The 57,144-nt window shown below is 74.4% G+C and carries 44 protein-coding genes and 2 pseudogenes (2 of these 46 cut by a window edge); 15 read left to right on the forward strand and 31 right to left on the reverse strand.

Annotation, left to right across the window (positions count from 1 at the left end):
- Positions 1 to 125, forward strand: the 3' end of a protein-coding gene (locus LE181_RS08200) for a cobalt-precorrin-5B (C(1))-methyltransferase (RefSeq protein ID WP_225660528.1). 1,039 nt of this gene lie to the left of the window's left edge; only the last 125 of its 1,164 coding nucleotides appear in the window; its start codon lies beyond the left edge, outside the window; its stop codon occupies positions 123 to 125.
- 16 nt (positions 126 to 141) lie between these two features.
- Here LE181_RS08200 and LE181_RS08205 read toward each other — a convergent pair whose 3' ends face one another.
- The 4 genes from LE181_RS08205 to cbiE all read right to left on the reverse strand — a co-directional run bounded on the left by LE181_RS08205 (position 142) and on the right by cbiE (position 4,592).
- Entirely contained in the window at positions 142 to 1,380 is a 1,239-nt protein-coding gene (locus LE181_RS08205) for a serine hydrolase domain-containing protein (protein ID WP_225660529.1), read from the reverse strand.
- A gap of 110 nt (positions 1,381 to 1,490) precedes the next feature.
- The gene (locus LE181_RS08210; RefSeq protein WP_225660530.1) at positions 1,491 to 2,339 is read right to left on the reverse strand and encodes a MerR family transcriptional regulator; all 849 of its coding nucleotides are present in this window, start codon (positions 2,337 to 2,339) and stop codon (positions 1,491 to 1,493) included.
- A gap of 44 nt (positions 2,340 to 2,383) precedes the next feature.
- Complete coding sequence (cobM, locus tag LE181_RS08215) at positions 2,384 to 3,169, reverse strand: precorrin-4 C(11)-methyltransferase (protein WP_225660531.1); 786 nt, start codon at positions 3,167 to 3,169, stop codon at positions 2,384 to 2,386.
- Between the two features lie 190 nt (positions 3,170 to 3,359).
- The gene (cbiE, locus tag LE181_RS08220) at positions 3,360 to 4,592 is read right to left on the reverse strand and encodes a precorrin-6y C5,15-methyltransferase (decarboxylating) subunit CbiE (RefSeq protein WP_225660532.1); all 1,233 of its coding nucleotides are present in this window, start codon (positions 4,590 to 4,592) and stop codon (positions 3,360 to 3,362) included.
- A 142-nt stretch (positions 4,593 to 4,734) separates the two neighbouring features.
- On the opposite strand from cbiE, the gene tsaD reads away from it, so the two are divergent.
- Positions 4,735 to 5,790 carry a tRNA (adenosine(37)-N6)-threonylcarbamoyltransferase complex transferase subunit TsaD gene (gene tsaD, locus LE181_RS08225; protein WP_225660604.1) on the forward strand — a complete coding sequence of 352 codons (1,056 nt, stop codon included), beginning with the start codon at positions 4,735 to 4,737 and terminating at the stop codon, positions 5,788 to 5,790.
- Positions 5,791 to 5,802: 12 nt separating this feature from the next.
- Positions 5,803 to 8,454, forward strand: coding sequence for an alanine--tRNA ligase (gene alaS, locus LE181_RS08230; protein WP_225660533.1), 2,652 nt, complete (start codon positions 5,803 to 5,805; stop codon positions 8,452 to 8,454).
- A 644-nt stretch (positions 8,455 to 9,098) separates the two neighbouring features.
- Here alaS and LE181_RS08235 read toward each other — a convergent pair.
- The 4 genes and pseudogenes from LE181_RS08235 to LE181_RS08250 form a co-directional block, all read right to left on the reverse strand.
- Positions 9,099 to 9,980, reverse strand: a complete 882-nt coding sequence (locus LE181_RS08235) for a ribokinase (RefSeq protein WP_372458287.1) — start codon at positions 9,978 to 9,980, stop codon at positions 9,099 to 9,101.
- Between the two features lie 7 nt (positions 9,981 to 9,987).
- A pseudogene (locus tag LE181_RS08240) lies at positions 9,988 to 11,879 on the reverse strand (ABC transporter permease/substrate-binding protein).
- Positions 11,869 to 13,473, reverse strand: a complete 1,605-nt coding sequence (locus LE181_RS08245) for a sugar ABC transporter ATP-binding protein (protein ID WP_225660535.1) — start codon at positions 13,471 to 13,473, stop codon at positions 11,869 to 11,871. Before LE181_RS08245 ends, LE181_RS08240 begins: the two are co-directional and overlap by 11 nt.
- Before the next feature lie 19 nt (positions 13,474 to 13,492).
- On the reverse strand, positions 13,493 to 14,494 hold the full coding sequence (locus LE181_RS08250) for a LacI family DNA-binding transcriptional regulator (protein WP_225660536.1): 1,002 nt from the start codon (positions 14,492 to 14,494) through the stop codon (positions 13,493 to 13,495).
- 366 nt (positions 14,495 to 14,860) lie between these two features.
- Between LE181_RS08250 and LE181_RS08255 the strand changes: the two genes are divergently transcribed.
- Entirely contained in the window at positions 14,861 to 15,649 is a 789-nt protein-coding gene (locus LE181_RS08255) for a sigma-70 family RNA polymerase sigma factor (protein ID WP_225660537.1), read from the forward strand.
- Between the two features lie 80 nt (positions 15,650 to 15,729).
- On the forward strand, positions 15,730 to 15,927 hold the full coding sequence (locus LE181_RS08260) for a hypothetical protein (RefSeq protein ID WP_225660538.1): 198 nt from the start codon (positions 15,730 to 15,732) through the stop codon (positions 15,925 to 15,927).
- Between the two features lie 68 nt (positions 15,928 to 15,995).
- Here LE181_RS08260 and LE181_RS08265 read toward each other — a convergent pair whose 3' ends face one another.
- Positions 15,996 to 16,232, reverse strand: a complete 237-nt coding sequence (locus LE181_RS08265) for a chaplin (RefSeq protein WP_225660539.1) — start codon at positions 16,230 to 16,232, stop codon at positions 15,996 to 15,998.
- Between the two features lie 343 nt (positions 16,233 to 16,575).
- On the opposite strand from LE181_RS08265, the gene LE181_RS08270 reads away from it, so the two are divergent.
- The gene (locus tag LE181_RS08270) at positions 16,576 to 18,078 is read left to right on the forward strand and encodes an SDR family NAD(P)-dependent oxidoreductase (protein ID WP_225660540.1); all 1,503 of its coding nucleotides are present in this window, start codon (positions 16,576 to 16,578) and stop codon (positions 18,076 to 18,078) included.
- Positions 18,079 to 18,085: 7 nt separating this feature from the next.
- Here LE181_RS08270 and LE181_RS32185 read toward each other — a convergent pair whose 3' ends face one another.
- Positions 18,086 to 18,949, reverse strand: coding sequence for an AfsR/SARP family transcriptional regulator (locus LE181_RS32185; RefSeq protein ID WP_263868607.1), 864 nt, complete (start codon positions 18,947 to 18,949; stop codon positions 18,086 to 18,088).
- A 95-nt stretch (positions 18,950 to 19,044) separates the two neighbouring features.
- Entirely contained in the window at positions 19,045 to 19,986 is a 942-nt protein-coding gene (locus tag LE181_RS08280; protein WP_225660541.1) for a ParB/RepB/Spo0J family partition protein, read from the reverse strand.
- A gap of 313 nt (positions 19,987 to 20,299) precedes the next feature.
- On the opposite strand from LE181_RS08280, the gene LE181_RS08285 reads away from it, so the two are divergent.
- Together LE181_RS08285 and LE181_RS08290 are read left to right on the forward strand one after the other, a co-directional pair.
- Positions 20,300 to 20,767: a helix-turn-helix domain-containing protein gene (locus tag LE181_RS08285; RefSeq protein WP_225660542.1), complete on the forward strand. Its 468-nt coding sequence runs from the start codon at positions 20,300 to 20,302 to the stop codon at positions 20,765 to 20,767.
- Positions 20,764 to 21,501: an alpha/beta hydrolase gene (locus LE181_RS08290; protein ID WP_225660543.1), complete on the forward strand. Its 738-nt coding sequence runs from the start codon at positions 20,764 to 20,766 to the stop codon at positions 21,499 to 21,501. The genes LE181_RS08285 and LE181_RS08290 overlap by 4 nt, the downstream gene beginning before the upstream one ends.
- Before the next feature lie 274 nt (positions 21,502 to 21,775).
- Here the strand turns inward: LE181_RS08290 and panD are convergent, their stop codons facing one another.
- The 4 genes from panD to LE181_RS08310 all read right to left on the reverse strand — a co-directional run bounded on the left by panD (position 21,776) and on the right by LE181_RS08310 (position 26,093).
- A complete protein-coding gene (panD, locus tag LE181_RS08295) occupies positions 21,776 to 22,192 on the reverse strand; it encodes an aspartate 1-decarboxylase (protein ID WP_225660544.1) in 417 nt (138 codons plus the stop codon).
- Positions 22,193 to 22,252: 60 nt separating this feature from the next.
- A complete protein-coding gene (locus LE181_RS08300; protein WP_225660545.1) occupies positions 22,253 to 24,328 on the reverse strand; it encodes a SpoIIE family protein phosphatase in 2,076 nt (691 codons plus the stop codon).
- A 201-nt stretch (positions 24,329 to 24,529) separates the two neighbouring features.
- Entirely contained in the window at positions 24,530 to 25,114 is a 585-nt protein-coding gene (locus tag LE181_RS08305; RefSeq protein WP_225660546.1) for an ATP-binding protein, read from the reverse strand.
- Between the two features lie 328 nt (positions 25,115 to 25,442).
- Complete coding sequence (locus tag LE181_RS08310; protein WP_225660547.1) at positions 25,443 to 26,093, reverse strand: DUF4360 domain-containing protein; 651 nt, start codon at positions 26,091 to 26,093, stop codon at positions 25,443 to 25,445.
- Positions 26,094 to 26,588: 495 nt separating this feature from the next.
- Here LE181_RS08310 and LE181_RS08315 point away from each other — a divergent pair, with 495 nt between their 5' ends.
- Entirely contained in the window at positions 26,589 to 26,936 is a 348-nt protein-coding gene (locus LE181_RS08315) for a helix-turn-helix domain-containing protein (RefSeq protein WP_225660548.1), read from the forward strand.
- Here the strand turns inward: LE181_RS08315 and LE181_RS08320 are convergent.
- Entirely contained in the window at positions 26,922 to 27,725 is an 804-nt protein-coding gene (locus LE181_RS08320; protein WP_225660549.1) for a hypothetical protein, read from the reverse strand. The genes LE181_RS08315 and LE181_RS08320 overlap by 15 nt on opposite strands.
- A gap of 106 nt (positions 27,726 to 27,831) precedes the next feature.
- On the reverse strand, positions 27,832 to 28,437 hold the full coding sequence (locus tag LE181_RS08325) for a TetR/AcrR family transcriptional regulator (RefSeq protein WP_225660550.1): 606 nt from the start codon (positions 28,435 to 28,437) through the stop codon (positions 27,832 to 27,834).
- 96 nt (positions 28,438 to 28,533) lie between these two features.
- On the opposite strand from LE181_RS08325, the gene LE181_RS08330 reads away from it, so the two are divergent.
- Positions 28,534 to 29,109 (forward strand): pyridoxamine 5'-phosphate oxidase family protein, encoded by a 576-nt coding sequence (locus LE181_RS08330; protein WP_225660551.1) that lies wholly within the window; start codon positions 28,534 to 28,536, stop codon positions 29,107 to 29,109.
- Here LE181_RS08330 and LE181_RS08335 read toward each other — a convergent pair.
- The 3 genes from LE181_RS08335 to LE181_RS08345 all read right to left on the reverse strand — a co-directional run bounded on the left by LE181_RS08335 (position 29,099) and on the right by LE181_RS08345 (position 38,984).
- Entirely contained in the window at positions 29,099 to 30,253 is a 1,155-nt protein-coding gene (locus LE181_RS08335; RefSeq protein ID WP_225660552.1) for a methyltransferase, read from the reverse strand. The genes LE181_RS08330 and LE181_RS08335 overlap by 11 nt on opposite strands.
- A 90-nt stretch (positions 30,254 to 30,343) precedes the next feature.
- Complete coding sequence (locus tag LE181_RS08340; protein WP_225660553.1) at positions 30,344 to 31,261, reverse strand: class I SAM-dependent methyltransferase; 918 nt, start codon at positions 31,259 to 31,261, stop codon at positions 30,344 to 30,346.
- A complete protein-coding gene (locus LE181_RS08345; protein ID WP_225660554.1) occupies positions 31,152 to 38,984 on the reverse strand; it encodes a type I polyketide synthase in 7,833 nt (2,610 codons plus the stop codon). Before LE181_RS08345 ends, LE181_RS08340 begins: the two co-directional genes overlap by 110 nt.
- A 272-nt stretch (positions 38,985 to 39,256) precedes the next feature.
- Between LE181_RS08345 and LE181_RS08350 the strand changes: the two genes are divergently transcribed.
- Both LE181_RS08350 and LE181_RS08355 read left to right on the forward strand, forming a co-directional pair.
- A complete protein-coding gene (locus LE181_RS08350; protein ID WP_225660555.1) occupies positions 39,257 to 39,877 on the forward strand; it encodes a DUF6230 family protein in 621 nt (206 codons plus the stop codon).
- 218 nt (positions 39,878 to 40,095) lie between these two features.
- A complete protein-coding gene (locus LE181_RS08355) occupies positions 40,096 to 41,235 on the forward strand; it encodes a DUF6114 domain-containing protein (protein WP_225660556.1) in 1,140 nt (379 codons plus the stop codon).
- On the opposite strand, the gene LE181_RS08360 is transcribed toward LE181_RS08355, so the two are convergent.
- The 5 genes from LE181_RS08360 to LE181_RS08380 form a co-directional block, all read right to left on the reverse strand.
- Positions 41,174 to 42,544 (reverse strand): condensation domain-containing protein, encoded by a 1,371-nt coding sequence (locus tag LE181_RS08360; RefSeq protein ID WP_225660557.1) that lies wholly within the window; start codon positions 42,542 to 42,544, stop codon positions 41,174 to 41,176. The two genes, LE181_RS08355 and LE181_RS08360, sit on opposite strands and share 62 nt — an antisense overlap.
- Positions 42,535 to 44,022, reverse strand: coding sequence for a condensation domain-containing protein (locus LE181_RS08365; protein ID WP_225660558.1), 1,488 nt, complete (start codon positions 44,020 to 44,022; stop codon positions 42,535 to 42,537). The genes LE181_RS08360 and LE181_RS08365 overlap by 10 nt, the downstream gene beginning before the upstream one ends.
- Entirely contained in the window at positions 44,013 to 45,560 is a 1,548-nt protein-coding gene (locus tag LE181_RS08370) for a condensation domain-containing protein (protein WP_225660559.1), read from the reverse strand. Before LE181_RS08370 ends, LE181_RS08365 begins: the two co-directional genes overlap by 10 nt.
- A 224-nt stretch (positions 45,561 to 45,784) precedes the next feature.
- On the reverse strand, positions 45,785 to 46,855 hold the full coding sequence (locus LE181_RS08375) for a lytic polysaccharide monooxygenase (protein WP_225660560.1): 1,071 nt from the start codon (positions 46,853 to 46,855) through the stop codon (positions 45,785 to 45,787).
- Between the two features lie 104 nt (positions 46,856 to 46,959).
- A complete protein-coding gene (locus tag LE181_RS08380; protein ID WP_225660561.1) occupies positions 46,960 to 48,414 on the reverse strand; it encodes a glycoside hydrolase family 18 protein in 1,455 nt (484 codons plus the stop codon).
- Between the two features lie 154 nt (positions 48,415 to 48,568).
- Here LE181_RS08380 and LE181_RS32740 point away from each other — a divergent pair.
- Positions 48,569 to 48,689: pseudogene (locus tag LE181_RS32740) on the forward strand (DUF6624 domain-containing protein); the annotation flags it as partial.
- Positions 48,690 to 48,709: 20 nt separating this feature from the next.
- Here the strand turns inward: LE181_RS32740 and LE181_RS08385 are convergent.
- A complete protein-coding gene (locus LE181_RS08385) occupies positions 48,710 to 50,164 on the reverse strand; it encodes a sensor histidine kinase (protein ID WP_225660562.1) in 1,455 nt (484 codons plus the stop codon).
- On the reverse strand, positions 50,161 to 50,907 hold the full coding sequence (locus LE181_RS08390; protein ID WP_225660563.1) for a response regulator transcription factor: 747 nt from the start codon (positions 50,905 to 50,907) through the stop codon (positions 50,161 to 50,163). Before LE181_RS08390 ends, LE181_RS08385 begins: the two co-directional genes overlap by 4 nt.
- A 57-nt stretch (positions 50,908 to 50,964) precedes the next feature.
- On the opposite strand from LE181_RS08390, the gene LE181_RS08395 reads away from it, so the two are divergent.
- Positions 50,965 to 51,495 carry a hypothetical protein gene (locus LE181_RS08395; protein ID WP_225660564.1) on the forward strand — a complete coding sequence of 177 codons (531 nt, stop codon included), beginning with the start codon at positions 50,965 to 50,967 and terminating at the stop codon, positions 51,493 to 51,495.
- A gap of 292 nt (positions 51,496 to 51,787) precedes the next feature.
- Here LE181_RS08395 and LE181_RS08400 read toward each other — a convergent pair whose 3' ends face one another.
- Entirely contained in the window at positions 51,788 to 52,498 is a 711-nt protein-coding gene (locus LE181_RS08400; RefSeq protein WP_225660565.1) for an NADPH-dependent F420 reductase, read from the reverse strand.
- A 92-nt stretch (positions 52,499 to 52,590) separates the two neighbouring features.
- Between LE181_RS08400 and LE181_RS08405 the strand changes: the two genes are divergently transcribed.
- Entirely contained in the window at positions 52,591 to 53,550 is a 960-nt protein-coding gene (locus tag LE181_RS08405; RefSeq protein WP_225660566.1) for a helix-turn-helix transcriptional regulator, read from the forward strand.
- 45 nt (positions 53,551 to 53,595) lie between these two features.
- On the opposite strand, the gene LE181_RS08410 is transcribed toward LE181_RS08405, so the two are convergent.
- The 3 genes from LE181_RS08410 to LE181_RS08420 all read right to left on the reverse strand — a co-directional run.
- Positions 53,596 to 54,873 (reverse strand): APC family permease, encoded by a 1,278-nt coding sequence (locus tag LE181_RS08410; protein WP_225660567.1) that lies wholly within the window; start codon positions 54,871 to 54,873, stop codon positions 53,596 to 53,598.
- 56 nt (positions 54,874 to 54,929) lie between these two features.
- On the reverse strand, positions 54,930 to 56,132 hold the full coding sequence (locus LE181_RS08415; protein WP_225660568.1) for a cupin domain-containing protein: 1,203 nt from the start codon (positions 56,130 to 56,132) through the stop codon (positions 54,930 to 54,932).
- A 68-nt stretch (positions 56,133 to 56,200) separates the two neighbouring features.
- On the reverse strand, positions 56,201 to 57,144 hold the 3' portion of the coding sequence (locus tag LE181_RS08420; protein WP_225660569.1) for a dihydroorotase. It continues 457 nt past the right edge of the window; 944 of the gene's 1,401 nt are visible here — the last part of the coding sequence; its start codon lies off the right edge, out of view; its stop codon occupies positions 56,201 to 56,203.

The raw sequence follows: 57,144 nt of genomic DNA on the forward strand, positions 1-57,144 counted from the left end.
TCGTCGCCGCGACCGCCCGCGACGAGGCCCTGGCAGTGCTGCGCGGCGCGCCCGTCGCGGTCGACGTCATCTGCATCGACCGCGCGGGTCTCATCGTGGGGCGGGCGGAGCCTCGGGGGGTTTGACCTCTTCAGGCTGCGTTCAGCGGTTCAGCGGGCCGAGCGCCGCCGGCTTCCCGGGCGTCTTCGCCGTCGTGCCGCAGAACGCACCCTCGAACATGTTCTCGAAGGGCGGGGACTGCTCCAGCCAGTCGCCGTTGATGTTGAAGGTGAGCGCGTTCCTGCCGTCGCGGGTCACGGCGGCTCCGGACAGCGAGCCCCAGACCACGCCGTCGTGACCCCACACCGTGGTGCCGCAGGTGAGCTTGCGCGACATGATCCCCAGGCCGTACCGGAAGTGCTGGCCCGTCTCCACCGTCGTGAGCATCGCGTCCAGCTGCTTGCGCGGCAACAGCTTGCCCTGCAGCAGCGCGCCGTAGAAGCGGTTCAGGTCGCCGCTGGTGCTGACGACCTCGCCCGTCGCACCGGACCAGGAGGGGCGGTACTCGGTGGCGTCGTGGATCTCCGGGCCGGGGTTCTGGACGTAGAGCTTGGAGTAGCCCACCGGGTGCGGGGCCGGCAGCTTCGGGTCGGTGCCCGGGAACGTCGTCTCCTTCAGGCCCAGCGGCTTGACGATGCGGCGCTCGATCTCGCTCGCGTACGGCTTGCCGGTCACCTTCTCGATGACCATGCCGGCGAGGACGAAGCCGGTGTTGGAGTAGTTCCAGCCCTTGCCCGGCTCGAAGTCGGGCCCGTACTTCAGCCCGTACGCGATGACCTCCTGCGGGGTCTTGACGTCGTAGCGGTGCTCGAAGAAGCCGGGGCCGTTCATGTCCTTGTCCCACTCCGGGGTGTACACCATGTCGTGCACACCGCTGGTGTGGTTGAGGAGCTGACGGATCGTGATCTTGTTGGCGTCGTAGCCGTTGCCCTTCACGACGCCCGGCAGCCGGCGCTCCACCGAGTCGTCCAGGCTCAGCTTCCCCTCCGCTTCGAGCTGGAGGAGCGTGGTGGCCACGAACGTCTTGGTGATGCTGCCCGCCCGGAAGTGGTCGTCGGCGGTCCGCTTGCGCTGGGTGCCGGTGTCCGCGTAGCCGGACGAACCGAACCACTTCCCCCCGGGCGTACGGGTCTCGGCGGCGACGCCCGGCATCCCGGCCGCGACCAGGCCGTCCAGGGCCCGCTGCGTCGCGGCACGGGTGCCGGCCGGCTCCTCCGCTCCCGTCGCGGCGCCGGCCGGGCCGGCCACGGCCGTTCCGCCGGCCACGGCCACGGCCACGGCCACGGCGGTCGCGGCGAGCGCGGCCAGCCTGCCGCGGGTACGGGTTGTGCGCTTCGGCATGATTCCCCCCTTGGAATGCGCGGCCAGGTCGGCCGCCTCATGGTCATTCCAAGGTGAGCACAGGGTGGGGGGTGGGGCTATGACCGATCACACATCCGGGCTCGGCCGGATCATCCCGCTTCTGTCACCGGCTCCTGAATCTCCGTCACCCATCCCGCAGGGTCGCCCTCGCCGTACGCGAGGTACACCTCGCGCGCGTAGCCCGTCGAGCGGTAGCCGTTGGCGTCGATCCAGCGGGCCAAGGTCTGGGCGGTGGGCACGATGTCGTCCATGGAGCCGTGGTGGACGACGGTGGCCACCGTGGGCACGGCCGGCAGGTCGACGACCTCGAAGTCCTCGCCACGGTCCTCGCCACCGTCCTCGCCGTGGGCGGCCGCGCCGACCGGGAAGGCGACGTGGACGACGATCCCGCCGCCGTCCGGGGCGTCCTCGTAGTGCTGGACGCCCGGTCCCGTCGGTGTCACGCCCGCGGCCGCCAGCCGGCGGCACAACTCGTCGAACAGCGGTCCGGCGACGGGCCCGATGTCCTCCGGGCCGAAGCTCGCCACCCGTGTGCTCAGCCGGGCCACCCGGACCGCCGGCACGCTCTTGACCACCACGTCGTGGGTGCTCATCCGTCCCTCGCTCTCGATCGTGCGGAGCCTCGCCTCGACCTGCGCCAGCCGGGTCGTGGCCGCCGCGGCGGCGGCCTCCAGCTCTGCGCGGCGCAGCCGCAGCATCCCGCGCAGCTCCTCGGCGCTCACCTCCTCGTCCACGATCGCCTGGACCTGCTGGAGGGTGAATCCGAGGTCCTTGAGGGCGATGACGCGGTTGAGACGGGCGAGCTGTCCGGCCTCGTAGAAGCGGTAGCCGCTGAACGGGTCGACACGGGCCGGGCGCAGCAGTCCGATGGCGTCGTAGTGGCGCAGCATGCGGACGGACACCCGGCCGTGGCGGGCGAAGTCTCCGATGGTGAACATGGTGGGTTCAGTCCACGGCCTGACACGGTGTGAGGGTCAAGCGGTCAGCTGCTCGTCGGGTCCTGGTCCGGGACCGTGCGGCCGCAGCTGTCCCGGTCCCGTTCGGCCGAGTAGAGGAAGCTGTCGGGGAACTGCTCGGCCGCGAGGGTGCGGCCGACGACGATGACGGCGGTGCGGACGACGCCCGCCGCCCTCACCTGCTGGGCGATGTCGGCGAGCGTGCCGCGCAGGACGAGCTCGTCGGGGCGGCTGGCCATGGCGACGACGGCGGCGGGGCAGTCGGCGCCGTAGTGCGGGAGCAGTTCGGCGACGACGCGGTCGGCGTGGCGGGCGGCGAGGTGGAGGACCATCAGGGCGCCGCTGCGGCCGAGGGTGGCGAGGTCCTCGCCGGGGGGCATGGGGGTGGCCCGCTGGGCGACGCGGGTGAGGATGACGGTCTGGCCGACGGTCGGCACGGTCAGTTCGCGGCCGAGGGCCGCCGCGGCGGCGGCGAAGGCGGGGACGCCGGGGACGATCTCGTAGGGGATGCCCAGCGCGTCCAGGCGGCGCATCTGCTCGGCGACGGCGCTGAAGACGGCGGGGTCGCCGGAGTGCAGGCGCGCCACGTCGTGGCCGGCTTCGTGGGCGCGGACGAACTCTGCGGTGATGTCGTCCAGGTCGAGGCGGGCGGTGTCGACGAGGCGGGCGTCGGGCGGGCACTCGTCGAGGAGTTCCCGGGGGACGAGGCTGCCGGCGTAGAGGCAGACGGTGCAGCGGGCGAGGGTCCTGGCGCCGCGGACCGTGATGAGGTCGGCCGCGCCCGGGCCGGCGCCGATGAAGTACACGGTCATGGTCGGGCTCCTGGGGTGCGTGGGTGCGTGCGTTCTGTGCGTCGGGGGGCGGGACCGGGGGCGGGGTGGGCGGGCCCTTCTGGGGCTGGATTATGTACGGCCCCCGTCAGCCGTCGAGCGTGCCCCGACAGCCGCCGCACATAACCCTTACGCCCCCTGCCAGGGCCCACCCCGCCCCCGGCCCCTCCGGTCAGCCCGGCGGCTGCGGGCCGGACTTGACCACCGACCACTGCGTCACCGGCATCGCCTGGCGCCAGCCCGTGAAGCCGCCCACGGGCACGGCGTGCGCGATCGCGAGGCGCGTCAGCTCTCCGCCGTGGCGGCGGTACCAGTCCGTCAGGAGCGCCTCGGATTCCAGGGTGACCGTGTTGGCCACCAACCTCGCTCCCGGTGGCAGGGCGTCCCAGCAGGCTTGCAGCAGGCCCGGTGCCGTCAGGCCGCCACCGATGAAGATCGCGTCGGGGGCGGGCAGATCTGCGAGGGCCGCCGGGGCCGCGCCCGTCACGACCTGGAGGGCCGGGACGCCCAGGGCGTTCGCGTTGCGGGCGATGCGCTCGGCCCGGAGCGGGCTCCGTTCGACCGTGACGGCGCGGCAGGCGGAATGCGCCCGCATCCATTCGATGCCGATCGAGCCCGAGCCGCCGCCGACGTCCCACAGCAGTTCGCCGGGCGCCGGAGCGAGCGCGGCGAGCGTCGCCGCCCGTACGTGGCGCTTCGTCAGCTGGCCGTCGTGTTCGAACGCCTCGTCCGGGAGGCCGGGGGTCAGGGGGAGGCGGAGGGCTTCCGGGGCGCGGTGGCACTCGACCGCTATGACGTTCAGCCTGGCGGCCGGGGGGTGGGGCCATGCGTGTGCGGTGCCATCGAGACGGTTTTCGTCGTTGCCGCCCAATTGTTCCAGTACCGTCATCCGGCTCGGGCCGTAGCCTCGGTCGCGGAGCACGGCGGCCACCTCGGCCGGTGTGTCCGCGCCCGCGCTGAGCAGGAGGAGACGGCGGCCCTCGTACAGGGCCGCGGAGAGCGCCTCCAACGGGCGGCCCACGAGGCTCAGCACCTCGATGTCCTGGAGCGGCCAGCCCAGTCGCGCGCAGGCGTACGACGCCGACGACGGGTGCGGCAGCACGTGGAGCCGGTCGGCGCCGGCCACTTCGGCCAGTGTGCCGCCGATGCCGTAGAACATGGGGTCCCCGCTGGCCAGTACGCACACGCGCCGGTCGGCGTGCGCGGCCAGCAGGCCCGGTACGGCCGGGCGCAGCGGCGAGGGCCAGGCGATGCGTTCGCCCGGGCACTCGGGCGGCAACAGGTCCAGCTGGCGGGGGCCGCCGATGATCACTTCGGCCGTGCGCAGCGCCTCCCGGGAGGTGGGGGCCAGGCCGGGCCAGCCGTCGGCACCGATTCCTACGACCGTCACGGGGGCGGGGCTCACGGGCGTACCTCAGTGTTCGCGGCGTACGGGGGGCACCGGAACTCTACTGACCTGCGGCTACGGCACGACGGGCGGATCCTTGTTGCGTAGTATTTGCAACTACTGATTCATGGCAGGAGGCGCGTTCGTGAGGCGTTCAGCGGTGGTGCTGGGTATCGAGTCGTCCTGCGACGAGACCGGCGCCGGTCTCGTCCGGGACGGGAAGCTGCTGGGTCACGCGGTGGCATCCAGCATGGACGAGCACGCCCGGTACGGGGGCGTCGTCCCGGAGATCGCGGCGCGGGCGCACGTCCACTCGGCCGCTCCCGTGGTGCGGGCGGCGTTGGACGACGCCGGGTTGTCCATGGCCGACATCGGGGCCGTCGCCGTGACCACCGGGCCCGGGCTGTCCGGTGCCCTGCAGGTCGGCGTCGCCGCGGCGAAGGGGCTGGCCTACTCCTTGGGTGTTCCTCTGTACGGTGTGCATCATCTCGCCGGGCACGTGGCCGCCGACACGCTGGAGCACGGGCCGCTGCCGGACCCCTGCGTGGTGCTGATCGTCTCCGGCGGGCACACCTCGCTGCTGCTCGTCCGGGACCTGGCGCGGGATCCGATCGTCCACCTCGGGGACACCCTCGACGACGCTGCCGGTGAGTGCTTCGACAAGGTGGCCCGCGTCTTCGGGCTGCCCTATCCCGGTGGTCCGGCGGTCGACCGGGCGGCCCGTGAGGGGGATCCGCGTGCGGTGGCCTTGCCGCGGCCGCTGACCGGGCCGCGGGACGATCCGTACGCCTTCTCCTTCTCGGGGCTGAAGACGGCCGCCGCCCGGTGGGCCGAGCAGCACCGGGCGGCCGGGCGGCCCCTGCCCGTCGCGGACGGGGCCGCCTCGCTGCAGGAGGCCGTGGCCGATGTGCTCACCCGCAAGGCCGTCGGCGCGTGCCGGGAGCACGGCGTGGGCACCCTGGTGGTCGTCGGCGGCGTGGCCGCGAACACGCGGGTGCGGGCGCTGGCCCAGGAGCGCTGCGATGCTGCGGGCATCGAGCTGCGCGTGCCGCCGCTGCGGCTGTGCACCGACAACGGCGCGATGATCGCCGCCGTCGGTGACCTGCTGGTGCGGGCGGGAGCCGAACCCGCGCCGCTCGACGTGTCCATCGACCCGTCCGCGCCCCTGGAGTACGCGGCGCTCCACCCCGTGACCCGCATCGTCCGCGCCGCCTGATCGGAGTCCCCTGTGCGAACCGCCGACATCCGCAGCCGCTTCCTCGACTTCTTCGCCACGCGCGGCCACACCGTGGTGCCCAGCGCGCCCCTGCCGACCCCCGACCCCACGCTGCTGTTCGTCAACGCCGGCATGGTGCCGTTCAAGCCGTACCTGACCGGCGAGGCGTCGCCGCCGTGGCCGCGCGCGACCAGCGTGCAGAAGTGCGTGCGGACGCTGGACATCGAAGAGGTCGGCAAGACCACGCGGCACGGCTCGTTCTTCCAGATGAACGGGAACTTCTCGTTCGGGGACTACTTCAAGGAGGAGGCCATCGCCTTCGCCTGGGAGTTGTCCGTCTCCGCCGTCGAGGACGGTGGCTACGGGCTCGATCCGGAGCGGATCTGGGCCACCGTCCATCACTCCGACGACGAGGCCGCCGAACTGTGGCGGCGCGTCGCGGGGCTGCCCGAGGAGCGGATCGTGCGCCGGGGCGACGAGGACAACTTCTGGTCCATGGGCGTGCCGGGGCCGTGCGGTCCCTGCTCCGAGCTCTACTACGACCGGGGGCCGGCCCTCGGCCGCGCGGGCGGGCCGGCCGTGGACGAGGACCGGTACATGGAGTTCTGGAACCTGGTCTTCATGCAGTACGAGCGGGGTGAGGGCGCCGGCAAGAGCGGCTATCCGCTCCTGGGCGAGCTGCCGCGCCGCAACATCGACACGGGCATGGGCCTGGAGCGCATGGCCACGCTTCTGCAGGGTGTCGACAACCTGTACGAGATCGACGAGACGCGGCCCGTCCTGGACCGGGCCGCGGAACTGACCGGTGTGCGGTACGGCGCCGACCACGAGGCGGACGTGCGGCTGCGGGTCGTGGCCGACCACGTGCGGACGGCGCTGATGCTGCTGGCCGACGGCACGGCGCCCGGCAACGAGGGGCGCGGGTACGTGCTCCGGCGCATCCTGCGCCGGGCCGTGCGCTCCGTGCGGCTGCTGGGGTACCAGGACCCCGCGCTGCCCGAGCTGCTGCCGGCCGCGCGGGACTGCATGAAGCACAGCTACCCGGAAGTGGCCGAGGAGTTCGGCCGCATCTCCCAGCAGGCGTACGCCGAGGAAGACGCCTTCCGGTCGACGCTGCGGCAGGGCACGACCGTGCTGGACACGGCGGTCGCGGACGTCAAGGCGCGCGGCGGCCACCTGCTGCCGGGCAAGCAGGCGTTCCTGCTGCACGACACCTACGGCTTCCCCATCGACCTGACCCTGGAGATGGCCGAGGAACAGGGCGTCGAGGTCGACCGCGAGGGCTTCACCGCCCTCATGGCCGAGCAGCGGGAACGCGCCCGCGCCGACGCCCGGGCCCGCAAGTCGGGCGGCGCGCTCGACACCTCGGCGCTGCGGGCGGTGCTGGGCGCCCACGGGCCGACCGACTGGCAGGCGTACGACACGCTGGAGACGGAGTCGCGGGTGCTGGCCCTGCTGGGCCCGGCCGGCCCGGTGACGTCCGTGCGTACCGGCGGGATCGCCACCGCCGTCCTGGACCGGACGCCCTTCTACGCCGAGTCCGGCGGCCAGGACAGCGACGCCGGTGCCCTCACCGGGGCCTCGGTGGAGGCCGAGGTGCTCGACGTGCAGCGGCCACTGCCGGGGCTGGTCGTCCATCAGGTCCGGGTGACGGCCGGCGAGCTGGCCGTGGGCGACGCGGTACGGGCCGCCGTCGACCCGGAGTGGCGGCTGGGCGCCCGGCAGGCGCACTCCGGTACGCACGTGCTGCACGCGGCACTGCGGCAGGTGCTCGGCCCGACGGCCCTGCAGGCCGGTTCGTACAACCGGCCCGGCTACCTGCGGCTGGACTTCCCCTGGCGCGGCGCGCTGGGGCCGGCCGCGCGCAGCGAGGTCGAGGAGGCCGCGAACCGGGCGCTGCGCCGGGACCTGCCCGTCGACGTGCGCTGGATGACGCTGCCGGAGGCCAAGGAGATCGGCGCGCTGGCACTGTTCGGCGAGACCTACGGCGAGCGGGTGCGGGTCGTCGAGATCGGCGGGGCGTGGTCGCGCGAGCTGTGCGGCGGCACGCACGTGGAACGCGCCGCGCAGGTGGGCGTGGTGGCGTTGACGGCCGAGTCGTCGGTGGGGGCCGGCATGCGGCGGCTGGAGGCCGCCGTCGGCTTCGAGGGCTTCGGCTACCTGGCGCGCGAGCGCGACCTGGTGTCCCGGCTGGCCGAGCAGTTGCAGGCGCCGCGGGCGCAGTTGCCCGAGCGGGTGGCCGGCCTCCTCGACCGGCTCAAGGCCGCCGACCAGCAGGCGGAGGAGCTGCGCCGCCGAGCGGCACTGGCCCGGGCGGCGGAACTGGCCGCGGCGGCGGAGGACCTGGGCGGCACGCTCGTGGTCACGTCGACGGCCGACGCGGACGCCCGCGCCCTTGCCCTGGCCGTCCGCGACCGCCTGCCGGACGCCCGGCCGGGCGTGGTGGCGATCGGCGCGGAGACCGACGACGGCAAGGCGGTCCTGACGGTCGCCCTCAACGCGGCGGCCCGGGCCGCGGGGCTGTCGGCCGCGACGCTGGTGAAGTCCGCCCTCGCCGGCCGCGGCGGCGGCAACCAGGACATCGCCCAGGGCGGCGGCATCCCGGCAACCGCCCTGCCGGACGCACTCACGACGATCCGCACCCAGGCCGCCGACCTCCACTGACCCCTGCCGGGGCCGCTCGCTACGCGCCGCGGCGACGGAAGAGGCCCCGGTCCGGCAGCCGCACCACGGCCGCCCGCACGCAGACAGCCAACGGCCCCGAACAGGACCCAGGACACCGCCGCAACGACCATCGCCCGTCACCCACCCGACCGACGCCCAGCCCGGGACCACGCCACCCGCCGCAGCGACGCGATAGGCCCCGGTCCCGGCAACCGCCCAGCCGACCGCACGCAGACAGCCAACGGCCCCCAACGGGGCCCAGCGCACCGCCGCAACGACCATCGCCCGTCACCCACCCGACCGACGCCCAGCCCGGGACCACGCCACCCGCCGCAGCGACGCGATAGGCCCCGGTCCCGGCAACCGCCCAGCCGACCGCACGCAGACAGCCAACGGCCCCCAACGGGGCCCAGCGCACCGCCGCAACGACCATCGCCCGTCACCCACCCGACCGACGCCCGGCCCCGGACCGCGCCACGCTCGTCGCCCGCCGCGGCGACGGGACAGAGGCCCCGGTCCCGGCCAGTGCCCCGGCCCGGGAAGCCCCCTCCGCCGCCACCGCTACCAGGTACCGTCCACCTGACCGGCGGTGCCCAACCCGCCCCGGGCGGCCGGGCAGGCACCGTCGAAGCGCACCCGCCCCGTTACGGGAGGACCAGTTCCGGTTGTGCCCCGGGGCGGGTCACCGCCGCTGCGCCGACGCGTACCGCGAAGCGGGCCGCTTCCGCGAGCGGTTCCCCCGCCGCCAGCCGTACGCACAGCGCGGCGGTGAACGCGTCGCCCGCTCCCGTCGTGTCGACCGCCTCCACCGCGATGCCCGGCACCCGCACCGTGCCCCCGGCGTCGAGGACCAGCGCGCCCTCGCCGCCCAGCGTGACGACCACCGACCGGGCGCCCCGCTCGCGCAGCGCGCGGGCCCACGTCGGGGGATCGCCGTCGGGGACGCCCGACAGCCGGCGGGCCTCGTGCTCGTTGACGACCAGTGGGTCCGCCGCCGCCAGCAGCGGGGCGTCGAGCGCGTCCGGTACGGGCGAGGGGTTGAGCACGACCCGGGCGCCGGTCTCCGCGGCCGCCCCGGCCGCGGCGCGGACCGTCTCCGGCGGTACTTCGAGCTGCAGGGAGACCACCGCCGAGGCGGCGATCACCTCGCGGGCCGCCGTCACATCGGCGGGGGTGAGACGGGCGTTGGCGCCGGGTGAGACGACGATCGTGTTGTCCCCGTCCGGGCCGACGACGATCATCGCGGTGCCCGTCCGGGCGCCCCGCTCCACCAGGACGTGCCGCACGTCCGTACCCGCGGCGCGCTGCGCGTCCAGCAGCAGCTCCGCGTACGCGTCGTCACCGACCCGCGCCAGCAGGGCCGTGCGGGCGCCGAGGCGGGCCGCCGCCGCGGCCTGGTTGGCGCCCTTGCCGCCGGGCGACTCGGTCAGGTCCGTGCCGTGGACGGTCTCGCCCGGGCCCGGGCGCCGGGCGACCCGGACCGTCAGGTCCGCGTTGGCGGAACCGATCACCAGTACGTCGTACATGCTCGTGTCACCCATCGAACTCCGCCGCGTTCTCCCCGGTCACCAGGACCACCGGTACCTTCACCCGCTCCGGCAGCTTCTCACCCCGGGACGCCTTCACCGCCCACTCCACGGCCTGCCGGCCCAGCAGCCGGGGCTGCTGGGCGACCGTCGCGGTCAGGGTGCCGCGGCGCACGGCCGCGATGCCGTCGGGCGTGCCGTCGAACGCCACCACCCGCACGTCCTTCCCCGACCGGGCGCCGAGCGCCTTCGACGCGCCCAGCGCCATCTCGTCGTTCGCCGCGAAGACGCCGCCGACGTCGCCGTGGGCCTGGAGCACGTTGGCCATGACGTCCATGCCCTTGGTGCGGTCGAAGTCCGCGGGCTGGCGGGCGACGACCTCGATGCCCGGGTAGGCCCTGATGCCCTCCTCGAAGCCCTTGCCGCGCTCGCGCGCGGCCGACGTGCCGGGCCGGCCCTCCAGGAAGGCCACCTTGCCCCGGCCGCCGAGCGACTCCGCGAGCGTCCGGGCCGCCAGCCGGCCGCCCTCGACGTTGTCGGAGGCGATGGTCGAGCCGACCGTGCCGCCGTTGACCCCGCGGTCGATGGAGATCACCGGTACGCCGGCCCGGTTGGCCACCCCCACCGCGGGGACGGCGGCGTCGGAGTCGACGGGGTTGATGACGGCCGCCTTGACGTTCTGGCCGGTGAACGTCTCCATCTGGTTCAGCTGCTGGATGGGGTCGTTCTGCGCGTCCGTGATGTTGATCTTCAGTCCGCGGGCCTTCGCCTCCGCCTGGGCGCCCTGCTTGATGCCCACGAAGAAGGGGTTGTTCATGGTGGACAGCGCCAGGCCCAGGTCCGTGTGCCCTCCGCGGTCGCAGCCGCCGAGGGCGAGCGGCGCGATCAGTGCCGCTGCGGCCAGGACGCCCCCGCGCGCCCTCATCGCGTGCTCCGGCGACGCAGCGTGTCCAGCAGCACGGCCACCGCGATGACCAGGCCCGTGGCGACCTGCTGCCAGAACGCCGAGACGCTCAGCAGGTTGAGCCCGTTGCGCAGCACGGCGAGGATCAGTGCGCCGATGAGGGTGCCGGACGCCTTTCCGGAACCGCCCGACAGGCTGGCGCCGCCGATCACCACGGCGGCGATGGCGTCCAGTTCGTAGCCGGCCGCGGCCTGCGGCTGGGCCGAGGTCAGCCGGGCGGCCAGGACGATGCCGGCGACGGCCGCGAAGAGCCCCGACAGCGCGTAGACGACGAGCTTGCGGCGCCTGACGTCGATGCCGGAGAGCCGGGCCGCCTCCTCGTTGCCGCCGATCGCGAACATCGCCCGGCCCGTGTACGTGCGGGCCAGGACCAGCGCCGCCAGCAGGCCCATGGCGGCCATCACCAGGACGGGCACCGGCAGCCATCCTCCGAGCGTGTCGCCCAGCCCGCCCAGCGACGCGGGGAAGGCGATCGGCGAGCCGCCCGAGACGACCAGGGCCAGGCCCCGGGCCACCGAGAGCATCGCGAGCGTGGCGATGAAGGCGGGCAGTCTGCCGTAGGCGACGAGGGCGCCCGACAGCAGGCCCGCCGCGGCGCCGACGGCGAGGCCGAGGAGCAGGGCGAGCCACACCGGCAGGCCCTCGCGCGTCGCCGCCCAGGCCGCGACCGTCGCCGAGAGGGCGGCCACCGAGCCGACGGACAGGTCGATGCCGGCCGACACGATGACGAACGTCACGCCGAAGGCGAGGATCGCGGTCACCGACGCCTGGACGCCGACGTTGAGCAGGTTCCGCCCGTTCAGGAAGTCGCGGGACAGGGCGGCCATCACCACGACCAGGGCGACGAGGCCGCCCAGCGGGCCGTTGCGCAGCACCGCTGCCCTGAACCACTGCCCGGAGGTGGTCCCGGGCGCCCGAAGCACCTCAGCCGACATCGGAGCCCTCCATCGCGCTCTGGTCGTTCGTGTTCCCGTGGGCCGGCCGGACGGCCAGCTCCATCACCGCGTCCTGGGTCGCCGCCCCGCCCGCCAGCTCCCCGACGAGCCGGCCCTGTGCCATCACCAGCACCCGGTCGCTCATGCCGAGCACCTCCGGGAGGTCGCTGGAGATCATCAGCACCGCGCAGCCGGCCGCCGTCAGCTCGTTGACGAGGCGGTAGATCTCGACCTTGGCGCCGACGTCGATGCCGCGCGTGGGTTCGTCGAGGATGAGCAGGCGGACGCCGGCCAGCAGCCACTTGCCGATGACGATCTTCTGCTGGTTGCCGCCGGACAGGGTGCGGGCGCTCTGGTCCAGCCCGGTGGTGCGGACCTTCAGCCGCGCGGCGACCTCGGCGGCCTCGCGCCGCTGCGCCCGCCGGTCGACGAGCCCGGCGCGGGTGTCGCGGTGCAGCCGGGCCAGGGTGAGGTTGTCCTGCAACGAGGCGTCGAGCACCAGCCCCTGGTTCTTGCGGTCCTCCGGTACGAGCCCGAGGCCGGCCCGCATCGCGGCCCGTACGTCGCCCCGGGCCAGGGGTCTGCCGTCGACCTCGACCGTCCCCGCGTCGTACCGGTCGGCGCCGAAGACCGCGCGTGCCACCTCCGTGCGCCCCGCCCCGACCAGCCCGGCGAGTGCCACGACCTCGCCGGCCCGGACGTCGAAGGCGACGTCCTGGAAGACGGGGCCCCTGGCGCCGCCGGCCCGGGTCAGGCCGCGGACGCGCAGCAGGGGCGCGCCGGGGGCGTGGGGGCGGTCCCGGGGGTACTGCTCGGCGATGTCGCGGCCCACCATGAGGCGGATCAGCTCGTCCTCGCCGGCCGAAGCGGGCACCTCGGCCACCGAGCGGCCGTCGCGCAGGACGGTGACCCGGTCGCCGAGGGCGGCGATCTCGGGCAGGTGGTGGGTGATGAAGAGGACGCCGACGCCGCTCGCGCGCAGGCCGCGCACGATGCCGAAGAGCGTCTCCACTTCGCCGGAGGTGAGGACGGCGGTCGGCTCGTCCATGATCAGGACGCGGGCGTCCAGGCTCAGCGCCTTGGCTATCTCCACCATCTGCAGCTGGGCGATGCCCAGTTCGCGGACCGGTGTGGCGGGGGACGCGTCCAGGCGGACGCGGCGCAGCAGCGCGGTGGCGCGCGCGTGCAGGGTGCGCTTGTCGATCAGGCCGAGGCGGGTGCGCGGCTGGCGGCCCAGGAAGAGGTTCTCGGCGACGGTGAGGCCGGGGACGAGGTTGAACTCCTGGTGGATGGTGGCGATGCCCAGCCTTTCGGCGTCCTGCGCGGAGCGGATGGTCACCTCCCGTCCGTCCCTCAGGATGCGGCCCTCGTCGGGGCGGTGGACGCCGGAGAGCATCTTGATGAGCGTGCTCTTGCCCGCGCCGTTCTCCCCGAGCAGGACGTGCACCTCGCCCGCGCGCAGGCTCAGGTCCACGCCGTCCAGCGCCCGTACGCCGGGGAAGGACTTGGCGGCTCCTTCGATGCGCAGCAGCTCGTTGCGCACCGGTGCACGGCCGCGGACGTCGTCGCCGGCGTCGGCGTCGGTGTCGGTCATGCGCTGCCCCTCTCGTCGGTCAGCGGGTGGACGGTTCGCCGCAGGAGCGGCGGCGGACGAGCCGGGCGGGCAGCAGCACGGAGTCGGCTGGGCGTCCTTCGATCCGCTCCAGCAGGGCGTGCACGGCCGCCCGGCCCAGCTCGCGCGTGGGCTGGGCGATGGCGGTGAGCGGCGGGTCGAGGTGGGCGAACCAGGCGACGTCGTCGAAGGCCACGAGGGCCAGGTCGGCGGGGACGCGCAGGCCGCGCTCGCGGATCTCGTCCATGGCGCCCAGGGCCATCAGGTTGTCCGTGGCGAGGACGGCGTCGGGGGCTTCGGACAGGTCGAGCAGGGTGCGCATCATGCGCCGGCCGCCGGCGGGGCTCGGGTCCGGTGACTCCGCGATGCGCTCGGGGGGCAGCTCGATGCCGTGTCCGGCCAGGGCCGTCCGGAAGAGGTCCAGGCGCTCGTCGCCGGTCGGGGTGCCGGCGGGTGCCACGATCACGGCCGGCCGGCGCCGGCCCGACGCGGCGAGGTGGGCGGCCAGTTCGGTCAGTGCGGTGCGGCCCTCCGCCCGGACGCAGGGGGCGGCGACGCCGGGGACGGCACGGTCGAGGAGGACCAGGGGCGTGTCGGAGGCGACGACTTCGCCGAGCATGGCGGAGCCGGTGCCGGCGGAGCTGACCATCAGTCCGTCGATGCGCCGGTCGAGCAGGGTGCGGATGTAGTCGTCCTGCTGCTCCGGGCTCTCGCCGGCGTTGCCGATGATCAGGCTGTAGCCGAGCCGCCGGGCCTCCTGCTCGACGGCGTCGGCGAGCTCGGTGAAGAACGGGTTGCGCAGGTCGCTGATGACGAGGCCGAGGGTGCGGGTGCGGGCGGTGCGCAGGGCGCGGGCGACGACGTTGGGGCGGTAGCCGAGCTCTGCGACGGCGGCGAGGACCCGCTCGCGGGTCTCGGCCACGGGAGAGCGGCCGTTGAGCACGCGGGAGACGGTGGCGACGGACACGCCGGCACGCTCGGCCACGTCCTTGATGTTCGTCACGGCGATCTCCGGGCCGCTCGGGGACAGACGGATGTAATCGATTTCTCAGTGATCAGGTAATCGATTACACGGAATGGGGGTCAAGGCGCCGATCAGGTGACGTCCGTCACAGGGCGGCGGGACGGCACCGGCCGTCTCGCTCTGTGTGAGCACTCACACGCTCCGAGTCGCGGGAAGCGGGGTGCCGGGTCATGCTGGGACGACCGTGGCCGGCTCCGCGCCGGCGCGGCCCCGAGGCACCGGCCCGCCCGTACGCGGGGCCCGGGCGGACGCACCGCGGCACGGTGCTCCGGAAAGTGCTCCGGCCGGCAGGCATCCGGCACTCCTTGGCGTCCTTGACGCACGAACGAGGGGACAGCTGCGACCATGGCTGAGACAACGCCTTGCCCCCGCGGGCGCGACTGCGACTCGCCCGACACCCTGCACCTCTTCCTGCGCCTGACCGCACTCCCCCACGGCCCGGAACGCGACCGGCTGCGGCAGGAGATCATCGGCGCCTGGCTGCCCATGGCCGAGCGCGTCAGCGTGCGGTTCCGCAAGTGCGGCGAGAGCCCCGCCGACCTGCGGCAGGTGGCCGCCCTGGCCCTCGTGCACGCCGTCGACCGCTTCGATCCCCGGCTCGGGTGCGCGTTCGAGTCCTTCGCCATCCCCACCATCACCGGGGAGCTCAAGCGCCATGTGCGCGATCACGTGTGGTCGCTGCACATACCGCGCAGGGACCAGGAGTTGCGGGCCGCCGTCCGCGCCGCCCGCACCCGGCTGGAGCAGCGCGACGCCGGCACGCACGTCACCGCGGCCGAGCTCGCCGCCGAGGCCGGGCTCTCCGAGGAGGAAGTGCGGCGCGGCCTGCACGCCGACGGCGTGCACCACACCCTCTCCCTCGACCATCCGATCGCCGGCGCCGACGACCTCCCGCTCGCCGAGACGCTCGGGCTCCCCGACCGCGCACTGGAGCTGGTGATCGACCGGCAGTCCCTCAAACCGCTGCTGGACGCGCTGACCGAACGCGAGCGGTACGTCCTGTACTGGCGTTTCTTCGGCAATCTCACCCAGCAGCAGATCGGCGCGCGCCTGGGGGTCTCCCAGATGCAGATCTCCCGCATCCTCAGCCGCACCTGCGCCCATCTGCGCCGGCAGCTGCTGGCGGCGGCGTGACCCCTGCCCTCGGGCAGAGGAACCGGCCGTCACCGTTCGATCCTCGTTCCGTCCCCGCGATGGAGGGCAGGCGCATCACCATGACCGCACACCACACGCATCTGACCCCTGACCTGCCGCCCATCGTCGAGGTGCCCGACCTCCCCGGGGCCCCGCACGGCCGGCCGGCGGGCGGTTCCGAGACCGAGGGCCGGGGGGCGGCGTCCGGGAACGGCAGTGGCGCCCATCAGGAGGTCGATGGGCGCCACGAGCGCGCGGGGGAGGGTTCCGGCGGCTGACTGTGACCCTCCGCCCCGCGCAGTACGCGCGCATCCGGCTGTTGACGCGCGCGCTCTGGGGGTGTGACTCAGTCGTTGATGCAGGTGTTGCCGAAGGTCGGGTTCAGCAGAGCGATGATGTCGATCGAGTTGCCGCAGAGGTTGATCGGCACGTGGATCGGCACCTGAATGACGTTGCCGGAGATGACACCGGGGGAGCCGACGGCCGCACCCTGGGCGCCGGAGTCCGCGGTGGCGATGCCGGCTCCGGCGACGACGGTGCCGACGGCGGCGGTCAGGACGGCTGCCTTGGCGATACGCGACATGGCTAAACCTTTCTAAGGGGTGTTGAGAGGCAATTGTGACCGGCGTTTCAGGAGGAGTTTGGCCAATATGGTGCAAGAAAGCGGGAATTAACCCGGAAAGGCCAATAAGTCGTATGTGATGCCCGGGGTTTGGGACGGCCGGCCCCCACCGTTCCCCGCATCGCCCGGACGACGGGACGGGCCGGAACGGATGTCCCCGCCGCCGCAGGGGGTACCGCCGGCGGCCGCCCGGCGCACGGCCCGGCCCGGCGCCCCGAAAAAACGGGTTTGGCGCTGCCGCACCCCTCTACGTACAGTTTCCTGGAACCCTTATCGAACAAACGGACTGGAAACAGCAGCGGCCATGACCGTCACTGAACACAACCTCGACGGTGCAGGCCACCTGTCGGACGCCCCCGGCACCGCCCCGGACGGGCCGGGCATCGACCCCGAGCGCATGGCCGTCTGCCTGAGCGTCCTCGAAGAGCTCGACCGGCTGCCGGTCGACCACCCCGACGCGATCACGGTCCGCCGTGCCACCGCCGGGATCTACCGGACGGTGAAGCAGCGCCGCCGCCAGGACCGCCGGGCCGCCAAGACCGCTCACGACCGGGCCGTCACCGAGGCCACCGCCACGGGCGCCGCCGACCGCATCGACGACGAGACCGCGGGCATACCCCTGGCCGCCACGGCCTCCACCCAGATCGTCGGCATCCTGGAGCGCCCCCGCTCCTGCTACATCTGCAAGAGCCGCTACACCGAGGTCGACTCCTTCTACCACCAGCTGTGCCAGCCCTGCGCGGCCGAGAGCCGGGGCCGCCGGGACGCGCGCACGGACCTCACCGGGCGGCGCGCGCTGCTCACCGGTGGCCGCGCGAAGATCGGCATGTACATCGCGCTGCGGCTGCTGCGCGACGGCGCGCACACCACGATCACCACGCGCTTCCCCAACGACGCCATCCGCCGCTTCAAGGCGATGGAGGACAGCGCGGACTGGCTGCACCGGCTCAAGGTCGTCGGCATCGACCTGCGCGACCCGGCCCAGGTCGTCGCCCTGGCCGACTCGGTCAGCGCCGAGGGCCCGCTCGACATCATCATCAACAACGCGGCCCAGACCGTCCGCCGCAGCAACGCCGCCTACCGCGAGCTCGTGGCCGCCGAGGCCGCGCCGCTGCCCGCCGGCGAGCTCCCGGCCTCCGAGGTCTTCGGCGCCTTCGGCAGCGGCGCCCAGGCCGCACTGCCCGCCCCCTCGTCCGGCGCGCACGACGCCCTCACCCCGCAGGCCCTCACCGAGCTCGCCCTCACCAGCGGCTCCGCCTCCCTCGCGCGCGTCGAGGCCGGCACGGCCATCGACGCCGGCGGGCTCGTCCCGGACCTGGACGCCACCAACAGCTGGATCCAGACCGTCAGCGAGGTCGACCCCGTCGAGCTGCTCGAAGTGCAGCTGTGCAATGTGACGGCACCGTTCGTGCTGGTCAGCCGGCTGCGCCCGGCGATGGCGGCCTCCCCGGCCCGCCGCAAGTACGTCGTCAACGTCTCCGCCATGGAGGGCGTCTTCAGCCGCGGCTACAAGGGCGCCGGCCACCCGCACACCAACATGGCCAAGGCCGCGCTGAACATGCTCACCCGCACCAGCGCCCAGGAGATGTTCGAGTCCGACGGCATCCTCATGACCAGCGTCGACACCGGCTGGATCACGGACGAGCGGCCGCACCCGGACAAGGTCCGGCTCGCCGCCGCGGGCTTCCACGCCCCCCTCGACCTCGTCGACGGCGCGGCCCGCGTCTACGACCCGATCGTCCGGGGCGAGCAGGGCGAGGACCTGTACGGCTGCTTCCTGAAGGACTACCGCAGGTCCGACTGGTAGGAGCGGCTCAGCGCCCGGCCTGCCGGGGGACCAGGTCGAGCGCGTCCCCCCGGCCCGCCGCCGTCTCCGTCAGCAGGGCCCTCTCCACCGCCACCTGGGCCTCCCCCCGGACCGAGCCGGTCCGGCGGAAGGCCCGGTGGGCGACGGCGAGGTGGCGCTCGGCGCGCAGGCTGCGGCGGAGCATCCGGCAGAAGCCCCCGAGCACCAGGTTCACCTCGGCGATCAGCACCGGGTCGCCGGTGCCGTCGGCGACGCGCAGCGCTTCGAGCAGGGTGGCCTCCCCCTCGTCGAAGAGGCCCGCCGCCACCTGGGCCTCGCCGATGCCCAGCAAAGCCTCGTACGCGGCCAGCCGCCGCTCCTCCAGACGGGCGGCGCGCTCCTCCGTCACCCGGCCGCCCACCCCTTCCAGGGCGGGTCCGCGCCACAGGTCCAGGGCCCGGACGTAGCGGGCGCCGGCCTCGTCCTGCTCGCCCTCGGCGGCGGCCTCGTCGGCGGCGGTGACCAGGGTGTCGAAGGTCCGCACGTCGACGTCGGTGCACTCGGTGCGCAGCCGGTAGCCCCGGGGTGCGGTGAGGATGACGGGGCCCGGGTGCCCGGCGGTGCGGAACGCCTTGCGCAGGGCTCTGACGCACAGGGCGAGCTGGGTGCGGGCGGAGAGCGGGGGCCGGTCTCCCCAGACGGCCTCGACGAGGTCGTCGAGGGGGACGGTGCGGCCGTGGGCCAGTACGAGCAGGGAGAGGACGACGCGCTGGCGGCGGCCGTCGAGGGGGACGGGCCGGCCGTGGACCGTCGCCGTCACCGGGCCCAGCAGTGTGAAGGCGAGCGCCGCCGGGGTGGGGCGGGCCGTGGTCGCGGCCGTCGTCGTGCGCATTGCCTGCTGCCCCCGTATCCGCGGCGGACGCCGCGCACCGTCGATGTCCCGCGCGGCCGTGCGCCCGCGGACTGTCCGTAAGAGCCGACGGGGCGTCATACGGCCCGTCGTTCCAGCTCGCTCGCGAAGCGCAGCCACGATTCGCCGCAGTGCCGGGCGGCCTGCGCCACCGCCGTGCGGCGGTGGGCGGGCACGGCGTCGAGCAGCCGGTGCCACGTCTCGCTGCCCACGGCGTGGGCGCTCAGCAGGTGCAGCAGGAACCGGCCGTCCTCGGAGAAGCGGAGGGAGGGGTCCTTGCGGAGCCTGAGCAGGGCCGGTTCCTCGCCCGCCGCGCCGGTCACCGGGGCGGGAGGAGCCGTGGGGACGGCCGGCTGCGGCGCGGCGCCGGGCCGGGCGCACGTCCCGGCGTCGTCGCGCAGGCGGCTCTCGGCGTCGCGGAGCTTCTTCGGCACCGGGTCGCGTCCCTGCAGCAGGCGCAGGCGCACGTCGCGTGCGGTGCCGATGGCGATGCCGGCGCCGTCGGCGATCTCCCGCAGGCTGGCCTCGGGTTTGGCGGCGATGAGTTCGCCCGCCCGGCGGCGGCCCTCCGCCGCGTTGAGCGGGCGGACCCGGCCGTCGCGGCCGGTGCGGGCGGTGATCTGCGGGGCGGTGCCGGTGGAGCGCCTGCGCAGGGCGGCGACCGTGCTGGCGGCCAGGCCCGCGGCGGAGGCGATGAGCCGGTCCGACCAGTGCGGGTGGCTGCGGATGATGCGCTCCGCGGCGGCGGTGCGGTCGGCCTGGGTGAGTGGCAGGCCGTCACGGGTGTTGCTGGTGACCGCGAGGACGAAGGCGTCCTCCGGGCTGCCGTCGAAGAACCGGACTGCGATCCGCTCATCCCCCCGTAGACGAGCGGCTCGCAGCCGGTGCATGCCATCGACGACCCGCAGCGTGGTGCGGTGCACGACGATGGGCGGCAGTGGTGCCTCCAGCCGCGCGAGCGCCTGGATGTGCAACGGGTCCTCGCCCGCCACCCTCGGGGAGTCCGAGGGCGAGAGCACGTGGAGAGGGAGCACAACGGTCCGTTGCTGTTCCGGCTCCGGAACCGTCACGACACCCCCTCCGAAAAGAACCCCCGTGCGACGGCGGACTCGTGCACGATGTCCGTGCACGGTGGACGACGGGATCCTGCGACCCCACTTCCATCAACTGGTGATTGACCGCCGCGATGAGCGATCCAACACCAGTCGATCCGCCGACACCCAGGACGCTAGGCAGCGAGCCCACCCCCTGTCAACCACATTCGATGCACCGGGACATGGACTCCCGTATTCACCCGTAAGCTAGATTGACCGCCGGGAGGGAGGTGCGATCATGGACGAATCCGACGCCAGAAACGCGAGCACGGACGCGAAGACGCTGGCAGACAAGCTCAATCACCTGTTCAGGACGGTGGTGCCGGCAGGCCGGGAGCCGTACACCACGGAAGAGGTGGCCCGGGCCATCACGGCCACGGGCGTGTCCATTTCCGGTAGTTACATCTGGCTCCTGCGCAAGGGACAGCGCGACAATCCGACGCTCCGGCATCTGGAGGCGCTCGCGAAGTTCTTCGGCGTACCTCCGGCGTACTTCTTCGACGAGCAGGCGACCGCGGAGGTCAACGCCGACCTCGGGCTGCTGGTGGCGCTGCGCGACACCCAGGTGCAACGGGTGGCGCTGCGCGCGGCCGGGCTGTCCGCCGCGAGCCTGCACTCGATCAACGAAGTCATCGAGCGCGTACGCGAGTTGGAGGGCCTTCCCGACAACCGGACCCAGCCCCCCGGAAGACAGTCCCCGCCGTGACGTACGCAACGGTCACCGCGCCGAACGGCAAGCTCGTCGACGTCCACCGGCCCGCCCCGGCTCCCGCCCGGGGCCCGGTGCCGACGGTCCTCCTCTGGCACGGCACGGGCCCGGACGAGCGGGACGTCCTGCGGCCGCTCGCCGCGGCCGTCGCCGCCCTCGGCGCGCTCGTCCTCGTGCCCGACTGGCGCTCCGACGAGCCGGACCGCGGGCGGGCCCACTTGCTGGCGTCGCTGGAGTTCGCCCGCGCCCGCGCGGCCTCGTTCGGGGGCTACGCGGGGCGGATGGTGCTGGCCGGCTGGTCGGCGGGCGCCCCCGCCGCGCTGGGCGTCGCCCTGCACCCGGAAGTGGCGGGCGGGTGGCGGCCGTCGGCGGTGGTGGGCATCGCCTCGCGCTACGACGTCCCGGCCCGCACGACGGGCACTCCCCCGCTGACCGATCTGGCCGCCGGGACGCCGGGCGTCCCCGTGCCGGTCCCGGTCGCGCTGGTGCACGGCACGGAGGACGCGTACATGGACCCGGCGTACTCGCGGGCGGCGCGGGACGCCCTCATGGCGCACCGCTGGCCGGTCCTGGCCGAGGAGATACCGGGGGCCGACCACGCGGGCGCCATCATGACGGAGTACGACCCCGAGCTGGGGCGCTGCCGGCCCAGCGAGGACGAACGGGTGTGCGCGGCCGGTGAACTGACGGCCCTTACGATCGCCCGGGCCGCGGGGCTGCCCGGGGCCTAGGGCGTGTCCGCAACGTAGCGCCGTACGCCCGAAGGGCGTGGCCCGCGGCGTCTGGTGCTGGGGGCACCTCCCAGCGGTAGCTGGGGGAGATCGCAAGGCGGAGGGTCGTCCTCGTACCGGGCGTACTTGGGCGATCCCGACAACGCGGCGAGCGTGCGTGCCTGGGGGCACCTCCCAGCGGTAGCTGGGGGAGCGTCGCGGGCCAGGCGGGACTTTGCGGACACGGCCTAGGCCGCCCGGCGCGCGGTCGCACGCCGGGATGGCCCAGGGGTTGTCAGCCGGCGACGAGGTCGCCGCGCGAGAGGCCGGACCCCTCGGGGACGGCGGCGGGGTCGCTGCCGAGGTCGGCCACGGCGTTCCGCTCGTCGACGAAGACGACGCGGGGCTCGAAGGTGCGCGCCTCGGCGTCGTCCATGGAGCCGTAGGCGATGATGATGACCAGGTCACCGGGGCTGATCAGCCGGGCGGCGGCGCCGTTGATGCCGAGCACGCCACTGCCGCGGGGGCCCTCGATGACGTAGGTCGACAGGCGGGCGCCGTTGTTGATGTCGACGATGTCGACCTTCTCGCCGGGCAGCAGGTCGGCCGCTTCCATCAGGTCGGCGTCGACGGTCACGGATCCCACGTAGTGCAGGTCCGCCTGGGTGACGGTGGCGCGATGGATCTTGGACTTCATCATCGTACGCAGCATGGAGACACTCCCGGAGACTCAGCTCCCTGCCTGCGCTTGTGCAGGTCAAGGGCGATCTCCTCACTCTACCGTCCGCGCGTGCGGCCGTACCCGGGCGATCAGGAGGGCGACGTCGTCCTGGTCGTTGTCCTCGCGCAGCTCCCGCAGCAGCAGGTCGCAGGTGGACTCCAGGTCCAGCGGCGGCCCGTCGAGCAGCCCCACCAGCACGTCCAGCCGGGCGTCGATGGCCTCGTCGCGGGTCTCCACGAGGCCGTCGGTGTAGAGCACCAGCTGGTCGCCGGGTGCCAGCGGGGCCCCGACGCTCTCGAAGGGGACGCCGCCGACCCCCAGGGGCGCGCCCGTGGGCAGGTCGAGCAGGGCGGGCCGGCGGCCGGGGCGGACGAGGACGGGCGGCAGGTGCCCGGCGTTGGCGACCCGGCATTCGTCGCGCTGCGGGTCGTAGACGGCGTAGACGCAGGTGGCGATCGTCTGGTCCAGACCACTGGCGGTGCGGTCGAGGTGGCGCAGCACCTGGGCGGGGTCGAGGCCGAGGCCCGAGAGGGTGCGGGCGGCGGTGCGCAGCTGGCCCATCGCGGCCGCGGCGTTGATCCCGCTGCCCATGACGTCGCCGACGACCAGGGCGCTCTGGGCGCCGTCCTGCGGGATGACGTCGAACCAGTCGCCGCCGACCTGTCCCGCGGCGCCGGCGGGCTGGTAGCGGTAGGCGACCTCCAGGCCCGGCGGGCTCTGGGGTTCCTGGGGCAGCAGGTCGCGCTGGAGGGTGAGGGCGGTGGCGCGCTCGCGCTGGTACCAGCGGGCGTTGTCGATGCAGACCGCCGCGCGGGCGGCGAGCTCCCCGGCCAGGACGACGTCGTCCTCCCCGAAGGGCTCGGGGTTGCGGGTGCGCTTGAGGTCCAGGGCGCCGAGCACCTCGCCGCGGGCGATCAGCGGCACCGCCATGTACGAGTGCAGCCCGGCCCGGCCCAGGAGTCCGGCGGCCTCCTCGTCGCGGGCGATGCGGGGAAGGTCCCGGGGGGTGACGCGGGGCAGGTGGACGGGGCGGCCGGTGCTCACGCAGCGGGCGACGAGCCGGTCGGCGTCGTAGCGGGCGATCTCGCCGGGCGGATCGGCGGCCCGGACCGCCTCGGTGGCCTCCGACGAGGCGACGGCCAGCGCCCGGAACACCGCGGCCTGCTTGCTCCCCGGGGCGGCGGCGCCGCTGAGGACGGTGTCGAGGACGTCCACGGCGGCCACGTCGGCCAGGCCGGGGACGACCACCCCGGCGAGCTCGCGCGCGGTCTGGTCGAGGTCCAGGGTGGTGCCGATGAGGACGGACGCATCGGCGATCAGGGCCAGCCGGCGGCGGGCCTCGGTGGCCGTCCGGTGCCGCTCGGTGACGTCGACCACCGAGGTGGCCAGGCCCATCTCGCGGCCGGCCGGGTCCTCCAGCCGGTAGTACGAGACCAGGCGGGCGCGCTCGCCGACGGCGGGATCGGCCATGCGGCCCACGACGAACTGGTCCAGCAGCGGGGTCCCCGTCGCCAGCACCTTGCGCATGGCGGCCTCGATCCCCTCGGCGTCCTTGACGGGCAGCACGTCGTGGACGCGCTTGCCGAGGTGCTCCTCGGCGGAGAGCCGGTGCATGCGCTCCAGGGCGGGGTTGACCATGACGTAGCGCAGGTCGGTGTCCAGGACGGCCAGCCCGATCGGGGACTGGGCCACCAGCCGCAGGGACAGGGCCAGGTCGCGCTCGACGTCGCGCAGGAGGTCCTGGTCGGTGGCCATGCCGAGGGCGTAGACGCCGCCGCCCTCGTCCTCCAGCCGCATGTTGCGGAACTCCAGCATCCGGGTGGTGCCGTCCTTGCGCACGGCGGGGAAGGATCCCGCCCAGGCGCCGCCGCTCATCACCTTGGCGAAGAGCCCGAGGACCTCGGCGCGGTGCTCGTCGTCGACGAGCAGCCGGGCGGCGTGGCGGCCCAGGGCCTCGGAAGGGGTCCAGCCGAAGAGCTCCTCGGCCTGCGGGCTCCACAGGACGATCCGGCCCTCCTGGTCCAGCACCGCCGCGGCCACGCTGAGCAGGTCGAGCAGGCTGCCGGGCTCGTAGGGGGCGGGCCCGGACCGCGCCGGGTCCGGCCGGAATGCGTCGGTGGCGCCCATCCGAGGTCCTCCTTCCGCCCGCTCGGGGGTGGTGCGGCGGCCTCGCGCCCGTAGGTGCCCGGTCCCTCGGTCCTTTCCTCGCCCGTCACGCCGCAACGTCTTCCATGTTCTCTCCGAACCCGCCCCCTGCGCAGCCCGCGGCGGCGTCCGGATCGCCGTGCTGGAGTGTCCGGGGCCGACGCGCGCCCCCGTCGCACCGGGTCATTCCCCGGGCAGGGCCCCCGGGAGGGGAAGGGCGAACCAGACGGTCTTCCCGGCGCCGGAGGCGTGGTGGCCCCACTGGGCGGCGATCTGCTCGACGAGCCACATGCCGCGCCCGTTCTCGCTGTCCGGACCGGCCTCGGCGCACAGCGGCAGACAGCCGCCGGCGTCGGTGACCTGGGCGACCAGGTGGTCGGGGGTGCGGCTGAGGACCAGCCGGACGTCGCCGGAGCCCTCGGGCACGTGCACGATGGCGTTGGTGACCAGCTCCGACAGCAGCAGGGTCACGTCCCCCGCCAGTTCCTGCAGGCCCCATTCGGCCAGCAGGCGTTCGCAGAAGCGGCGGGCGGCCGCCACGGACGGCGGCGCGGCGGGCAGCGAGAGCGTCCCGGCCGGCGGCGGGCCGGAGAAGGCCGGCCGCAGCGCCCGGACGGCGGGCGGGCCGTGCAGGCACGACGGCGCCCCCGGAGCCCCCCGGCCGAGGAGCCGCTGGGGGTGGGTCGCCCATCCGGCGAAGGGCTCGCCGGCGCTGGTGACGGCGTCGGCCGCGTACGGGGAACTCAGGGTGTCACGGAAGGCAGGCATGGGGCTCGGATGCGTTCGACGTGGGGCGAAGGGTGCCGGCGCGTGCGCGTACCGGGCGCCGGTACGGTCCGAGGAGCGAGGGGGACCGCCACTCTTCGCGAGGGATTCCCCCCACATTCGCTCGGTTTTCGCCACAGGTCTATACCCAGGGGGTCACGATGTCCCTGCGGAGTGCGATGTACGCAGGTGGGGGCCGGTGGAGCGGCCCCAAATCGGGTGTGAGCGGTGCCACGGGGCCCGGCCGGGCGGGAAGCCGGGGCGCGTGAGCGGCGGGCCCGCTCCTGTGCTGCGGGCCCGCCGCGTGCCCGGCCGGCGGGCGCCCGGCCCGTCAGGGCTTCGGGCACTCCTTCCACGCCAGGTGGTAGATGGTCTTGAGGCTGCCGTCGGTGGAGTCCATGGTCATGAAGCTGGTGGTCCTGCTGGGGTCGGACGTGCCGGCGTTGACCCGCAGCTCGGTGTTGATGTTGAAGTTCCGCAGCTCACCGCAGGGCGCCCAGACCAGCGCGGCGATGGGGACGTTGTCGGTCGCCTGCCAGTTGTCGTCGTAGTTGCCTCTGAAGGTGTGCGCGCTCGGGGTCGTGACGGGCGACCCCTGGAAGTAGTACGACGCCTTCTGCGTGCCCGAGGCGCCGGATTCCAGCTTGGCGTAGCCGCGGTAGTCGGCTGCGGCGATGGCGTAGGTGAAGCCCTGGGGCACGTGCACGTTGAGGTTCAGCTGGCAGTTCTTGCGGAAGTCGGTGGGCTTGGAGCCGACGCCGACCTGCGCGAGGTACTGGCTGTAGGTGACGGTGAAGGCCGTGTTGTCGGGCGAGACCGCGACGGCTGCGGTCCCGGCCGGACAGCCCGACCCGTTGACGGTGGCGACCTCGATCACGATCTTGTCCGGCGGTGGGTTGGTGATCACCGAGGGGTTGTGGGTGGAGAGCGGTGTCGCGAGTAACGCCGCGATCGCGCCTGCGGTGAAGAGACCGGCGGGCATGCCTGCTCCAATCGATGTCTGCGGACCAACGGGGGCCCGAGGGGAAGACAAAACGATTCCGCACCCGGTGATGCCGACGGATCCCCCCTGAGCGGAAGAGGGTGCGAGCGCCGGGATGCGGGAGGTGCCGGGCCGCCGGGGAGAGGTGACGGGGACGGACCCGGCATGACCGAAGAAACAGGCATGCCCATGCCAACCCGTTGGACCGTTCCCCTGGGCCCGTGGGACTGAGAGCGTTCGAATCGTAGGGGGAGGACGGGGGGTTGACCAGACGTCGCGCCGTGGCTCCACCGGAGCGAACTCCCGCGATCTGACCGAAAACCGCCGCCGATTGAGTATCCCCAGGTCACCACGGAGGAAGCGACGCCTCCCCCGGGCGCGGCGCGACCCTTTCGGCCCGGCATGGTTTTTAGCTAGGGCTAAAGGTGGCATGCTGCCGTCCAAGGACTCACAGACCTTACGGACCTGACGACTGCACAGCTGGTGGGGGTAGACATGGCCTGGCGACGAGAGACCGCAGAAGGTGGTCGGGCGGCGGATCAGGCGGGGGCCCGGCTCGCGCGTCAGGCGACGGCGTCGCTCGCCGGGCTGCTCGCCGAACGGGGCATGACCCGCAAGGACTTGGCCGAGTGCATGGGCGTCTCCCCCGGCCGGGTCAGCCAGATCCTCTCCGGCGGCGAGAACCTCACCCTGCGGTCGCTGGCCGCCGTCGCGGAGTGCCTCGACGCCCGGGTGGAGATCAGCTTCTACGACCCCTCGGACGGTCGCGAGCCCTACGCGCCGGACGCCCTCTGCCCGGAGGCCGCGCCGATCGCACCCCTCGCTCCGTCACCGCACCGCTGAGACGTCGGTCGCGCCCTGGACGTCCTCCGTCCCGGCGTGGGTCAGGTGCCTGCGCCGCAGTTCGAGGATCTTCTCGCCGTCGCTGCGCCTGCCGTGGGCGTGCTCCAGCTCCAGCAGGTGCCTGAGGTACTGCTCGGCCTCGCCGAACGCCCGCCGCACCAGCCGCACTTCCTCGCGGTAGGGCGCACGGCCCTGCTGCTGGCAGGTCTTCTCCACCTTCGTCTCGACGGTGACCCCCTTCTGCGCCGCGGCCCGGACCTCCTTGTGGCGTTCGTTGATCTCCCGCTTCGCGGCGGCGCGGGAGCGGCTCGTCCGGCCGGGCACGTCGACGCGCATCAGCAGATGCCGCCGCACGTCGCCCGCGAAGGAGTCGATCTCCCAGCAGTCCCGGAAGCCCCCGGCCATCCGCTCGCACCAGTCGGCCCGGTCGGCCCGCAGGCGCAGCGCCAGCTGGTGGAGCAGCAGGGAGTTGCCGAGGGTGAGCACGGCCATCGCGGCCCGGCCGCCGGTCTGCTCCCCCCTGCCCCGGGAGATGATGCCCCAGCCCGTCGCGACGCCCACCGCCACCGGTGGCACGCTGGGCGTCAGGGGCAGCAGCAGCCCGCTGGCCAGCGCGGCCGTGCCGGAGGTCCACAGCACGACGCACAGCCCCAGCAGCGCCGAGCGCAGGGTGCCCAGCAGCCGGCCGTCCTCCTTGTAGCGGAAGACCAGGCACACCCAGGTCACGGGCGCGCAGACGAGGGCGGGCAGGACCCAGTCGGAGACGATGGACGCCTGGTCCAGTGCCACATCCGCTCCCAGCTTCCCCACCCTGCCCACTGCGACCAAATGATGTTCCCACCACGGCGGTTACGGCGTGCAACGATCCGGCCAAGCCGTGGCGGGAGCGAACGATTCAGGCCAGGTCGCGGCGGAGCAGGGCGTCGATGACGGAGTCCAGGTAGGGGGCCCGGTCCGCGCCGTGCGGGAGCGCCCCGGGCACCGCGTGGGCCAGCTGGACGTGGCCGAGGAAGGCGGAGTAGGCGAGCAGGGCGCGGCGCCGGGCCTCGTCCTGCGGGAAGCCGAGCCCGCCGAAGAGGCCGGCGAGGTAGCCGATCCTGCGTTCCGTCACCCGTTGCAGCGCGGCGGCGACCTGGGGGTGGGTGCGCGTGGCCAGCAGGGCGAGTTCGATCGGGTCGCGGGCGGCCGAGGCGGTGGTTTCGGTGAACAGCCTGCGCAGCCGCCGCCGGTCGTCGGGCTCGGCGGCGAGCGCGGTGATCACGTCCTCGGTGCAGGCGTCCTCCCAGCGGCCGAGGGCGGCCTCGACGAGCGCCTCGCGGTTGGCGAAGTGCCAGTAGAAGCTGCCCTTGGTGGTGCCCAGCCGGGCGGCGAGGGGTTCGACGGCGACGGCGGCGAGGCCGCCTTCGCCGATGGCGGTGAGGGCGGCGTCCGCCCAGTCCCGTGCGCTCAGCCGGCGGCGTCCGCCGCCGTCCCGGGGGTTGTCCTCTCGCCGTTTCACCATGACCGTACGCTACCGTACGGTGAACATACGCCGGCGTATGGAAGCACCAGGTTTCGGATCACGCACCACCGTTCACCCACGACGAATGGATGCCGCATGAGCACCGATCTCCCCCTGTCCACCGGGGACCCGGCCCCTTCCGGCCCCGACGCGCCCCGTGCCGAGGCGCTGTTCGCGGCCGCCCTGCGCCTCGTGCGGGAGCACCCGTACGGCTTCCTCACCACGTACGACGGTCTTCGCCCCCACACCCGCCTGGTCGAGCACCTGGGCGTCGGCGAGGACGGCTCCCTCCATATCGGTACGAGCCCGCGCTCGCGCAAGGCGGCCGACGTCGCGCGGCAGCCGCGGGTCACCTACGCCGTCGAGGACCGCGGGGCCGCCGCCTATGTCGTCCTCGAAGCGGAGGCCCACGTCGAGGACGGACTGCAGGAACGTCTCGCCTATTGGAAGGACGATTTCCGGGCGTTCTTCCCGGCCGGTCCGGAGGGGGACGACTACGTCGTCCTGCGGCTGCGCCCGGACCGCATCGAGCTGATGGACTTCACCCACGAGGTCCACCCCGCGCCCTTCGGCCTGGTGCCGGCGGTCATCGAGCGGGATGCCGACGGCTGGCGGCGGGTACCGGCCGCCCGCCGGGCCGGGCCCGGCGGGGTCGGTGGGCTCAGCGTTTGACGGCCCGCAGGACGACGAACTTCGGGTCGCCGGCGACGACCTCGCAGTTGCCGAAGATCCGGCGCAGCTTCACGTGGTAGCCGAGGTGGCGGTTGCCGACGACCCACAGTTCGCCGCCCGGGCGGAGGGCGTTGCGGGACCCGGTGAACATGCGCCAGGCCGTGGCGTCGGTCGTCGCCTGGTGGGTGTGGAAGGGCGGGTTGTTGAGCACGAGGTCCACCGACTCCGCGGGGACGGCCGCCATGCCGTCGCCCACCAGGAACTCCGCCGTGGCGTCCGGCCCGGCGTTCGCCCGGAAGGTGGCCTCCGCGGAGGCCACCGCCTGGTACGACTCGTCGACGAAGACCACCTCGGCCCCGGGGCGGGCCAGGGCCGCGGCCGTGCCGACGATGCCGTTGCCGCAGCCCAGGTCGACGATGCGCGCGGGCCCGCGGCCCTGCGGGAGGTGGGAGAGGAAGAAGCGGGTGCCGATGTCGAGGCGCTCGGCGCAGAAGGTGCCCGCGTGGTTGGTGACCGTCCGCCCGGACATGACGCCGATCCCGCCGGGCAGTGCGTAGCGGTGCGGCCAGGGGCTGGCGGTCCGCGGGAGGGCCGGGTCCGGCGTGCAGAAGATCAGCCGGGCCTTCTTCACGGCCAGCGAGGTGCGGGTCGGACCGAGGATGCGCTCGAACAGCCTGAGCGTCGAGGTGTGGATCTCGGTGACCCGGCCGGTGCCGACGACGACGGTGCCCTCGTGGACGGCGGGGGCGAGACGGTGCAGCTGGTCCTCCAGCAGCGCCAGGCTCTTGGGCACCCGCACCAGCAGCACGTCGACGCGGTCCGGGGGCGTGTCCCGGGTCGACAGCATCCGTACGGCACCGGCCGCGTGGCCGTTACGGGCCAGGTTGGCGCGGGTCGCCTCCCCTGTGAGGAAGGAGTCGGTGATCTGCACGGGCCGGTGCGCGGCGAGCGCGGTGGTCAGCGCTCCCCACCGGTCCCCCACCACGGCCACCTCGCCCGACAGGTCCACCGGCTCGCCGTCGGTTCCGTGCAGGTGCCGCAGCAGGTATTCGTCGGCGGCGTCCCAGGCGCGCAGCGTGTCGCGGGGGTCCTCGGGGAAGCGGGCGAGTGCGAGCTCGCCCCAGGGCGTCGTGAAGCGGTTCATCGTGCCTTCAGGCTATCCGAGCCCCGGACGCACCGGTGCAGCAGCAGACCCTCGCGACCGGTGCGCCCCCAGGGGGTGCGGTGCGTGCGCTCACCTCCGGAAGGTGAGCCGCAGCAGGCTCATGCAGCCGAGCTCGAACAGCCGCACCGAGGCGCGCAGGTACCGCTCGTACTCGGTGACGGTCGCGTCGCCGGCGAGGGCGACGGCCCGGTCGCGGGCGGCCAGCAGCCGCTGCAGCCAGCACTGGCAGGTGCGGGCGTAGTCGTCGTGGTCGTTGCGGATCCGGACGCAGGTGAGGAGGTCCGCGCCGGCCTCGTGGATCTCGGCCAGGGTGGGGAGCTGGGAGCCGGGGAGGAGGGTGAGGGCCATGCGCAGGGCGTCCCGGGCCTCGTCCGGGCCGTCCGCCGGGTAGCCGAGGGCGATCGTCTGGAGGGTGAGCAGGCCGCCGGGGCGCAGCCAGGAGCGGCACCGGGAGAAGAAGGCCCGGTAGCCGGCGACCTTCTCGTCGCGCGACAGCCGCAGGCCGGCGACGTGCTCGAACGCGCCGATGCACAGGATCGCGTCGTAGGGCGCGTCCGGCCGGTGGGCGGTCCAGTCCTCCTGCCGGACCTCGCAGCGGGGTCCGGCCCGGGCGCGGGCCCGGGCGGCCTGCTGCGGGCTGCGGGTGAGGCCCACGGCGTGCCGGACGCCGTGGGTGCCGGTGAGCCGCCGGAGGGTGCCGCCCCACCCGCAGCCCAGGTCCAGCACCCGGTCCGCGGAGCCTGCGGCCGCCTGGGCGACGTGGTAGTCGATCTTGCGGAGCTGGGCCTGTTCGAGGTTGTCCCCGTCGGCCCACAGGGCGCAGGAGTACGTCATCGTCGGGTCGAGCCACAGGGCGTAGAACGCGTCGGGGGGACGCTCACCGGGGCGCGTGGCCCTCTCCTTCCTCCGTGCCGCCGGGGGGTGCTCCGGACGGTGCCCCGGGTGGGAGGGTTCCGGCTCGCGGTGGCGGGATGCGGGCGGGCTCACCGGACTCGGTGCCTGCCGCGAGGCCGAGTCGCAGGTGGACGATGCGGGCGATGTCGGCGATCGTGCCGTCGCTGCGGAGCAGTTCCATCGGGGGGATGTCGACGTCGTACTGCTGCCTGAGCGAGGCCAGCATTTCCGTGGCCATGAGGGAGTCGACGCCGTAGGTGTCGATGCGGCGGTGGCGGTCGATCTGTTCCAGCGGCAGTTCCGCGACGGTGGCGAGGCCCTGGGCGAGGGAGTCGGCGATGTACTTCTCGGACTCCTCCGGTGTCATGGCGGAGAGCTTGGCGAGGATGTCCTCGCGGGTGGCGGTCCGGTCGCCGCCGAGTGCGGGGATCAGGGCGGCGAAGCGGGGTGCGCCCAGGGTCGGCAGGACGGAGCTCATGGGGCCCCACTGGTAGCGGCCGGTCCCGGCGACGTCCCTGCCGCCGGTGAGGAATTCGTCGACGACTTCGAACGCCTCGCGCGGCAGGACCGGTTCGATGCCGGCCTGGGACAAGGTGTCCTGGAGGTTGTTGCGGGCCACGTAGCCGGTCTCGCCGACTGCACCGAGGACGACGGCCGTGGCGGGCAGTCCGTCCCGGCGGCGCTTGCGGACGAGGGCCTCCAGGTAGAGGTTTCCGGCGACGTAGCTGGACTGGGCGAGGTGGCCGATGGCGGTGGTGACGGAGGAGTAGGCGAGGAAGAGGTCGAGGGGCCGGCCGCGGGAGAGGGCGTCGAGCACCGCTCCGCCGGCCATCTTGGGGGCGAGCCCGGACCGGAAGCGTTCGTCGGAGAGCGTGGTGAGGAAGCCGTCGTCGAGGTGCATGGCGGAGTGGACGATTCCGCGCAGGGGGTGCCCGTCCGCCTCGGCCTCCTCGGCGATGCGCCGCAGGGCGTCGGGGTCGCAGACGTCCACGGCGTACGCGCGGGCCGCCGTCCCCCGGGCGGCGAGGTCGGCCAGCAGGCCGGATGCCTCGGGCGAGGCGGCACCCCGGCGGCCGGCCAGGGCGAGGCGGCCGGCGCCCCGGGAGGCGAGCCAGCGGGCGGTGGCCGCGCCGAAGCCGCTCAGGCCGCCGGTGACGAGGTACGTGCCGGGCCCGTCGAAACGGGCCGGCCGCACGGCGCGTTCGACCGACGGGGGTTCGTCGAGGGGGTCGAAGGCCACCACGACCTTGCCGATGTGCCGGGAGTGCTGCATGAGCCGGAACGCCTCGGTGACGCGCGCGGCGGGGTGGACGCTGTGCAGCAGCGGCCGGTAACGGCCGCACCGCACCAGCGCGGCGACCTGGGCGAACTGCTCCTTGGCCAGGTCGGGGTCGTGGAGCAGCTGGGTGAGGTCGACGCCGAAGAACGCGATGTTCTTGCCGAACGGCCGCAGGCGAAGCGGCTTGTCCTCGTGGATGTCGCGCTTTCCCAGCTCGACGAAGCGGCCGCCGGACCGCAGGGTCTCCAGGCCGCGCTGGATGGCCTCGCCGGCCAGGGAGTTCAGGACGACGTCGACCCCTCGGCCGCCGGTGAGCTCGCGGACGTCCTCGGCGAAGCGCAGCGAGCGGGAGTCCAGGACGTGCTCGACGCCGAGCCCGTGCAGGAGGTCGCGTTTGACGCCGCTGCCGGCCGTGGCGATGACGTGTGCGCCGCGGCGGCGGGCGAACTGCAGTGCGGCGAGCCCCACGCCGCCGGCCCCGCCGTGCACGAGCAGCGTCTCACCGGCCGCCAGCCGGGCGAGGTGCCCCAGCGCGTAGTGGACGGTCAGGAAGACCACCGGCACGGTGGCCGCCTCGGTGAACGTCATCCGCTCCGGGATCCCGGCGAGGGCGTGCTCGGCGGTGACGACGTGGGAGGCCAAGGCACCGGGCGCGATGCCGAACACGCGGTCCCCGGGGGCGAGGGAGGTGACGCCGTCACCGACCGCCTCGACGGTTCCGGCGCACTCCATGCCGGGGCCGGGCGGCAGGGCGAGCCGGTGTGCTCCCTCGACGGGCGGGAGGAGGCCCATCACCTGCATCATGTCCCGGTAGTTCAGCGCCGCCGCGCGCACGGCGACGACCACCTGACCGGGGCCGGGCTGCGCCGGCGGGCCGGTCTCGGTCCAGGCCAGCCGGTACGCCAGCCCGGGGTCGCGTACCTCCAGGGCGTAGGCGGGCAGCTCGTGGGCGCCGGTGGTGCCCTGGGGGACGTCGGTCACGTCGACCGCCCGGGGGACGAAACGGCCGCGGGAGGTGAGGACGATCTCGTCCTCCTCGCCCGCGTCGAGCAGTTCGCGGACGAGACGGCGGGCGTTGTCCGCCGGGTCGTCGTCGGCGCGGTCGGCCGTGTCGTCGAGGGAGACGCGGCGCACGGTCAGTTCGGGGTGTTCGTTGGCCAGGGTGCGGGCGATGCCCCAGACGGCGGCGTCGGCGGGGGCCACGGGGCGTTCCGGGGCGGGCAGGGCGCCGGTGGGACGGGTCACCAGCCACAGGTCCGGCCCGGTGCCGCCGGCCCCTCCTGCGCAGGCGGTCGCGAGCGCCCGCAGGACCGCGGCGCGGCGGGTGGTGAGATCGAGCAAAGCCTCCGGGGTGGGGTCGGGTTCTCCCGTGCGGTCCAGGAGGAGGACGACGGAGACGCCGGATCCGTCGCCGGGGAGCGTGCGGGCCCAGTCCTCGGGGGTGGTGGGGGCGGCCGGGACGCGTACGACGCGTCCGCCGGCGCCGTCCAGTGCCCGGGCCACCGCCTCGGGCAGTTCCCCGCAGGCGGTGCTCTCGCCCACCACGACCCACGCGGTGGCGGGGTCGCAGGCCGGCAGGGCGGCGGGGGCCACGGGCCGGACGGGGGCGGCGGCCAGCAGGACGGAGCCGTGGGGCCGGGTGCCGCGACGCTCGTCGCCGGTGCGGACGACGTCGGTGAAACCGCACGAGCGCAGCAGCTCCGGCCACCGGGCGGCCGGCAACAGCAGGGTGTCGGGGCGCAGGTCGCGGTCGGTGTGGCCCCAGAAGCTCTCCAGTGCGCCGAAGAACACCGCGAGGGTCTCGGGGTCGTGCTGCTCGACGGCGAGGAGCTGCCCGCCGGGGGCCAGGAGACGGCCCACCCCGGTCAGGGAACGTCGCAGGTCCTTGGCGGTGTGGAGGGCGTTGGAGGCCACGATCAGGTCGAAGGAGGCGTCGGCCAGGCCCTGTTCGGCGGGGTCGGTGTCCAGGTCGTAGGTGCGGTAGGTGACGAAGTCATGGGCGGCGAAACGCTTCTCGGCGCGGCCGAGGAAGAAGGGCGAGACGTCGGTGAAGACGTAATGGGTGCGTTCCGGGGGCAGCAGCGGCAGCAGGGCGGCGGTGGTGCCGCCCGTGCCGGCGCCGGTCTCCAGGACGCGCAGGGGGCGGTCCTCGGGCCAGTGCCGCAGCATTTCCGTCAGGAGCGCCTGGGTCAGGCGGTTGTGGAAGCGCATCCAAGGGGCGATGTCGAAGAACTGCTCCATCAGTTCGGCGCCGCCCTCGGCGAGGATCTCCAGCGGGTCCCGGGTGCCGCGCAGCACCTCCCCCAGCCGTCGCCCGTGGCCGATCGCCAGGGCCACCTCGGTGGCGTAGGCGGGGTGGTCGCGCACGAACCGGATCTCCGCCTCCCGTGAGGTCGCCGCGCGCTCGGTCAGCCGCCAGGTGCCGTCCTCCTCATGCTTGGCGAGGCCCTGCCGTTCGAGCATGTGCAGCAGGAGCCCGTGCAGCCGGAGCAGGTGGGGGGCGGCGTCCGGGCCGGTGATCTGCTCGACGGTGAAGGGCTGCGTGGGACCGGGCAGGAAGCCGGTGAGGACCTCGGCGTAGCCGAGCCCGACGATGTGCTTGTGCAGGCGCTGCACCTGCTCGTAGTGGAGGAGTCGCCATGCCGTGCGCAGGGCGTCGATGCGCGGCCGGGCCGCGGACAGGACGGCGGTCGGCGGGGGCAGCGGTGAACGGGCGGCGGGCAGGTCGGTGCGGGGACGGGCCCGCAGGATGTCGGTCTGGCGGCTCAGCGGTGTGCTGTGCAGGCCGGGGAAGCGCCGCAGCCTGCAGCCCTCCAGCTCGGCCACGACGGTCCCGTCCTCGTCGGTGACGGCGATGTCCCAGCAGATCTCCGTGCGACTGCGGCAGCGTTCGCGGAGGTGGAAGAGGCCCTGGGCCGGGGGCTGTTGCCAGACGCGCAGGGCGTCGACGGCACCGGGCAGGAACGACTGCCGGCGCCGCAGGACCTCGGCCATGAGCGGGAGTCCGCTCTGGAGGGCGCCGTCCAGCACGGCCGGGTGGGCTTCGTAGGCGTCGGAGGGTGCCTCGTGGCGGTAGGCGGCGAGGACTTCGCCGTCGCCCACGTGCAGGCTGCGCAGGGTGCGGAAGGCCGGCCCGTAGTCGAGTCCGGCCGCGGCCGCGCTCGCGTAGAGCTCCTCGGGCTCCATGCGGCCGGTGCACCGTGCGCGGACGGCCGCGACGTCGAGCGGGACGGGCCGTGGCCGCAGCAGCCGGCGCACGCGGCCCCGGGCGTGGTGCACGGGCTCCCCCATGCGGCCGGTGGCGCTGGTGATGGTGACGGCGCCGTCGTCCGGCGTCAGGGTCAGGTGGAGGTGGGTGGTCGCCGGGTTCTGCCAGGGGACGGGCAGGGCGCGCGTGATCTCCAGGAGCTCCAGCTCCGCCCCGGCGCCCAGCGCCCGCCGGCCCGCGGCCAGGGCCATCTCCGCGTAGCCGGTGGCGGGCAGCACCACCGAGCCGCCGACCCGGTGGTCGGCCAGCCAGGGCACCAGCACGGGTTCGACGGTGCCGCGCCACGACGGTTCGTACAACGGCAGCCGGTCGCCGAGCAGGGGATGGTCGACCCCTTCGTCGCTGAAGGTGCCCGACCAGGCGCCGCGGGAGCCGTTCCAGTGCCGCTGCCGCTGCCAGGGGTAGGCGGGCAGGTCCACGACGCGGCCGGGGACGGGGAAGGGGACGTCCCACTCCAGGCCGGCGCCTGCCGCGGCCAGCGCGGCCACGGCGGTGTGCAGCGCCGTCGTGCCGTCCTCGTTCCTGACGAGGGTCGGTACGACGGCCACGGGCGTGCTGCTCTTCTCCGTCAGCCGGCGCAGGTAGGGCCGCAGGACGGGATGCGGGCCGACGTCGACGAACACGTCGTGGTCCTTGCCCAGCAGGTACTGGACGGCCGGGGCGAAGAGCACGGGTTCGCGGACGTTGCGCCACCAGTAGGCGGCGTCCAGTTCGGTCCCCTCGACGGTGGCGGCGGTGACGGTGGAGACCATGGGGATGCGGGTGGGGGCGGGGCGCAGCCCTTGGAGCGCTGCCTTCAGCGGGCGTTCGACCGGGTTCATGGCCGGGCTGTGGAAGGCGTAGTCGACGTCGAGGAGGGTGCAGGCGACGCCCTGGGGCGCGAGCTCGTCCCGGAGCGCGGCCAGTTGGCTCTCCGGCCCGGAGAGCGTGACGTCGCGGCCGGTGTTCACGCACGCGATCGTGACGTCGGGATGGATGTCGAGCAGTTTCTCCGCCCGGTCCCGCGGCAGGGACACGGCGGCCATGCGCCCGGCGCCCGCCGTGGCGGCCTGGGCGCGCCCGCGCGCGGCGATGACCCGGGCGGCCTCGGCCAGGGTGAGCGCGCCCGCCACGTACGCCGCCGCGATCTCGCCGACGCTGTGCCCGACGACGGCGGCCGGCTCGACGCCCCGGTGCCTGAGCACCTCGGTCAGGGCCACCTGGACGGTGAACAGCAGGGGCTGGGAGACCTCCGTGGCGGCCATGCGCGCGGCGAGCGCGGGGTCGGTGAGGGCCTCGGCCACCGACCAGCCGGTGTGGGGGGCCAGCAGGGCGTCGACGGCCTCGACGGCCTCCCGGAAGACGGGGTCGCCGGCGAGCAGGTCCGCTCCCATGCCGGCCCACTGGGCGCCGTTGCCGGAGAACGCAAACACGATGCGGCCGCGGGTGACGCCCTGGGCCAGGGCCGTGGCGTCGGCGGCGGACGCGTCGTCCTCGGCGGCGGGCGCCACACCGGTACCGGCGGTGGCCGGACCGGTTTCGGCAGCGGCGGCCGCGGGCGCCGCGGGCGCGTCGGCTGGCTCGGGAGCGGCGTGCGCGTCCACGGCCTCCGGTGCCGTGGGGGCGCCGGTGGCCTCCGGTGCCGTGGTGGATTCGGGCCCCTCCGGTGCCGTGGGGCCGTCCGGCGGGGCCTCGGGCTCGGCCGGTGCCAGTCGGTCCGCGAGGCGGGTGAGCCGGGCCGCGGCCTCGGCGGGGCCGGTGGCGAGCACGGCGGCGCGGTGCGGGTGGCGGCCGCGCCGCAGGCAGGAGGTGTACGCGAGGTCGTAGAACTCCTCGTCGGCGGCGTGCTCCAGGCGGGCGGCCGTGCGCCGGACCGCTTCGGCGAGCGCGTCCCGGGAGCGTGCCGAGACGACGACGGGGCGCTCCGCCTCCTGCGGCGGGGCGACGGTCCGGGCGGCGACCGGCGGGGGCGCCGCGAGGATCACGTGGGCGTTGGCCCCTCCGAAGCCGAAGGAGTTGACCCCGACCACGCCCCGGGCGCCGTCGGGGGCGGCCCGGTGTTCCACCGCGGGGGCGAGGCGCAGGGCGGCGAAGTCGACGTGGGGGCTGGGCGGCTGGGCGTGCAGGGTCGGCGGGATGACGCCGTGCCGCAGCACGAGCAGCCCCTTCAGCAGCCCGGCCATGCCCGATGCGGGCTCCAGGTGCCCGAGGTTGGACTTGACCGAGCCGATCGGGAGGTCGGCCCGGGTACGACGGCTGCCCAGGGCCCGGCCGATGGCCTCGCACTCGGCGGGGTCGCCGACCGGGGTGCCGGTGCCGTGCGCCTCCAGGTAGGCGACGTCGTCGGGGGCGATGCCGCACCGGTCGTAGAGCTGCCGCAGCAGGCCCTCCTGGGCCTCCACCCGGGGCAGGGACAGGCCCGGGGTCCGCCCGTCGCTGTTGGACGCGCTGCCGACGATCACGCCGTGGACGCGGTCGCCGTCGGCCAGGGCGTCGGCCAGTCGCTTCAGCAGGACCATGCCGCCGCCCTCGGCGCGCACGTAGCCGTCGGCACCGGCCGAGAACGACCGGCACCTGCCGGTCGGGGAGAGCATGGACGCCTGGGAGAAGCCCACGAAGTGATAGGGGCTCAGCAGCAGGTTGGCCCCGCCGACGAGCGCGGCGCGTCCGGCGCCCGCCAGCAGCAGCTGGCAGCCCTGGACGAGCGCCACGAGCGAGGAGGAACAGGCCGTGTCGACGGCCAGGCTCGGGCCGCGCAGGTCGAAGGCGTGCGAGATGCGGTTGGCGGCGATCGAGGAGGCGGCCCCGGACATGGTGTAGGCGTTGACGGTCTCCGTCATGAGCAGCTGCAGCGCGCCGTAGGAGTGGTCGGAAATGCCCACGAGGACGGCCGTGTCCGAGCCGGCCAGCCGTGCCGGGGCGATGCCCGCGTCGTCGCACGCCTCGGCCGCCAGCTCCAGCAGCAGCCGCTGCTGCGGGTCCATCTGGGCGGCTTCCTTGGGCGAGATGCCGAAGTAGTCCGCGTCGAAGCCGGCGATGTCGTCGAGGAAGCCGCCGGCGTCGGTGTAGCTCTTGCCCGGGCGCGGCATCGACGGGTCCACGAACCGGGTGGTGTCGAAGCGGTCGGCCGGCACGTTCGTGATGAGGTCACGGCCCTCGTCCAGGGCCTGCCAGAACCCTGCGAGATCCGTGATCCCCCCGGGGAGGCGGCAGGAGGCGCCCACCACCGCGATCAGGCCGTCGGGGGGAACCGTGCCGTAGGAGACCGTGCCGTATCCGTCAACGCCCATGGTTTCTCAGCCCTTTCCGGGAACCAATCGATCGCGACGCGGCGCTGATATCACTAACCGTCTGGAATGGGCGCAAACGGACGGTAACCCCTTCGCATGAAGGGCGCGAAAACACGCACGATTTTCCGGCAACCACCGCGTGAGGGAGGGGACTTGAGTGCCCGGTGGAGACTCCGGGCGACCTCTTTCGAGTGGGTGGGACGGCATCCGTGGATGCCCTCCGGCTTGCTGGGCATCCAGCCTGGGGTGCGGAGCGAGAGGGGGGCCGGGGCATGAGCCGAGCCGGCGGCCGGAGCGGGCCGCCCGAGGGGCGGACCGTCTGGCGGAAGGCCGCCCTGGTGGCCCTGCCCGCCGTGGCGGCCGTCGCGGCGATGTCCGTCGCCATGGCGGAGGGCGTGCTGGCGGCGTCGTTCGCCGTCTCGGGCACGGCGTTCCAGGTCTCGTCCGGGCAGCTGACGAGCAAGGGTCTGGCCTCGTTCGTCGACGTCGGCCGCTCCGCCGACGGCGAGGGACACCCGGGCGCCCTGCTGGGCATCGGCAGGGCGACGCTGTCGGACATCTGCCAGGCGGCGAAGGTCGACACGCCCCTGGGCACGGTCGTGTTCAAGCTGACGGCGGGCGGTGCCGCCGGGGATGTCACGGTGGACCACCTGGTGATCCACGGCCAGGACCTGGTGGGCGACGCCCGGTTCGGCGAGGTCCAGATCGGCCGGGACGCCTCGACGCTGGACCGGGTCCCCGGAATCCGCGGCCGCCCGGGCCAGTTCGGCCTCCAGGCCGCGGACGTCTCGGTGACCGGCGTGAGGTCCCACGCCTGGTCCGCCACCGGCGGCGACTTCCATCTCAAGGGACTCGCACTCTCGGTGAACCTGAACGGCGGGCAGTGCTTCTGAAGGCGGCGCGCGGGGCCGGGGCCGGGGCCGGAGGGGCGCGGCGGGGCGGACGGTGGCTGCGGGCCGGACCGGCCCGGCGGGCGGGAGGGGGGCTGCAGACCACAGGGGCGGCATGGGCCGGACGGGGGCGGCAAGCCGGATGGGCGGCACGGGCCGTACGAGGTCGGTGGGCCGAACGGGCGGCACGAGCCGAACCGGCCGGACGGGGCCTGCGGGCTGTGCGGGGCCCGGGCGCGGCACGGGCCCGGCGGGCCCTGCGCGGCTGGCGGTGCACACGCCCGTTCTGGGCGGGCGCCCTGCTGATCCTTGCCGGTGCCGAACTGCTCGCCGTCCCCCTCGCCCCGTGGCGGGTGCTGCTCGGTCTGGGCCTCGGCGGCATCGCGGCCCTCGGCATCGGGGCCGCGCTCACCGCGGCCGGCCTCTTCTTGTGGCTTCTGCCGCACACCCGCCACTACGTCGGCATCCACGCCGTGATCCTGGCCGTCGTCTCCTTCGCCGCCAGCAACCTGGGCGGCTTCTTCGTCGGCGCCCTGCTCGGCATCGCCGGCGGCGCCATGGGCTTCGCATGGACGCCGGGTACCCCGCAGGACGGGCCGGCACCGGGCGAGGCGACGCACGACGGGCCCGCGCTCGACAGGCCGGCACCGGACCGGACAGCACGGGAACGTGCGGTACTCGACGGGCCGGCGCCCGAGGGGGCCACGGCCCCGGCCGCCCCTTCCGTGCCGCCACCCCCGCCCCCCGGCAGCCCTCCCAAGGCCCTGGCCGCCGCGCTGCCCGTCGTGCTGCTGGCCTCGGTGGCCGTCCCACCGCAGGCGACACCGGCAACGAACCCCACGCGGGCGACGCGTACGGTGGCCGGCCCACCGCAGGTGGCACCGGCAGCGAACCCCGCGCCGGCCCCGGCACCCGCACCGGGCTCCGCGCCGGCGGCGCCTACGCCCCCCACGGTGAGCACCACGCGCTTCACGCCCACCGGCTTCACCCTCTCCGGGGTGGAGCAGGTGGACACCGCCCACGGGCCGCTGAAGGTCATCGTGCTGAGGATGCGGGCGGCCTCGCTCGCCCGCTACCGGCTGCGGACCCACGACGGCGGCGACGAGTACGCCCTCGACGTGGCCGACCTGCGGCTCAGCGGTGATGTGACGCTCTACCTCACCCGGTTCAGCGGCTGCGTCCAGGGCCTGGTGTGCCTGACGTTCACCCCTGACACGCTACCGGTGCCGCCCGTCGTCCCGCCCTTCGTCTTCATGACCGACGTCGACGCGGAACAGGCCCTCGTCACGAGCGACACCATCACCGCCGGCGGGCTGCGCCTCGCCGCGATCCCGCCCGGCGGCCGTCCGCCGCCTCCCTGACCACCGCGGTCACCGCATCCGTGAACTCCCCGACGACGGCCCGCGCCACCGCCGTGCCCGGGTGGCGCGAGCGCAGGAACAGCCCCTCGTGCGTGCGCGCCAGCCAGAACTGCGCGTCGTCGGCCACCGTCACCCCGCTCACGTGGTGCGCCCGGCACGCGATGTGGTCCGCCGCGCCGGGCAGCCGCCGGTAGTCGACGTACGAGACCATGAACACGTCGTCCCCGACCCGCCGGAACTCACCATTCCGCTCCAGGGTCCCGAGCAGCCGGGCGACCGGCACCGACGCGATCCGCCGGGCCTCGCGGAAGGCGGAGCGGACGCGGCCGGCGCCGTCGACGGCCGTCGTCACGCCCGTGACGTCCACCGTCATGGGCGCGACCGTGGTGAACCAGCCCACCGCCCGCTCCCACCGCTCCTCGTCCCGCGTGTGCAGCGGTACGCACAGCCGCAGTTCCTCCCCCGCCCCGAGCGAACGGCCCGCCAGCCCGAAGGCGGTGAGCAGCCCGGCGAAGGCACCGCCCCCGGCCGCCCGGCAGTGCGCCTCCAGCGCGTCGGCACCGGCGGCGTCCAGCAGCCGGCGTACGTCCGTGTCCTGGGCGGCGGGCTCCCCCAACGCGGCGGGGAAGGACGGCGTGGTGCCCCCGCAGGCGGCGAAGAACGCCGCCCAGCCGCGCACCCGTGGGTCCGAGGCGGCCGGCGGCGGCCCGGCGGCGAGGGCCTGTTCCCGGGCGCAGTGGTCGACGAAGCTGCCCACGCCGGCCGGCAGCGGCCGCCCCGCGTAGCTCTCGCGCAGCTCGTGCACCGCGATGGCCAGCGAGTACGCGTCGACGTGCGCGTGGTCGAAGCCGCAGAAGACCGTGCCGCCGCCGGGCCGCAGGACGACGAGGAAGAGGTACGACGGCCAGCCCAGCCGCCCGCAGGCGGCCGCCAGCCGGCCGGCCAGCCATGCCCGCAGTTCCTCCGGTCCGCCGGACTCCCCGGCGTCCCGGGCGACCAGCTCGGTCCGCTCCGCCGGCACGAGGAACCGTTCGCCGCCCGCCCGGAACCCGCTGCACAGCGTCCCGTGCCGGCGCACCCACCGTTCGAGGGCCGCCCGGAGCGCCTCGACGTCCACCGTTCCGTGGAGGTCGAAGGCGCAGCCGAGCCAGTTGCCGGTGGAACCCGCCAAGTGGAAGCGCTGGTTGAAGGAGGGCGGGACGGCCGAGGCGGCCGCCCCCTCGGCGACGGCCAGCGCGGCGGCCGACGGCACGAACTCCACGACGCGGCCCGGTTCGGGCAGGTAGCGGTCGATCGTGGTCAGGCGCACGGCCGGTCCCCGGTGAGCGCGACGGTGCGCAGCACCTGGCGCAGGTGGGCCATGAAGCGCGGCACGTTCGCGCGGGCGGCGGGGGTGTCGGGGTAGCGGGACTTGAGGTACGTGCGGTCCCACAGGCGGTTGACCCACACCGGTACGTTCCGGCTGTGGCCGGGGCCGACGAGGCCGTGGCAGTTCGCGGCGGCCCAGTCGCGGGAGCCGGGCACGTGGCGGCAGTCGAGGTAGGAGACGATGGGGAGCACGGCCGCCGCGTCGGGCTGTACGGCGCCGGTCATGCCGGGCAGCAGTTCCAGGACGCGCAGCGGGGACACCCCGGCCAGTTCGCGCGCCGCGGCGACCGCCCGGCCGGCCTCGGCGACGACCTCGCCGAAGGTGCCCTTGGCGGTGAACTCGACCGGCACGAGGTTGATGAACCAGCCCTGGGTGTGCTGCCAGCGCCGCTCGTCGCGGGTGTGGACGACGGTCAGCGCCCGGTAGTCGGCCGGCCCGCCCAGTTCGTGGCCGGTGACGGCGAGCGCGGCCAGCACCCCGGCCAGGAAGCCCGCACCGTGCGTCTTGCACGCCGCGGCGAACGCCTCGCCCTCCGCCGCGTCGAAGAGGTCCGCCTCCACGGAGACGCTCGGGTGGGACGCGTCCGGCGCCAGCCCCAGGTCGAGCGGGAAGCCTGGGGGCGGTCCGGCGCTGAAGAACTCCACCCAGCGGCGTACCTCCGGCGCGTCGAGCCCCACCAGGGCCGCGCGGTCGCGGTCGAGCGCGCAGTGGTCGACGTAGCTGCCGGCGGCCGGCAACGGGGCGTCGGTTCCGGCGAGCTCGGCCTCGTAGAGGGCGCGCAGCTCGGAGAAGAGCAGCAGGGTCGAGTAGCCGTCGGTGTGGCTGTGGTCGACGGCGATCCAGACGGTCGACGTACCGCCGTCGTGCGCGTCGTGGCCGGTGTCGGCGGCGTCGGCGTCCGCGCCCGCGTCGGTGGCGGCGTCCGCCTCGCGGTCCGCTTCGTGGGCCGGGAGGACCGCGCCCGCCACGAACGGTGGCCAGACCAGCGGGCTCGTCCCGGCGTCGAATCGTTCCTTCAGGTGGTCGCGGACGGCCGCCGCGGAGTCGTACCGCCCGCAGGAGACGGGCTCGACCGCCACCGCCCCGGCGGGCACGGCGTGCCGGCGCAACCGGTCGCCGTCCACCGCGAACCAGGTCAGCAGCGTGGGGTGGCGCCGCACCCACGTGGCGAGCGCCGCGGCCATGGCCGTGGTGTCCAGCCTGCCGGGCAGGTCGAAGGCGACGCCGAGCCAGGGCGACTGCGGCCGGCCCGCCGCCCGGTTGGCCAGCAGCCGCCGGATGTGGTTCTCCTGCACGTACGAGGGCGGCGCCGGATGCTCGGGCGCCTCGGCCGCGACCGCCAGGACCGGGGCGGGTATGCGGAATTCGACCAGCTCGCCGGGGTCGGGAACGTACTCGTCGATCGGCGTCATCCGCATACCGCTGCCTCCCGGCCGTCTCGTGTGTCTCGCGCGTCTCGTCCGTCTCGTCCGTCTCGTCCGTCCAGTGCACCGCACGCACGTCGTGTGTCCCGTACGTCCTCGGCGCCGATGACCCGGGTCACGGCGCGGCGGACCTCGTCGACGTAGCGCGGCACCTCGGCCCGTCCGCGTGCGGTGTCCGGGTACCGGAAGCTCAGGTAGATCCCCTCGAAGGTGCGGTTGATCCAGAAGTAGACCTCGTGGGGGTGCGTGCGGCGGCTGCGCAGCGCGGCCGCGCCCCACTCGCCCCACTGCCGCGCACCGGGGGCCAGCCGCATGTCCATGTACGAGACCATGAAGCGCGGTTCGAGGGGGGCGCCGAGCACTTCGGCGACCCTGGCGAAGGGCACCGCGGCCATCGGCCGGGCCTTGTCGAGCGCCCGTACGGCCCCCGCCATCAGCTCCGTGAAACGGTCCCCGGCCCGGACCGCGAACCGCAGCGGTGCCAGCCCCACGTACCAGCCCACCGACCGCACCCAACGGGGGTGGCTGCGCGTGTGGAAGGGCACGAGGGTGCGGAACTCTCCGGCGTGCCCGCCGTGACCGGCGCTCGCATGGCCGGCCGACGCCAGGCAGGCCAGCAGCCCGGCGAAGAGGTTCCCGCCGTCCCGCCTGCACAGGGCGTCGAAGGCGCGCGCCTGCTCGGCGTCGAGGAGCCACTCCAGCCCGCCGCGTTGGGCGACGCACGCGGGCGCGGGTGCGACGGGGGAGGCGTTCCTGCCGGCGGGTGCGTCCTCACCGCCGTCGGGCGCGTCCTTGCCCCTGAGGGACGCGGGAAAGGCGGGCAGCTCGCCACCGTTCCCGGCGACGAAGTCCCGCCACTGCTGAATCGTTTCGTGAGTGCCGTCGACCAGGGCCGCGCCCGCGCGCTCGCTCCGGGCGAAGTCCAGGAAGCTGCCGACCCGGCCCAGGTCCGCCCGGGTGCCGCGGGCCGCCGCCGCGTACAGCGCCCGGATCTCGTAGGCGACGAGCAGGATGGAGTAGCCGTCGACGTTGGCGTGGTCGGCCCCGACGTACAGCGTGGTGGAACCGGCGTGCGCGACGGTGGCGAAGACGTACGAGGGCCAGCCCAGCGGGTCCGTCTCCCGGTCGAACAGCTCCTCCAGCCGGCGGGCCGCCTCCCGGTCGCCGAGGCACGGCCCGGCAGCGGACCGCCGGATGCGCACCGCCCCGGGGGCGAGCGTCTCGCGGCGCAGCCGGGCGCCCTCGGGCACCAGGCGACTGCGCAGCGACTCGTGCCGGTCGATCCAGCGCAGCAGTGCCTCCTCCAGGGCCACGGCGCGCACCTCGCCGGGCAGCTCGAAGGCGGCGGCCAGCCAGGAGGGCGAGGCGGGGGCGGCCGCCGCCAGCGAACGCACGAGGTGTGCCTCCTGCGCGTACGACGGGGGCCGGCCGTCCCGTCTCCAGCGGGCGCCCCGGCCGCCTCCCGGCTCCGGCCGCCAGACGGTGAGGATTCCCGGGTGTGCGTTCAAGCCGTACATGTCGGTGAATTTCACGCGTCTGCCTTGCGCTCGGGGGAAGGCATACCGAAGGCGAGCCCCGGAACGCGTCGGACGACTCCGGGGCTTCTGGTTCAACTGGGGCCACATCCATGCTCGTTGGCCCGGCCAGCAGCGGGATGCTACTCAGCCCCCGACGGCAGCGGCAAGAGCCGGGGCCTCATCCGTTGCCCCCGGCGGACCGCCGGGGCGGTCCGCCGGACGGCGACTTCCGGCCGGTCTCAGGCGCGGTTGCGCGCGGAGCGCCGGCGGGCGGTCAGGAAGAGGACTGCGGAACCGGCCGCCAGGACACCGGCGCCCCCGACGGCCAGCAGGGCCGTGCGGTCGTCACCGCCGGTCTCGGCGAGGTGTCCGCCCTGCGCGGCGGGGGCGTTGGCGGCCTGACCCGCGGAGTGCGGCGCGTGCCCGTCGGCGACGTGCGCGCTCTCACCGTGTTCGTTCTTGCCGTGCCCGGTCGTGCCGTGCCCGGTCGTGCCGTGCCCTGTCTCGCCGGGGGTGTCGCCGGCGTCCCCACCGTGCCCGCCGTGGGAGACCGTCGACTTGCCGGCCTCCGCGGCGATCTGCTCCTCGCTGGGGGCGGACGCGACATCGGCGGCGGCACCGGCGGCGGTGTCGGCGGCGGCACCGGCGGCGGCCAGGGACTTGGTGGCCGGCACTCCCCCGCCGAGGTCGACGTCGGAGCAGGTGTAGAAGGCTTCGGGGCTGTCCGAGCGCTGCCAGATGCTGTAGACGAGGTGGCGGCCGGACTTCTTGGGGATCGTCCCGTCGAAGACGTAGCTGCCGTTGCGCAGCGTGGGGTCGGTGACCTTCGCGAAGGGCTTCGCCTCCAGGTCCGACCACTTCAGCGGCTTCTTCGGGTCGTAGCCGTCCTTGGTGATGTACAGCTCGAACGTGCCGCGGTGCGGGGCGGTCGCCCGGTAGCGGAAGGTGTGCTTCCCCGATGTCAGCTTCGTGCCCGGCCAGTCGGAGCGTGCCATGTCCAGGCCCTTGTACTTGGCGCGGCCGGCGCTGCACAGCTTGCCGTCCGGAATGATCTGGCGGTGCCGTCCGGCGGCGTCACCGATGTTGACCTCGTTCCAGTCGTAGAGCGGCTGGGTGCCGCCCGCCGCGACCATCGCCTTGCAGGCGGCCGAGCGGGGGTGTTCCGGCCCCTCGGCGAAACAGGCGGACACGCGGCTGACCGGATCCGTCATGGAGCCGTGCGCCTCGGCCGGGCCTGCGGTCAGCGCGGTGAGGGCGAGGGGGGCGAGGCCGAGCAGGGATATCCGTACGGCCTGGTGGCGCATGCGCATGGGGTTCTCCTAGGAGGCGGGGGGTGCCCCGCACGCCGGCGCGAGGTGGGGGGTGCCGGGCGTGCGGGGCGGTGTGGGGGGCTGGTGGGGGGACGGGGGCGGGCTCAGCGGGTGGCGAACGCCTTGGTGAAGGCGAGTTCGTCCTGCTGGATCGAGCTGCACGTCGCGGACGCGGAGTTCTGCGGGCCGCCCGGGCAGGGCTTGTCGCGCGCAGCGGACCACATGGACAGCCAGCCGAGCCCCTTGGACCGGGCGAACGCCGCCAGCCGGGACGCGTCGCCGACCGTGAAGACCTCGGTGGCGACGTCGTTGACGCCGATCATCGGGGTGACCGCGACGGCCTTCCAGGCGGCCGCGTCGCTCAGCCCGAGCACGCCCTTGACCTGGGCCTGCGTCGCGGTGGCGGCGTCGATGGCGTACTGGCCCATGTCGCCGTTGAAGGAGGAGCCGTAGTCCATCGCCATGACGTTGACCGCCGACAGGGCGACGCCGTTCTTCTTGGCGTTCCCGAGGAGGCCGACGCCGTCCTGGGTGAGCCCGGTGGGCATCACGGGCAGCGTGAAGGAGACGTCGAGGCCCGGGTGCTTCGTCTGGAGCCGGGCGATGGCCTGGGCGCGGCGGGTGTTGGCGGCGGTGTCGGGCAGGGCGGCGCCCTCGATGTCGAAGTCGACCTTGGTGAGCTTGTACGTGTCCACGACCTTGCCGTAGGCGGCGGCGAGCTCGTCGGCGGAGGAACAGGCCAGCCCGAGCTCGGACCCGGCCGCCCCGCCGAAGGAGACCCGCACGTCGCCGCCCGCCTCGCGCAGCCGGCCGATCTGGGCGGCGACGGCGTCGTTGCCGAGGTCGGTGACGCCGCCCCACTTGGGCGTGCAGCCGCCACCGGAGGTGATGAAGGCGAGGTTGAAGTGCTTCACGCCCGTCTTCCGGGCGGTGGCGAGGAGGTCGTACGCGGGGTAGAGGGAGGTGTCGACGTACGGGGCGAAGGCGGCGTTCGCACCGCCGGGGGCGGGGGAGGTCGGGGTCGGCTGCGGCCGGGGCGTACCGGGCGTGGGCTTGCCGGGCTGCGGGGTCCGCGTGGGCCGGGTGGGCTCGGTCGGCCGGGTGGGCTGCGGGTCGGGAGCTCCGTCGAGCGAACACCTGCCGTTGGTGATCCGGCAGCTGACGGGGCCGGTGCCCGTCCCCTCCCCGGCCGCGACGAAGCCGACGGTCACGGAGGCGCCGGGGGCGAGGGCCGCGTTCCAGCTCTCCGGCTCGACGGTGACGCTGCGGCCGCTGACGGTGTGCTTGCCGTTCCACAGCGAAGTGATCTTCGTGCCGGCCGGGAGCTCGAACGTCAGCGTCCAGCCGTTCAGGGCCTTGCCTGTGCCGTTGGTGACGACGAACTGCCCGGTGTATCCGCCCGCCCAGGAACCGGTCCGGGAAAAGGCCGCGCCGACCGGAGCGGCGCTCGCGGTCCCGGTGAGCGTGAAGGCGGCGCCCGTGGCGAACGCCACGACGACACCGACCCCGGCCAGCTTCGCCTTGCGGCTCACTCGCCGGCGATGTGCGGAGGAACCCATCGCGTACCTGCCTGTCGTGTGGTGGGGGACTGACGCGGCAGCACGCTAGCGAGAACGAATCGGACCAATCGCCGAATCACGAGGAGGGCCCGGCTATTTATGGTGCTCTTAAGGAAGCGCTAACCGGGGGCTCAGAAAGCACGCTCCGGCGTAGCGCCGGCTGACCGCACGGCACGGTGACCGGCTCGGCGAGATCATGGACGAGTGGCTGGCCGACGGCGGAACGGGTCGGCCAGGAGGCCGCACGCGCGGTATGGCTGATCGCCCCTGACGCCCGTCCCCGCCCACTCCGCCCTCATAGGGTCCTGGCCTCCTTACCGCGCGGACGCGCGGCGAGGAGGCGGCGGCGGACGCGGCGGCGGGGGGTGCGCCGGGGGCCGGAGCCGTCGCGTGCGAGCCACACCCGCACCTCCGTTCCGCCCAGCACCGAGCGTCCGATGCGCACGTCGCCGCCCGTGGATTCCGCGACGCGGCGCACGATGTCCAGGCCGAGGCCGGTGGAGCCGGGGCCGCCGGCGCCGTGGCCGCGGCGCAGGGCGGCGTCCGGGTCGGGGATGCCCGGGCCCGCGTCGGAGACGAGCACGAGCACGGCGTCCTCGCTGTGGTGCACGTCCACCGCGAAGGCGGTGCCTTCGGGGGTGTGGCGGAAGACGTTGCCGAGCATCGCGTCCAGCGCGGCGACGAGTTCGGGGCGGGCGACGGGGACCCGTACGGCCGTGTCGACGCCCGCGAGCCGTACCGTGCGCCCCTCGTCCTCGGCGAGCGCGGACCAGAAGTCCATCCGGTCGCGTATCACCTCGCAGGCGTCGCAGCCGAGGGCGGGTCGTTCCGCGCGCTCGCCCTGTTCGCGGGCGGCGCGGATCAGCTGGTCGACCTCGCGTTCCAGCTGGGCGACGGCGGCGCGGGTCTGGTCGGCGGCCGGGCCGTCGCCGAGCGAGGCGGCGTTGAGGCGGAGGACGGTGAGGGGGGTGCGCAGGCGGTGCGAGAGGTCGGCGGCGAGCTCGCGTTCGTTGGAGAGCAGCTGCACGATCTTGTCGGCCATGGAGTTGAACGCCACCGCGGCGGAACGCAGTTCGGCCGGGCCGTCCTCGCGCACGCGCACGCCCAGCTTCCCCTCCCCCAGCGCTCCGGCGGCCCTGGCGAGCCGCTCCGCCGGGCGCACCAGGCGCAGGCCGAGGCGGTCCGCGGTGGCGACGGAGCCGACGATCAGGCCGAGGCCCACCGCGGCGAGGATCAGCCAGGAGGTGGTGACGCCGTTGCCGACGGCGCGGTGCGGGACGTAGACCTCGACCACCGCGAACTCACCGCTGCTCAGGGCCGTCGGCTGGAGCAGCGCGTAGCCGCCGGCCACGGAGGTGACGGCGGAACGGCCGCGGCGGGCCGTCTCCACGTCGCGCGGGAGGGCACGGGAGCGGCCGATGTCGTAGGCCCCGTGCGGGCCACGGGTTTCGCGCGGGTCCGGGACGTCCTGCGGACCGTGGTCCGTGCCGGGGTGCGCGGTGCCACCGCCCGGTACGTGAACGGCCATCCGCCCGTCACCGCCCGCCTGCGAGCTGGCGACGGCCCGTTCGAGTTGGTCGCGGTCGGTGGTGATGGCGAGCGCCGGCCGGATCTGGGCCGCCTGTCGCTCCGCATCGGCGAACGCCCGGTCGCGGGCCAGTTCCTTGACCACCAGCCCGAGCGGCACGGCGAAGGCCAGCACCACCATCACGGTGACGGCGAGCGAGACCTTGACGAGCGCCCATCTCACCGGGGTTCCAGGGCGGTCGGCGGGTGCGTCGGAGGCTCCGGCGGCACCGCGGACGGGGGCTCCAGCTTGACCCCGACGCCGCGCACGGTGTGCAGGTAGCGCGGATGCGCGGCGGTCTCGCCCAGTTTGCGGCGCAGCCAGGAGAGGTGTACGTCGATGGTCTGGTCGTCGCCGTAGGACTGCTGCCAGACCTCGGCGAGGAGTTCCTTGCGCGGCACGACGACGCCGGGGCGGCCGGCCAGGTAGGACAGCAGGTCGAACTCGCGGCGGGTCAAGTCCAGTGCGGTCCCGTCCAGTTCGGCCCGGCGCCGTAACGGGTCGACCTTCAGGCCGCCGACGCACAGCACGTCGGACGGCGCCGGCTCGCCCGCCACGGCCCCGCCGCCCGCGCGGCGCAGCACGGCGGCCATGCGCGCGGTCAGGTGGGCCACGGAGAACGGCTTGACCAGGTAGTCGTCGGCTCCGTCGGTCAACAGCCGGATGATCTCCGCTTCGTCGTCCCGCGCGGTGGCGACGATGACGGGCACGTCGGTGATGCCGCGCAGCATCTTCAGCGCCTGTGCGCCGTCCAGGTCCGGCAGTCCCAGGTCCAGGACGACGAGGTCGAAGCCGACCTGCGCCACCTCGCGCAGCGCCTCAAGGGCCGTGCCGACGCTGCGCACGGTGTGCGAAGCCTCCGTCAACTGGCGGATGAGGGCGGAGCGCACGAACGGGTCGTCCTCGACCACGAGCAGTCTTGCCATGGCCCGCACCGTACGCCATACGGGTGAGGCACTATGAGCCAGGTGAGGCGAGGAATCATGCATGCCCTGGCGTGGGCGCTGGCGACCGCGGCCGCGATGGCGGTGTCCTGGTACGGGGTGCGTACGGTCCTGGCGGGCACGGCCTACGAGCCGCCGCGCGCGCTGCCGATCTCCGGCTCGGCGGCCCCGGCGGTCGGTGAGCCGGCCTCGATCGGTGAGCCGGCCTCGTCGGCCCGGGCTTCCGGGCCGCCGGATTCCTCGCCCTCGCTGCCGGCGCCGGCCACCGCGGCGCCGTCCGCCGAACGCTCCCCGGCGGCCACCCCCGGGGCGTCCCGGAAGCCGGGTGCCCCACCGCCCCCGGGCGGCGGCGAGGTGAAGAGCTTCGCGGTCAGGGGCGGGCGGGCGGTCTTCGATCTGGGCCCGGGCGCGGCCACGCTCGTCTCGGCGGCGCCGGACGAGGGCTGGCAGATGCGGGTGTGGAAGCAGAGCGCCTGGATCCGGGTGGACTTCGTGAGCGACGCCCGGACCACCTCGGTGTTCGTCACCTGGAACGGCCACCCGCCGCAGGTGCAGACGGTGGAGGGCTGAGCCCTGGCCGTCTCCTGAAGCGGCGGTGCGGTGCCCGCGGGCATGCAGCAGCCCCCGGCGCTCTTCCTCTCGATCCGCGAGTTCCCAGTCGTCGCTGAGCTCTCCGGCCTCGATCGGTGCCTTCCGGGGGCCTAGCCAGTTTGCCGAGATGGGGGTCACTCGGGCCGATGGACGTCTCCACCGATCAGGTGCGGCTCTCACCGGTTGTCTGGTGTAATGGCAATTTTCCTCCGCATTTGTCCGAAGTCAAGAGGTCCGGAGGGACGAGTTAGGGGCCTCGGCGGTACGGCCCTCAGCGCACGACCTTGATGCCGAAGCGGGTGCCGAAGCCGAGGCCGAAGCCGATGGCGGAGTGCATGTGGGCGTACATCTCCATGCCGCGGGCGCAGACGAGGGGGCCGACGTCGAGGACGTCGTGCCAGCCGTAGGACTTCAGCAGCTCGGTGACCTGCTGCTTCGCGTCCGCGTGGTCACCGGCCACGAACATGGTGTGGTCGCCGTCGCCGACCGCCCCGGGGTGGACGACGGTCTCCTGCTCCTGCGTGACGAAGGACTTGACGACCTTGGTCGCGGGCAGGGCGCGCTGGATCTGTTCGGCGAGGCTGTCGGTGTCGCACGGGTCGAGCTTCGGCATGACACCCCACGGGGTCGGCCAGGGGTGCTCGACCTCGGGGTTGTAGAGGTAGGGCACGGCGTAGTCGACGAGGGTCTTCCCGGCCAGCCGGTCGGCGATGGCGGACAGCGCGGTGACGGCGTTGTGGCCGTCGATGCCGTTGATGACGAACTCGCTCTCGGCGGCCGCCGCACCGAAGGTGTGCAGCCGGATGCCGGAGTGGTCGGCGAGCCACTGCCCGAAGGGCGCGTTTCCCATCATGTCGGGCTCGGTGCGGGCCAGGGTGGCGTCGGGATCGCGGGTGCCGACGTGCACCTCGTGGCCGAGCTCCGCGAGCCTCGCGATGTGGGCGCGGGCGCCGCCTCCGGTGCCGAGAACGGTGATTTTCATGGGGAACCTCCCGAATTGGTGGGTGCGGAGAGGTCCACACTAGGAACCTTTCAGGACAATCCATGTCCTTTGAGAACGGCATAGTGGGTGTCATGACGACCGATACGACCGGCCGCGCGCTGCGCCTGCTGTCCCTGCTGCAGACCCGGCGGGAATGGTCCGGCTCCGACCTGGCCGGCCGGCTCGGCGTGACCGTGCGCACCGTCCGCCGCGACGTCGACCGGCTGCGTGAGCTGGGCTACCCCGTCGAGAGCACGCGCGGCCACGCCGGCGGCTACCGCCTGTCCTCCGGCACCGACCTGCCGCCCCTCCTCCTCGACGACGACGAGGCCGTCGCCGTCGCCGTCGCCCTGCGCACCGCGGCCGGCGGCATCGGCGGCATCGAGGAGACCGCCCTGGGCGCCCTGGCCAAGCTGGAACAGGTCCTCCCCCGGCGACTGCGCGGCCGGGTCGGTGCCCTCCAGGCGGCCGTCACCGGCATCACATGGGAGGAGCGGGGCCCGCGCGCCGACCCGGCCCTGCTCGCCACCGTGGCGGCCGCCTGCCGCGACCACGAGATCCTCACGTTCGACTACACCACCCGCGGGGGCGCGGCCGCCGCACGCCGCGTCGAGCCCTGCCACCTGGTCGCCTCCGGCGACCTCTGGTACCTCCTGGCCCACGACACCGGCAAGGACGACTGGCGCCTCTTCCGGCTCGACCGGATCACCGACGCCCTGCCCACCGGCCGCCGCGTCCCGTCCCGCCGGGTGCCCGGTGACGACCCCGCCGCCTTCGTCGCCGGCCGGCTGTCCGCCGCCCCCACCCGCCACCGCGCCGTCGCCACCGTCCGGGCCCCCGCCGCCTCCGTGCGGGCCCGCACCCGCGGCCTGGGCCCCCGCATACGGCCCGTCGACGACGACACCTGCCTCGTCGACGCCTCCGACGACCATCTGCCCCGCATCGCACAGACCCTGGCCGGGCTCGGCACCGACTACACCCTCGACGCCGGCCCGGAGGTCGTCGGCCACCTCCGCGACGCCGCCCACCGCCTCCTGCGCGCCACGGGCTGACCCCCACCGCCGAAGCCCCCGGCGCGTCATGCCGTGCCGGCTCCGCTACGGCCTCCGCCCCGCGGCGAGGGCACGCCGGACGCCGTAGGAGGCGGCTCCGGCCGCAAGGACGGCCGTGCCGCCGAGCACCGAGGTGACCGGCAGGGCGAAGGCCAGGGCCAGGCAGCCCGCCAGCCCGGCCGCGGGGATCAGGCGGGGCGGGCGCCCCTCGGCGGGCGACAGGGTCCAGGCGGAGGCGTTGGCGAGGGCGTAGTAGACCAGCACCCCGAAGGACGAGAAGCCGATCGCGCCGCGCACGTCCGCCGTCGCCGCCAGCGCCGCCACCACCGTGCCGACCACGAGCTCGGCCCGGTGCGGCACCGCGAACCGCGGGTGGACGGCCGCCAGGGCGTGGGGCAGGTGCCGGTCGCGGGCCATGGCGAGGACGGTGCGGGAGACCCCGAGGATCAGCGCGAGCAGCGAGCCCAGGGCGGCCACGGCCGCGCCGGCCCGGACGACCGGTGCGAGCCGGCCGGCGCCCGCGGCGTGGACGGCGTCGGACAGCGGCGCGTCCGCGACGGCCAGTCCGCCGGGGCCGAGCACCGTGAGCACGGCGACGGCGACGACGGTGTAGACGGCCAGGGTGATGCCGAGCGCCACGGGGACGGCACGGGGGATGGTCCGTGCCGGGTCGCGGACCTCCTCGCCGAGCGTGGCGATGCGCGCGTATCCGGCGAAGGCGAAGAACAGCAGACCGGCCGCCTGGAGCACCCCGCCGACGCCGGCGTCGTCGCCGATGCCCAGCCGGGCCGTGTCCGAGGCTCCGGAGGCGAGGCAGACGGCCGTCACGGCGGCGAGCACGGCGAGGACGAAGGCGACGATCACCCGGGTGAGGAGCACGGACCGGTGCACCCCCACGTAGTTCACCGCGGTCAGCGCCACCACGGCGGCGACCGCGACCGCATGCTCGCGGCCCGGCAGGACGTACGAACCGACGGTGAGCGCCATCGCGGCGCAGGACGCGGTCTTGCCGGTCACGAACGCCCACCCGGCGAGGTGGCCCCAGAAGTCTCCGAGGCGTTCCCGGCCGTAGACGTACGTGCCGCCGGAGGCCGGACAGCGGGCCGCGAGCCGGGCGGAGGAGGTGGCGTTGCAGTAGGCGACCACGGCGGCCAGGGCCAGGCCCGGCAACAGCCCGGAGCCGGCCGCCCGGGCGGCCGGGGCCAGGGCCGCGAAGACTCCCGCGCCGATCATCGACCCCGTGCCGATCACCACGGCGTCGAGGAGTCCGATCCGCCGGCGCAGCGCGTCCGGTGGTCCCGCGGTGGTCGGCGGCCCGTCCATGCCCGGCTCTCCCTCCCCCGGTCGTACGTCGTGGCCGTCCGGGACCGCATTCTCTCTCAGCGGCCGCTGAGGAGCCCGCGGTGGAGCAGGTCCGCCAGGAACACCGTCAGGCGCGGCCAGGATGCGTCCGGTACGGCGGCCCGGAGCTCCTCGGTGGTGTGCCAGGCGCCGTCCCACAGCGTGTCCAGGGCCAGGCGGCGGGCCGTGCCGACCTCCCACTCGTTGCCCGCCGCCGTGAACACCGGTCGTCCGCCGGGGCCGTCCTCGGTGATCCGGCCGCGCGCGTAGGACAGCCTCAGGGCGGCGGGCAGGGCGGCGGCGGTGCCGGAGGGCGGTGCGGCGGCGGCCGCGGTGGGGAGGTTGGTGTGCATCCGCCGGTGGTCGCCCGAGGCGAAGGCCGCCAGGAACCGGTCGGTGAGGCCGGGCCGGGTGAGCATCTCCCCGAGGACCTCCTTCATACGCTGCACGTGGGCGTCCCTCTCCTGCGTGGAGCCCCGCAGCGGCAGGTCGACGCGGAAGATCTCCTCGGCGGGCAGGGAACGGAGGAACCAGCGGAAGAAGTCGACACCGGTGACGGGGATGGCGGCGTAGGTCAGGTGCAGCGAGTGCGTGCCCTCACTGGCCGACGCGCCGTGCCACCAGCCCCGGGGCAGGAACAGCACGTCCCCTTCCTCCAGGACGACGTCCGCGTAGGGCTCGCCCACGGGCTTCGGGGGGCGGACGACGTCGTTCAGCAGCGCCGCGGTGCGTGTGGGCGGGTAGTAACGCCACCGCTTGCGTCCGGAGAGCTGGACGACGACGACTTCCTGGTCGTCGAAGTGCAGGCCGAAGCCCTGGGTTCCGGTCCAGCTCCCGTACAGGTTGGTCACCACGTGTGTGTGGAGGAGGCGTTCGAGGTCCGCGGCGGTGCGCTCGGTGTCCTCGTGCAGTTCGTCGACGGCGTTCACCACCAGGGTCGCGCCCTCGGCGAGGTGTTCGTGGAGCGCCTGGGGCACGACGTTCCTGAGCCGCTGGGAGCTGGGCAGCTGGAGCGTGTAGCTCTCGTGCGGGATGGTGCTGCGGTCCCGTGCCAGGGTCAGGCGGGAGGGCTCCAACGGCTGCCGGGACAGCAGGTCGTTGAGGTCGTCCCAGGTGAAGAGGGCCGGTGAGGTGGCGATGCCGCGCCAGATCCGGGGCCTGCGTTCGTCGATCTGGGCCAGCAGCGCCTCGCGCCCGATCGCGTCGAGCAGGTCCTTGGGCCGTTCCGTGGCGTCTGCCATGTGTCTCTCCTTGCTGATCCTGGTGCTGTTCCGTGGCGGTCCGTGCCCGTTCGAGCCCGGGCGTCCTCTCAGGCGTCGTCGGCGGCGGCCCCGTGCCAGGGCAGGTACTGCCCCGCCGGCCGGCCGAACTCGGCGCGGCCCGCCTCCCGCCGGTAGACCACCTCGCCCCTGCGGACGGTCGACTCGACGCGTCCGCGGAACGTCCTGCCCTGGTAGGCCGACCAGCCGCAGAGGCTCTGGATGTCGGGCTCGGCGAGCGTCCACAGGGCGTCGGGGTCGAAGACCACCAGGTCCGCGTCGCCGCCGGCGACGATCCGGCCCTTGCGGTCCCCGAGCCCGAACAGCCGGGCGGGGCGCTCCGCCAGCACCCTGGCCACGGTGCGCAGCAGCCGTGCCGGGTCCGCGCCGGGCAGGTGCCGGGTCATGCCGCTGTACAGGGCGGGGAGGAGTTCCTGCACACCGGGGAGGCCGGGCGGGGCGTCGGCGGTCGGCTTGAGCTTGTCGGCCAGGGGGTGCGGTGCGTGATCGCTGCCGACGGTGGCGGCCTGCCCGTCCAGCACGGCCTCCCACAGCCGGTCCTGGTCGGCGCGGTCCCGGATGGCGGGGCTGAGCCGGATGCGTGCGCCGAGGACCTCGGTGTCGTCCGCGGTGAAGGACAGGTGGTGTCCGGTGACCTCGAAGGTGAGGGGCAGGCCGGCCGCGGCGGCCGCGGTGAGCAGGTCGGCCTCTTCCCGGGTGGAGACGTGCAGGACGTGGGCGGGGACGCCGTATTCCTGGACGAGTTCGACGATCCGGGCCACGGCGACGATCGCGCCGGTGCGGGGGCGGCGGCGCTCGTAGTCCGCCCAGTGGCGGGGTTCGCCCTTCCAGTCGTCCAGCATGCGGAAGACCTCGCCCGCCTCGGCGTGGAAGACCAGTTGCAGTCCGGCCTCGGCCGCCGCCCGGAAGAGCTCGCGCAGCGCGGGCTCCCCGTGCAGGACGTGCGGGGCGGTGTGGTGGCCGGCGAGGAACG

Origin of the sequence: Streptomyces sichuanensis (assembly GCF_020328095.1) — a bacterium.
Lineage (GTDB): Bacteria > Actinomycetota > Actinomycetes > Streptomycetales > Streptomycetaceae > Streptomyces > Streptomyces cinnamoneus.

Excerpts from the sequence above, each read along its gene's own strand:
- LE181_RS08235 (WP_372458287.1), bottom strand. The coding sequence starts at position 9,980 with ATGTACGACGTACTGGTGATCGGTTCCGCCAACGCGGACCTGACGGTC.
- LE181_RS08400 (WP_225660565.1), bottom strand. The coding sequence starts at position 52,498 with ATGAAAATCACCGTTCTCGGCACCGGAGGCGGCGCCCGCGCCCACATC.
- LE181_RS08405 (WP_225660566.1), top strand. The coding sequence starts at position 52,591 with ATGACGACCGATACGACCGGCCGCGCGCTGCGCCTGCTGTCCCTGCTG.
- LE181_RS08365 (WP_225660558.1), bottom strand. The coding sequence starts at position 44,022 with ATGCGGATGACGCCGATCGACGAGTACGTTCCCGACCCCGGCGAGCTG.
- LE181_RS08245 (WP_225660535.1), bottom strand. The coding sequence starts at position 13,473 with ATGACCGACACCGACGCCGACGCCGGCGACGACGTCCGCGGCCGTGCA.
- LE181_RS08390 (WP_225660563.1), bottom strand. The coding sequence starts at position 50,907 with ATGGCAAGACTGCTCGTGGTCGAGGACGACCCGTTCGTGCGCTCCGCC.
- LE181_RS08210 (WP_225660530.1), bottom strand. The coding sequence starts at position 2,339 with ATGTTCACCATCGGAGACTTCGCCCGCCACGGCCGGGTGTCCGTCCGC.
- LE181_RS08285 (WP_225660542.1), top strand. The coding sequence starts at position 20,300 with ATGGACGAATCCGACGCCAGAAACGCGAGCACGGACGCGAAGACGCTG.
- LE181_RS08345 (WP_225660554.1), bottom strand. The coding sequence starts at position 38,984 with ATGGGCGTTGACGGATACGGCACGGTCTCCTACGGCACGGTTCCCCCC.
- panD (WP_225660544.1), bottom strand. The coding sequence starts at position 22,192 with ATGCTGCGTACGATGATGAAGTCCAAGATCCATCGCGCCACCGTCACC.
- LE181_RS08265 (WP_225660539.1), bottom strand. The coding sequence starts at position 16,232 with ATGTCGCGTATCGCCAAGGCAGCCGTCCTGACCGCCGCCGTCGGCACC.
- LE181_RS08315 (WP_225660548.1), top strand. The coding sequence starts at position 26,589 with ATGGCCTGGCGACGAGAGACCGCAGAAGGTGGTCGGGCGGCGGATCAG.
- LE181_RS08330 (WP_225660551.1), top strand. The coding sequence starts at position 28,534 with ATGAGCACCGATCTCCCCCTGTCCACCGGGGACCCGGCCCCTTCCGGC.
- LE181_RS08380 (WP_225660561.1), bottom strand. The coding sequence starts at position 48,414 with ATGGGTTCCTCCGCACATCGCCGGCGAGTGAGCCGCAAGGCGAAGCTG.
- LE181_RS08270 (WP_225660540.1), top strand. The coding sequence starts at position 16,576 with ATGACCGTCACTGAACACAACCTCGACGGTGCAGGCCACCTGTCGGAC.
- LE181_RS08395 (WP_225660564.1), top strand. The coding sequence starts at position 50,965 with ATGCATGCCCTGGCGTGGGCGCTGGCGACCGCGGCCGCGATGGCGGTG.
- LE181_RS08300 (WP_225660545.1), bottom strand. The coding sequence starts at position 24,328 with ATGGGCGCCACCGACGCATTCCGGCCGGACCCGGCGCGGTCCGGGCCC.
- LE181_RS08410 (WP_225660567.1), bottom strand. The coding sequence starts at position 54,873 with ATGGACGGGCCGCCGACCACCGCGGGACCACCGGACGCGCTGCGCCGG.
- LE181_RS08305 (WP_225660546.1), bottom strand. The coding sequence starts at position 25,114 with ATGCCTGCCTTCCGTGACACCCTGAGTTCCCCGTACGCGGCCGACGCC.
- LE181_RS32185 (WP_263868607.1), bottom strand. The coding sequence starts at position 18,949 with ATGCGCACGACGACGGCCGCGACCACGGCCCGCCCCACCCCGGCGGCG.
- LE181_RS08350 (WP_225660555.1), top strand. The coding sequence starts at position 39,257 with ATGAGCCGAGCCGGCGGCCGGAGCGGGCCGCCCGAGGGGCGGACCGTC.
- LE181_RS08255 (WP_225660537.1), top strand. The coding sequence starts at position 14,861 with ATGGCTGAGACAACGCCTTGCCCCCGCGGGCGCGACTGCGACTCGCCC.
- LE181_RS08375 (WP_225660560.1), bottom strand. The coding sequence starts at position 46,855 with ATGCGCATGCGCCACCAGGCCGTACGGATATCCCTGCTCGGCCTCGCC.
- LE181_RS08415 (WP_225660568.1), bottom strand. The coding sequence starts at position 56,132 with ATGGCAGACGCCACGGAACGGCCCAAGGACCTGCTCGACGCGATCGGG.
- LE181_RS08325 (WP_225660550.1), bottom strand. The coding sequence starts at position 28,437 with ATGGTGAAACGGCGAGAGGACAACCCCCGGGACGGCGGCGGACGCCGC.
- LE181_RS08310 (WP_225660547.1), bottom strand. The coding sequence starts at position 26,093 with ATGCCCGCCGGTCTCTTCACCGCAGGCGCGATCGCGGCGTTACTCGCG.
- LE181_RS08335 (WP_225660552.1), bottom strand. The coding sequence starts at position 30,253 with ATGAACCGCTTCACGACGCCCTGGGGCGAGCTCGCACTCGCCCGCTTC.
- LE181_RS08260 (WP_225660538.1), top strand. The coding sequence starts at position 15,730 with ATGACCGCACACCACACGCATCTGACCCCTGACCTGCCGCCCATCGTC.
- cobM (WP_225660531.1), bottom strand. The coding sequence starts at position 3,169 with ATGACCGTGTACTTCATCGGCGCCGGCCCGGGCGCGGCCGACCTCATC.
- LE181_RS08205 (WP_225660529.1), bottom strand. The coding sequence starts at position 1,380 with ATGCCGAAGCGCACAACCCGTACCCGCGGCAGGCTGGCCGCGCTCGCC.